Below are 55985 nucleotides of genomic sequence, written 5' to 3' on the forward strand. Positions count from 1 at the left end.
CTCGACGGCCCGCCCGTCATGACCGTTTTCGCGGCGATCATTTATTCGAGCGCGGTCTCTGTCGCGATCTACGCCTTCTGGTCGTTCCTGCTGCGCTTCCTGCCGCATGTGCGCGATGTGGCGAGCCGGCTCTGGCTGACGGCGGCGATGCTGCTCGGCTCGCTGATGATTATCGCCATGTCGTCCTGGCTGAACGCGGCAGCGCTCGCCGGAGCGGCGGCGATCGAGCAGCACCTCGCGGTAACGGTGCAGAATTACACGCGCGACCTCGACACGGCGCATAACCGGGCGCTGGGCGCGCAAAGCCTGCTGCCCGACATTCAATTGGCCTCGACCCGTTTCGCCCGGCTCGCCGAAGCTGAGCGCGGCGGCGCGCTGACCGGCACGGGCGGCTCCGGCACGGTCGTGCAGCTGCTGAGCCAGATGTCGAGCCAGCTCGACGATCTCGCGCGCGAAGTGGCGGCGAGCGGAGAGCGGGCCAAGGCGTTCTATGCCGAGGGCAGCGCGCAGATCGCCCGCATGCGCGAATTCGTTTCCGGCCAGGGCGACATCAAGGCCCGCTCGGATGCCTTCGGCGCCGAGGCGCTGGCGCTGATCGGCACCATTGCCGCGCTGGAACAGACTTCGATGGCGCCGGCGGTGCGACGGGCAGCGGACGATCTCGTCACCGGCTTCATTGCCCCGGCCGCCGATGGCCGCACCGCCGATCTCGCCGGGCGGCAGAGCGCCGTCGTCGGCAGTGTCGAGAAGGCGGTACAGGCACAGGCCAGCGCGCTCTCTCAGGCAGCCGACAAGATCATCGGCGCCGGCGCGGTGGAGCCGGCGCGTTTCCAGCCGCTCTCCACTGCCGAGGCCGTGGTGCGCTATGCCGGCGATTTTCTGCCGAGCTGGGCCGGGGCGATTTCCATCGACCTGCTTCCGGCGGTGCTGGTGCTTATCCTGTGCGTCGTCCACGCCGCGATCCGGCGCGAAGAGCAGCCGGCCGAGGCGGAGACGATGTCGGCGGCGCAGCTCATCGCCGCGCTGCGGCTGGCCCGTCAGGTGGGCGAGGAGCGGCGAACGGTCGAGGAGGATGAGAGTTTCGAAGCGGTCATGGCCGAGATGTCGCCGGCCGCCACGGTGACCACCCTACCTGCTGGCCGGGCCAAGAAGGACTGAGCCGTGGACGCCGCCGCCCCGCCATCCTCTTCTCCTCCGCTGGCCCGGTGGCGCCGCGCCCTCGGCGAACGGCCGGACGAGACACTGCTGCGGGTGATCTTCCGCGGCCTGATCGTGCTGTCGGTGGTCGCGGTGGCGTGGGATGTTTATGAGCGCGAACAGGCGTCGCCCGCCCTCCCGGGCGCGAACCCTTCCGCCCCGGCCGAGGCGCCAGCGGTGCCTTATCTCCCTTCAACCCGGCCGGACCGGGCGGCGCCGGAGAAGGACCGTCGCGGCCGCGCGCCCGATTCCGCACTGCGCCAGCCGATGAGCCTCGAATTGCTGGCCGGTGGCCGGCTGGAAGCGCGCGGTACCATCACGCCCGGCACGGCCGAGCGATTGACGGCCGAACTCGACAAGCGTGGTTCCTATGTGAAGACCGTCGTGCTGAACTCTCCCGGCGGGGCGGTGTCCGATGCCTTGGCCATGGGGCGGGCGATTCGTGCGCGCGGGCTCGACACCCGTGTCGAGGGAAAGGGCCTGTGCGCCTCGTCCTGCCCGCTTATCTTCGCGGCAGGGGTGGCACGAACGGCCGAGCCCGGCGCGGCGATCGGCGTGCATCAGGTCTTCGCGGCGCAGCCGCCGGGTATGCCACGCCTCGACGGCGCCGAAGGCATGGCGCAGGCGCAGCGCGTTTCCGCCGAGGCGCAGCGCCATCTCGTCGAGATGGGAGTCGATCCGAGGGTGTGGATCAATGCCATGGAGACCCCGCCGCAGGAGATGTTCTATTTCACCGCGCCGGAGTTGCGGGAGCTGAAGCTGGTGACATCACGGTCGTGACGGCAAGAGGTCGCAGCCTGGTGAAAAATCCGCCCAAGCGCGGTCATTTTTGCAATTCATCAATGGCTTGCCCGCATTGATGCGCGTCATCCCAAAGCGGGCTGGCGCGCCTATATCAAGCGCCTCTCTGACTGGACGTGCCGCCATGAGCGCTCTCGGCTTTCTCCCCGTTCCCTTCGCCTCGGCCCTGTTCCTCGTGGGCTTCGCCGTCTCCATGATGATCGCCTTCAACGTGCTGGGCGAGCGCGGCGGTAAGTCGTGACGCGCTCGCGCCGTGCCGGGCGGGCCCGGCCGCGCGGGAATGGGTGAACTGTCACCCGCTCCGCTCTATAATCGGTGAGCCGCTGCGGCGGCTGCGCTGGGAAAGGGCCCGTCATGCTGAATCTGTCCCGCCTGTCCGAGCTCTCCCGCCGCCTTCTCGGGCCGCTGCTGCTGGTCATGCTGGCGACCGGCCTCGCCGGCTGCGGTGTGAACAACATTCCCACCAATGAGGAGAAGGCGAAGGCGGCGTGGAGCGACGTGCTGAACCAGTATCAGCGCCGCGCCGAGCTGATCCCTAACCTCGTCGAGACGGTGAAGGGCTATGCCCAGCACGAGAACGAGGTCCTCACCCAGGTGACACAGGCGCGGGCGCAGGCGACCTCGATCAAGGTGGACGCTTCCACCATTACCGATCCCGAACAGTTCAAGCAGTTCCAGCAGGCGCAGGCGCAGCTTTCCGGCGCGCTCGGCCGGCTGATCGCGGTGTCCGAGGCCTATCCCGACCTGAAGGCAAACCAGAATTTCCTCGCCCTGCAGGCGCAGATCGAAGGCACGGAGAACCGTATCGCCGTGGCGCGGCGCGATTACATCGAGGCGGTGCGCGTCTATAATACCGAGTTGCGCACCTTCCCCGGCGTTCTGTGGGCGAGCACGCTCTACCGCAGCAGCAAGCCGATGGAGACCTTCACCATCTCGGAGGAGCAGATGAAAGCGCCTCAGGTGAAGTTCAACTGACCATGCGGACCCTCCCGTCTTCGCCTCTGCGGCGTGCCGCCGCGCTCTGGCTGCTGGCGGGGCTGGTGTTTGCCGGCCTCGCTCTCGGCATGGGCGGGGCGCGGGCGGAACTGACTTTTCCCGCGCTCTCCGGCCGCGTCGTCGATGCCGCGCAGGTGCTGCCCCCTGACGCCCGTGCGGCGCTGGAGGCGAAGCTCGCTGCGCAGGAAGCGCGCAGCACCGACCAGTTCGTCGTCGCCACCGTGCCCTCGCTTGAGGGCACTTCGGTCGAGGATTACGCGAACCGGCTGTTCCGCTTCTGGAAGCTCGGCCAGGCCGACAAGAACAATGGCGTGCTGCTGCTGGTCGCGCCCAATGAGCGGCGGGTGCGCATCGAGACCGGCTATGGGCTGGAAGGCGTGCTGCCCGATGCGGTGGCGAGCACCATCATCCAGACCGCGATTCTCCCCGATTTCCGGGCCGGCAATGTCGCTGCTGGCATCGAGAAGGGCGCGGACGCGGTCATCGAGGTGCTCAATCTCGACCCTGAAGAGGCGAAGGCAAGGGCGCGCACCGCCGCCGAGCCGGAGATGAGCGCGGAGGACTGGGCGCATCTCGTCTTCATCGTGCTGATGATCGCCTTCTGGGCCTATGTGTTCTACCGCCAGGCGAAGTCCGGCCATCTGCGCACGCGCGGACGGCGCGGCGCGGGCGCGCTCACCGGCGGCGCCGCCGGCTGGGACTGGTCGCGCCGCAGCGGCGGTGGCGGCTGGTCCGGGGGCAGTGGTGGAGGCGGATTTTCAGGTGGAGGAGGCTCCTCCGGTGGCGGCGGCGCTTCGGGGAGCTGGTGATGGCGGCGGGGTTGAGCGAAGCCGAACACGCGCGGGTCGCCGCCGCCATAGCCGCCGCAGAGGCGACGACGGCCGGCGAGATTCGCGTTCTCGTTCTCACCCGGCCGCTGGTGAGTCACGGCTTTTACGGTTTGATGTGGGCGGCGCTGCTGGCACTGGTGCTGCCCTGGCCGCTCGCGCTGCTGACCGCGCTCGACACGCCGATGCTGCTCTCGCTGCAGACCTGCGCCTTCATCCTCGCCGGTGCGGTGCTGATCTTCTCCCCGATCGGTGCCTTCACCGTGCCGCGCTTCGCCCGCGAAGAAGCGGGCCGGGCGGCAGCCATCGACCACTTCCTTACACTCGGCGTGCATCAGACGCGCGGGCGCACCGGGGTGCTGATCCTGGTGGCGCCGGGTGACCATCTGGTTGAGGTCGTGGCCGATGAGGCGATCCATGGCCAGGTGGGACATGACGCCTGGGAGGGCGTGTGCGCCGCCGTGCTGTCCGGCGCCCGCGAGGGGCGGCTTGCCGATGGACTGGCCGACGGCGTGACGGCGGCGGGGCACATCCTCGCCCGGCATGTGCCGCCGGTTCCCGGCGACGCAAACGAACTGCCGGACCGCATGATCGTGCTTTGAGTGCCGCGTGCGGAGGCGGCTCAGTCCTGCGCCGCGCCGATGGTGTCCGCCATATGTGCACCACGCAGGCCGAGCGGCAGAGGCGGGCCGGTCGTGGTGTCGCGGGCGGTCTGGTGCTCGATCTCGGCGTTCAGCTCTGCCCCCAGAAGCAGCACCGACATGGACAGCCAGATCCACACCATGAAGCCGATCACCGCTCCCAGCGAGCCATAGGTCTGCTCGTAGGAGGCGTAGCGGCTGACATACCAAGAGAAGCCGGCGGAGGTGGCGAGCCACAGCACGGCGGAAACCGCGCTGCCGAGGCTGACCCATTTCCATTGCGGGCGTTCGCGCGAAGGGCCGAAGCGGTAGACGATGGTGATGAGCAGCGCGACGATCACCGCCAGGGCCGGCCAGCGCAGTAGCGTGATCAGCCGTTCCGTGCCGGGCGGAAGGTGCAGCAAGTTGAGCAGCAGCGGCAACACCACGACAGCCGCCAGGGCGACCACGGCGAACAGCACGGCGCCGATGGTGAAGGTGAGTGTGACCAGGGTGAGGCGGAAAAACGAGCGCCGCTCCTCCTCCTCATAGACGAGGTTCAGCGCTTCGATCATCGCCTTGGTCGCGGCATTGGCGCTCCACAGCGCCACGCCGAGGCTAATCAGGAAGCGCCAGCCGAGGCTCGCGGTCTCCGTCGCGGTCAACCTCAGGATCTGGTCGCGCATCACCTCGATCGCGCCGGACGGCAGCAACCAGGCGGTCGCTTCGAGCTGGCCCTGGATGGTCGACGGATTGAGGAACAGCCCATAGAGCGAGATGATGGCGGCAAGCGCCGGGAAGGTGGCGAGAAGCGCGTAAAAGGTGACGCCGGCGGCAAGGCTCAGCACCCGGTTGGCGAAAAAGGCTTTGCCCGTGCGCAGCACGATGTCGCGCCAGCCTTTCGCTGGGATCTCAGTGGGGCGGGTGGCGGCGCGCCCACGGCCGGCTTCCGCCCAAGAAGCGGGTGAAATGGTGTCGGAGCCCGCGCGTCCGCCTGGACGAAAAGCCATTGCGACGATGGCGCCGATCGCCGCGCCGCTGAGGGCCGCGCTCCACAGCGCGCGTTTGTCCCGATTGTGCACGCCGCTCATCCCCCCCTGTTCTGCCGGCGGTGACTCGTGGTCGCCGTATCCGCGTATGGGTCGGGGTGAGAACGCGGCCGGGGGGATGCCGTTCCCGGCTCAGCCGGTGACGAGATCGCCCCGGCCGATGCCGACATAGGTGAAGCCGCGGCTGATGAGGTCTTCAGGCGGGTAGATGTTGCGCAGATCGACCACGATGGGGCTACGCAGCTGCGCCTTCAGCCGGTCGAGATCGAGCGCGCGGAAGGCGTCCCATTCGGTGACGATGACGAGGGCGTCGGCGCCCTCGGCGCATTCATAGGCGCCGGAGGCGTAATGGATACCCTCGGGCAGGACCTTGCGCGCCTCTTCCATGCCGACCGGGTCATAGGCGCGGATCTTCACGCCCCGGTCAATGAGCGACTGCACGATGTTGATCGCCGGGCTGTCGCGCATGTCGTCGGTGTTCGGCTTGAAGGTAAGGCCGAGCACGGCGACGGTGGCGCCGCGCGGCGGCACGCTGAGCGCTTCCAGCACCCGGCGGCCCATCGCCGCCTTGCGGGTCTCGTTCAGCGTGGTGACGGTTTCGATGAGGCGCAGCGGCGTGCCCGCTTCCTGCGCCGTACGAGCGAGCGCCAGCGTGTCCTTTGGGAAGCAGGAGCCGCCATAGCCGGGGCCGGCATGCAGGAATTTCGGCCCGATGCGCCGGTCGAGCCCGATGCCGCGCGCCACTTCCTGCACGTCGCCACCGACCTTTTCACACAGATCCGCCATCTCGTTGATGAAAGTGATCTTCATCGCGAGGAAGGCGTTGCTGGCGTATTTGATCAGTTCGGCATTGGCCCGCTCGGTGAAGAGCAGCGGCGCCGCGTTCAGCGACAGCGGGCGGTAGAGCGCGGCCATCACCTCGCGCGCCCGCGGATCGTCCGTACCGACGACGATGCGGTCCGGCCGCTTGAAGTCCTCGATCGCCGCGCCTTCGCGCAGGAATTCCGGGTTGGAGACGACGGCGATGTCCGCCTCCGGTACGTCCTCGCGGATGATCGCTTCAAGATCGGCGCCGGTGCCCACCGGCACGGTCGATTTCGTGACGACGACGGTGAAGCCCTTGGCCGCCCGGGCGATTTCGCGGGCGGCGGCGTGGACATAGGACAGGTCGGCATGGCCGTCGCCACGGCGCGAGGGCGTGCCCACGGCGATGAACACCACGTCGGCGTGGGCCACGGCGGCAGGCAGATCGGTGGTGAAGTGCAGCCGGCCGCCGGCGACGTTGCGGGCGACGAGATCGTCGAGGCCGGGCTCGAAGATCGGCATGATGCCGGCCTTCAGCCGCTCGATCTTGGCAATGTCGGTGTCGACGCAGGTGACATCGTGGCCGAAGTCGGAGAAGCAGGTGCCAGAGACCAGGCCGACATAACCTGTGCCGATCATCGCGACGCGCATATGTGCTCTCAATCCGTTTGACGGTGGAGGCCCCTGCCGCCGTCAGAAGCCTTCTTCACCTTTAGCCAATCATGCCAGGCACTTCGAGAGTCGTTGCGGCGGTTGGTCAGGGGACGGGAGAATGCCAGCCCTGTGCGTCGTCTACACGACAGGAGCAGCGCCGTGTCGACGTCTTGCGATGCACCTCTGCAGGCGCTTGTCAGCATCCGTCAGACGTGATGTTCCGTCCCATTTGCGCCGGCAGGGGGAGCGGCTAGTAATATCCGGCCGCTCGCCCAGCGGCTGCCAGCATGAGTGACGCGCCATGACCGCCCCGTCTCCCGCCCCGTCTCCCGCCCCGTCTACGGCCACCGCCCCGTCCGCCGACGCCCGCCGCGCGGTGCGCAACCGGCAGGTCACCGCCGGACTGGTGGTCGCCGTGATTGGCGCCGGAGCGCTTGGAGGTGCCTGGTATTTTCAGCTCGTGGTCGGGCTGGCGCCCTGTCCGCTCTGCCTCGAACAGCGCATTCCCTACTATATCGGTGTGCCGGTGGCGCTCATCGGCGCGCTGTGCGGGGGGCTCGGCAAGGAGGGGCTGGCGCGGGTGGCGCTGGCGCTTGCCGGCATGCTGATGGCGCTCGGCGCGTTTCTCGCCGTCTACCATGCCGGGGTGGAATGGGGCCTGTGGGCCGGTCCGGAAACCTGTTCGGGTGCCGGCCCGGCGGTGGGGGGCGGCAACCTGCTCGGCCAGCTGCAGACGGCGCGGGTGGTGCGCTGCGACGAGGCGCCCTGGCGCCTGCTGGGCCTTTCCCTCGCCGGCTATAATGCCTTCATCGCCGCGTCGCTGCTGGTGGTGGCGATGTGGGGCGCGACGGCCAAGGCCCGAGCCGTCGAGGCTCACGGGTCCAGTTCGGTGTCCCAGTAGAGATAGTCCATCCAGCTGTCGTGCAGGTAGTTCGGCGGAAAGTGGCGGCCGTTCTGGTGCAGGTCGAACACGCTCGGCTGATAGGGTTTCTGGCGCGGCACCATATGGGCGGCCTCCGGCATCAGGCTCCCCTTGCGCAGATTGCAGGGCGAGCAGGCGGCGACGACATTCTCCCAGGTGGTCTGGCCACCGCGTGAGCGCGGAATGACGTGATCGAACGTCAGGTCTTCGCGGGAATCGCAGTACTGGCAGGTGAAGCGGTCGCGCAGGAAGACGTTGAAACGGGTGAAGGCCGGTTGACGCGACGGGCGGATGAAGGTCTTGAGCGAGACGACGCTCGGCAGCCGCATCTGGAAGGTCGCGCTGGAGACCTGCCGCTCGTAATATTCGACGATGTTCACCCGATCGAGAAACACCGCCTTGATGGCGTCCTGCCACGCCCAGACCGAGAGAGGGTAATAGCTCAGAGGCCGGTAATCGGCATTGAGCACGAGGGCAGGCCAGGCACCCGGAGACAAAGTCGCCGTCAACGCTCGCTCCCTGTCAGGAACGTCCGCACGGTCGCTCGAGTCGGCGCCGCGTGACGCACGGCAATAGTCTATAGGGAGCGTGTCAGTCTTGTGAAGCGCCGGCTGGCAATTGGCCGCGTCGGCCCGGCTTCAGGCCAGCACCTCGGTAAGGAAGGTGCCGGCCAGCGACAGGCCGGTGCCGTCAATGCCGTGGGCGAGGCCATTGGACAGGTGCGCGCGCACCGCGACGCCCTGCTGCTGCAGGCTTTCCACCGCGCGCGGCAGCGCCATGGGCGGGATGACCTGATCGAGGTCGCCATGGATGAGCAGCACGGGCGGGCGGGCGGTGATCTCCTCCGCGAAGGCCGCCGTCGCGCCCTCGGGCGGGAGGACATGGATGCCGGAGAAGCCGACAATGCCGGCGGGCGCGACCTTGCGGCGCAGGCCCACATGCAGCGCCATCATCGTGCCCTGGCTGAAGCCGACCAGCGCGAGGCGTGAGCCGGGCAGGTTCAGCCGCGCCAGCTCGGCGTCGAGAAAGCCGTCGAGCGCGCGCTGCGCGCTCTGCACCCCGGCCCAGCGTTCGCGGTCGTTGCGTTCGGTGTAGCCGAACCATTGCCGGCCGACCGGGGCGATGGCCAGCGGTTCCGGGGCATGGGGCGAGACGAAGGCGGTGTTGGGGAGCAGCGGCGCCCAATAGTCGCCGAGGTCGATCAGGTCGCGCCCGTCGGCGCCATAGCCGTGCAGCAGCACGACCAGCGAGGTAGCCGGTTCGCCGGAGCGGGGCGATAGGCGGGGACCATCAAGCATCAATTGGTCTCGGCGTCGCCGGCGTTGCTGGAGGCCACGCGCGGCGCGCTGCTGTGGTTGAGCAGGGCGTCGATATTGGCACGCTCCTTCTCGAAGCTGGCGAGAATGCGCCCGTCCAGCGCCCGCCCGCGCGGCAGGCGGATGCGCATCGGATCGACGAAGCGGCCGTTCACCAGCACTTCGTAATGCAGGTGCGCGCCGGTGGAGAGGCCGGTGGAGCCGATATAGCCGATGAGTTGGCCCTGGCGCACCCGCACCCCTTCGCGGATGCCCTTGGCGAAACCGGACTGGTGGGAATAGGTGGTGACATAGCCATTGGCGTGCTGGATCTCGATGCGGCGGCCATAGCCGGAGGTCCAGGCCGCCTTCTTGATCACGCCATTGCCGGCGGCGTAGATCGGCGTGCCGGTGCGGTCGGACCAGTCGACGCCCGAATGCAGGCGGCTATAGCCCAGAATCGGGTGGCGGCGCATGCCAAAGCCCGACCGCAGCTGGCCACCGGAGAGCGGCTTGCGCACCAGGAACTTCTTCGCGCTCTTGCCCGCGTCGTCATAGAAATCGACCAGCCCGTCATCGGGGGTCTGGTAGCGGTAATAGCGTCGTTCCTCGCCGCCGACGGTGAGGCCGGCATAGAGCACGCCGCCGGCGCCGCCCGCCTCGTCGGGCTCATAGAGCACTTCGAGCGAATCGCCGGCGCGCACGCGGCGCTGGAAATCCACGTCGAAGGAATAGACGCGGATCATGCTCTCGATCACCGGGCGCGGCACCTCGTGGCGCAGCGCGGTCTCCCAGATGCTGTCATAAAGGGTGATGCGCCCGCCGCCGCTGTCCTCGTCGCCATCGTCCGGGCCGAGATCGGCGAGCTGGGTGTCGCTCGCCTCCTGAACGGGGAGGAAAGTGCCGCTGTCGGACAGCGCCACCGTGCCCTGATGGCCGCTCTCGCCGAACACCGCCACGCGCAGCGGCATCGCCCCTTCGGTGGCGTTGTCGAGCAGCACCTTGAGCCGCAGGCCCGGGGTGAGCTTGCCGGAAAGTTCGCGCGTGCCGAAGGCCCGCGCCGCGCCATTGGCCGCGACATCGGGCACGCCGAGGTCGATGAGGATGGAGGCGACGGTGTCCCCCGCCTTGGCCACGACGGTACGTTCGGACCAGTCATTGCCGCCGGAGGCATCCTCGGCCGACTTGTCGACCGCCGACATGTTTTCGGGCTGTTGCAGTGCGTTCAGCGGATCGGCGGCGCCGGACGGTGCATAGGCCATCATGCCGAGGCCCGGGAAAGCCGGTGCGCGAGCATCGGCGGTGGGCACGCTGAATTCGGCGGTCTCGCGCACCTTCATCAGCACATCTTCCATCGGCAGTTCGGCGGCGAAGCGGGTGCTGGGCGGAAGTGTGGCGATGTCGCGCAGAACGATGGTGAGGTCGCCGGTGGGTTCGGCCTGCACCGCATCGGTGTCGTCATTGGTCGATTCGGCGATCAGCTTGGCCGGGTTGAAACGCGGCACGTCAACCGAGGCGGAGGTGACGGACTGGGCCAGATTGGTCGCCACCTTGGTGACGGCGCGCACCTTGATGACCTCGCGGTCGCCGTCCTTGACGGTGGTGGACAGGCGCAGCGTCTGCTTGGCGCTGAAGCTCTCGGAGAGGATCGACATGCGGTCGCCCTTGCGGGCGACGTTTGAGGGGCGCTCGCCCGCCGCCAGCGTGCCGCGCAACGCCGAGCGCACCGTCTCCGGCGACTGGGCGAAGCGGTATTCGCCATCAAGCGCGGCATAGACCGCGCCGCCCATCAGCGCCGCACCGCAAATGCCGGTGAGCAGCGTCGCCATCAGCCAGCGGATGGAGATGCGGCGGCGGTTGATCGGCTCTTCGGCATCGCCGTCGACGCCGAGCGGCGGCTCGTCGCCGAGATCGAGCGCCGTGAGGTTCCCACGCCTCGCGCCTGCCAGTCCGCGCCTCGTCTCCAACAGGCTTCCCCGCCTTCCCTCGTGGTGCGCCGCGCGGTCGAAAACCGGGGTGCGCTCATATGTTTACAACGGCGCCCGGCGGCGCTCGCTTCGTGGGCCCGGCGCCCGCCGGGCGCTGGCTCTGTGATCCGGCCCGGCAAGCGGTCGCTTGCGCAAGGACACGTCGAGAGGTTTTAAGATACCCCCGCGATAGATGGAGGGACGATGCCGCCCATGATCGCGCCCGTCAACCCGGCCCGTCATCGATTCGACGCGGGCGCCGAGCGGCGAAGTCCCGATCTAAAGCGGGGCCTCGCGGCAAAAGGATGGCGGGAGCGCTATTGGGCGCTTGCGGCCCGGGCGCGCAGCGGCGAGGGCGGCGGCAGCGGCACCTGTGCGAGGCGGGTCGCGGCGGCCGGCGTAGCTGCCTGTCCCGCGCCGGCCTGAACGAATCCACCTTGCCCGAAGCCTGCCTGCAAAGGCAGAGGGGCGCCGGGCGCAAGCGGCCTGTTGAGCCCGGGGGTGGCCCCCGTCGCGGCGAAAGCGGCGGGGGCGGGCGTGCCGGCGTCAGGCGTCTCGGCTTCCGGCACGATACCCTGCCAGGCGCTGGCGATCGTCGTCGGCTCGCGCAGGATCGGCCGGGCAGCGGTGGCCGTCCGTGCGGGGGCTGCGGCACGGGTGTTGGAGGTGACGGCCGCTGGCGCTGCGGCGGCGGGCGCGGCTGCCGCGATTTCGGCCGCCGGGGCGCCGCCGAAACGCTTGAAGAAGCTCCAGATCTCTTCCGGCGCGTCGAGCCCGCTGCGGCGCGGCCCGAGCAGCACGGAGGCGAACGCGTCCACCGCATCGGTCGACTGCGCGGGCGGCTGATGGCCGCCGGCGATCTCGTAATAGGCGACGGCGGCGCCGGGGGCGCAATTGTTCCAGCGGGTAATGCGGGCCTGCGGGACGCTGGAGATGTCCGGCGCGGCGCAGCCGTCGAGCTGCGCGAACAGGGCGGCGGTGGCGTCCGCCGACATCAGCCGGGCGCCGGGGGTGGGACGGCCGAACATCGGCACGATGGGATCATAAGTGCCGTTCATCAAGAGGATCGGCACGGGCTTCGACGGACGGCAGCTCTCGGTATAGCCGACCGGCACCGTCATCATCATCGTCGCATAGGCCTGGAAGCGGTCGGCATAGTTGCAGGCGACATAGGCGGTGAGAAAGCCGCCATTGGAAAAGCCCATGAGATAGGCGCGCGAGGGATCGGCGATGCCCTCAGCGACCAGCGTGTCCAGCACGTCGAGCACGAAGCGGCCATCGTCGCGCTTGTGCAGCAGCGGAATAAAGCCGGCGATCGAACTGCGGCCGTCGTTCCAGAGGAGGTTCATGCCTTTGGGGTAGGCGACAACGAATCCCTCGCGGTCGGCGATGGCGTCGAGATCGAGATAGCGCTGCATCATTCCGGCCGGCTGCAGCGCGCCGTGAAGCGCGATCACCAGGGGCAGCGGGCCGGGACCGGCGTTCGCCGGACGGTGCAGGATGAATTCGCGGGAGAGGCCGCCGGAAACCAGACTGCGCACCGAATCCTGCGGCGCGTCTTGCGCCTGGGCCTCGGCCGGCGAGGAAGCGAACCCGCCAAGGGCGAGGAACATCGCCAGGGCTGCGCCCAGCAGGCATCTGGGTTTCGCAAAAAGCATGGACGGCGCGACCTCGAATGGGCGGGTTCCGCAGGACCCTTACTGACGGCGGATTTCCGTCAATTAAAAGGCAAAGATGGTTAACAGCCCGTCAGCGGCAGCTTTCGTGGAGCTTTCCTCCGCCCGCCGCGTTGGCGAAAAGGGGGGTGCGCGAGCCGGCGCGGTTGCGCTAGGGTGCGCGTGCTGCAGCGCAACCCGAAAGAGGGCGCGCGGAGGAGCGATAGGATTTGCCTTTGGAATGATTGCGAACTGCAATCGTTTCCGCTACGCACACTTCATCTTCCTGAGTGATCTGGGACACCGACATGGCAGGAGCGGCCGAGCGGCCCCTTTCCCCACATCTGCAAATTTACCGCCCGATGCTGACGATGATGATGTCCATCGTGCATCGCATCACCGGCGTCGCGTTGTATTTCGGTACGGCGCTGCTGGTGATCTGGCTGCTGGCTGCCGCCAGCTCCGGCCAGGCCTTCAGCACCGTGAACGGGCTTTACGGCAGCTGGCTGGGGCTTCTGGTGCTGGTGGGCTACAGCTGGGCGCTGATTCATCATGCGCTGGGCGGCATTCGTCACTTTATCTGGGACACGGGTGCGGGCTTCGGCCCCGGGCCGCGCGAATTGTTCGCCAAGCTCACCATCGGCGGCTCGGTCGCGCTGACCGTCGTCATGTGGGTGGTCATCTGGCTGGTGAAGGGCTGATCATGAGCGTTTCCCCGGGTTCCTCCATGCGCACGCCGCGCCGGCGGGTCGCCGGCCTCGGCTCCGCGCGCTCCGGCACCGGCCATTTCTGGCTGCAGCGGCTCACCGCGATCGGCAATCTTCTGCTGATCCTGATCGCCCTGCCCATCGTAATAGCGGCAGCGGGTCAGGAGCAGGCGCAGGTGGTGGCCATCATCGGCCATCCGCTCGTCGCCATCGTGCTGCTGCTGCTGCTGTTCTCGATCTGCTTCCACATGCGCATCGGCATGCAGGTAGTGATCGAGGACTATGTCCACACGGAGGGGCTGAAGGTGCTCGCGCTGATCGCCAACACCTTTTTCACCATCGCGGTCGGCAGCGCCGGTGCGTTCGCCGTCCTCAAGATCAGTTTCGGAGGCTGAGACCATGGCCGGGACCTCATCCGCCAATGGCGCCGCCAACGGGGCCTCGCCGCTCGGGGCGGCCTATCCCATCACCGACCACACCTATGACGTTGTCGTGGTGGGCGCCGGCGGCGCGGGGCTGCGCGCCGTGGTCGGCTGTTCCGAGGCGGGGCTTCGCACCGCTTGCGTGACCAAGGTGTTCCCGACGCGCTCGCACACGGTGGCGGCGCAGGGCGGCATCGCCGCCTCGCTCGGCAATATGGGCACCGATGACTGGCGCTATCACATGTACGACACCGTGAAGGGGTCGGACTGGCTGGGCGACCAGGACGCCATTGAGTATCTCGTGCGCCACGCCCCCGCCGCCGTCTATGAGCTGGAGCATTGGGGCGTGCCGTTCTCGCGCACGGAGGAAGGCCGCATCTACCAGCGCCCCTTCGGCGGCATGACGGTGGACTATGGCAAGAGCCCGGCGCAGCGCACCTGCGCCGCCGCCGACCGCACCGGCCACGCCATTCTGCACACGCTGTACGGCGCGGCGCTAAAGCACTCGGCCGAGTTCTTCATCGAGTATTTCGCCCTCGACCTGATCATGGACGAGGAGGGGCGCTGCCGCGGCCTCATCGCGCTGAAGATGGACGATGGCACGATCCACCGCTTCCGCGCGCAGACGGTGATCCTCGCCACCGGCGGCTATGGCCGCGCCTATTTCTCCGCCACCTCTGCCCATACCTGCACCGGCGACGGCAATGCCATGGTGCTGCGCGCCGGCCTGCCGCTGCAGGATATGGAGTTCGTGCAGTTCCACCCGACCGGCATTTACGGCTCGGGCTGCCTGATCACCGAGGGCGCGCGCGGCGAGGGCGGCTACCTCACCAATGCGGAGGGCGAGCGCTTCATGGAGCGCTATGCCCCCTCGGCCAAGGACCTTGCCTCGCGCGACGTGGTCTCCCGCTCCATGACGATGGAAATCCGCGAGGGGCGCGGCGTCGGCAAGAACAAGGACCACATCTACCTGCACCTCGACCATCTCGACCCGGCGATCCTGCATGAGCGCCTGCCGGGCATTTCCGAGAGCGCCAAGATCTTCGCCGGCGTCGACGTGACCAAGGAGCCGATCCCGGTGCTGCCGACCGTGCATTACAACATGGGTGGCATCCCCACGAACTTCCACGGCGAGGTCGTCACCAAGAAGCACGGCAATCCGGACCATGTGGTGCCCGGGCTGATGGCGGTGGGCGAATGCGCCTGCGTCTCCATCCACGGCGCCAACCGTCTCGGCTCCAACTCGCTGACCGACCTCGTGGTGTTCGGCCGCGCGGCGGCGCTGCGCTGCGCCGAACTGCTGACGCCGGGCGACAAGCAGCGCGAACTGCCTTCCGGCTCCGCCGATCTCGCTCTGGCGCGCCTCGACCATTTCCGCAACGCGCAGGGTGGTACGCCGACCGCCGAACTGCGTCTGTCGATGCAGAAGGTGATGCAGAACAATTGCGCGGTCTACCGCACCGGCGAGGTGCTGGAGGAAGGGCGCAAGCTGATCGCTGGCGTGTTCGCCGGCTCCAGCGACATCCGCGTCACCGACCGCTCGCTGATCTGGAATTCCGATCTCATCGAGACGCTGGAATATGACAACCTGATCGCGCAGGCGAGCGTGACCATGGAAAGCGCCGCCGCCCGCACCGAGAGCCGCGGCGCCCATGCGCGCGAGGATTTTCCCGAGCGCGACGACGCCCATTGGATGAAGCACACGCTGGCCTTCATGGACTTCGAGACGCAGTCCGTGCGCCTCGACGACCGGCCGGTGCACACTTACACGCTGTCGAACGACATCCAGTACATCGAGCCGCGCAAGCGGGTGTATTGAGCCGGGGAACGATCGCTCGCCATGGTCCAGCTCACGCTTCCGAAGAACTCGCAGCTTGTCGAAGGCAAGGTGTGGCCCAAGCCCGCCGGCGCCAACCGGCTGACCGAGTACAAGATCTACCGCTGGAACCCGGATGACGGGAAGAATCCGAGCGTCGACACCTATTATGTCGACCGCGACGATTGCGGGCCGATGGTGCTCGACGGGCTGATCTGGATCAAGAACAAGGTCGACCCGACGCTCACCTTCCGCCGCTCCTGCCGCGAGGGTATTTGCGGCTCGTGCTCGATGAACATCGACGGCACCAACACGCTCGCCTGCCTGAAGAGCATGGACGACGTGGACGCCTCCGCGGTGAAAATCTATCCGCTGCCGCACATGCCCGTGGTGAAGGACCTGGTGCCAGACCTCACCCAGTTCTACGCCCAGCACGCCTCGGTCGAGCCCTGGCTGCACACCGAGACGCCGGCGCCGGAAAAGGAATGGCGCCAGGGGCGGGGCGACCGCGAGAAGCTGGACGGGCTGTATGAGTGCATTCTCTGCGCCTGCTGCTCCACCTCCTGCCCGAGCTATTGGTGGAATGGCGACCGCTATCTCGGCCCCGCCGCCCTGCTGCAGGCCTATCGCTGGCTGATCGATTCGCGCGACGAGGCCACCGGCGAACGGCTGGACGACCTGGAAGACCCGTTCCGGCTCTATCGCTGCCACACCATCATGAATTGCGCCAAGGCCTGCCCGAAGGGGCTGAACCCGGCCAAGGCCATCGCCGAAATCAAGAAGATGATGGTGGCGCGGCAGTTCTGAGCTTAACCCCAACGGGCGAAGCCTCTATCCTGAGCCTCCGGGGCGCGCCGCCGCGCCGGGGGAGGAACCCATGGATGCCTCGACGCTGCTCGCCTTCGCCGCGGCCTTCTTCGTTTTTGCCGCGAGTCCCGGCCCGGACAACATGACCATTGTTGCGCGCACGCTCGCGCATGGTGCGCCCTCCGGGCTTGCCTATGGTGCTGGCACGGTCGCAGGGGTGCTCATCTTTCTCGGCCTCGCCGCCTGCGGCCTCTCTCTGCTGGCGCAGGAAATGGGCTGGCTGATGACGGTGCTGCGCTATGCCGGTGCCGCCTGGCTGGTCTGGATGGGCGTGCGGCTATGGACCGCCCCGCCGGTGGTGCCCGATTTGGCGCCCATGGCGGCGCGGCGCGGGCCGCTGCCGGACTTTGCCACCGGCGTCGCGCTCAATCTCGGCAACCCGAAGATGCCGCTCTTTTATGTAGCGTTGCTGCCGAATGTGGTGGGCCCCTCCCTTACGCTCGGACAGCTGGCGAGCCTGTCTGCCGTCATTCTTGCCGTAGAGGCGCTGGTGATCGGCGGCCATGTGCTGTTGGCGGGTCGTGCGCGCCGGCTCCTGCGGACGCCCAAGGTGGTGCGCCGGGTCAATCGCACCGCCGGCGGCGTGATGGTGGGTGCTGGTGTCGCGGTGGTGGCGGTCCGCTGACGCCGTGACCCGCCCCGTCTTCCGCTTCGCGCCGAGCCCGAATGGGCCATTGCATCTCGGCCATGCGCGCTCCGCGCTGATCAATGGCGCGCTGGCGCGGGCCAGCGGGGGCCGGCTGCTGCTGCGGATTGAGGATATCGACGCCACCCGCTGCCGGCCCGCGTTCGAGGCCGGCATCTATGAAGACCTCGCCTGGCTCGGGCTGGACTGGGAGCGGCCGGTGCGCCGACAATCCCAGCACTTCGCCGACTATCGGTCCGCACTGGCCCGGCTGGAAGCGCTGGACCTGATCTATCCCAGCTTCGAGACCCGTGGCGATATCCGCCGCGCTGTGGCCGAGCGGTCGGGTTGGCCGAGCGACCCGGATGGGGCGCCGCTGTTCCCGTTCCCCCGCGCGGCGATGAGTGCGGCGGAGCGCGCCCGGCGCGTGGCGGCGGGCGAGCCCTATGCGCTGCGCCTCGATATGGCGCGGGCTCAAGCGCTTGCGGTGGCGCGGGCGGGCCCCCTCGCCTGGCGAGAGGTGGATGCGGCGGGAGAAGGGACGAATATTGCCGCCGATCCGCTGGCCTGGGGCGATGTCATCCTGGCCCGCAAGGAGGTGCCGACCGCCTATCACCTCGCCGTGGTGGTGGACGATGCCCTGCAAGGTGTGACCCATGTGGTGCGCGGAGCGGACCTGAAGGCGGCGACCTCGGTGCATCGGGTCTTGCAGGTGCTGCTGGGCCTGCCGGCGCCGCTCTATACCCATCATGCGCTGCTGCTGGATGCGGAAGGGCGCAAGCTCTCCAAATCCATTGGCTCGCAGAGTCTGGCCTCCTTGCGTGCCGAGGGCGTGACGCCCGACGAGGTGCGGCGGCTCGCTGGCCTGTAGCCGCCTTGCTCCCCGCCCCGGTTCGGCGCTACCGAGGGGGGACTCCCGCCACCGAGACGCCCTTATGATTCCCTGGACCTTGCTCGATACCGCCCAAGTGCCCGATGGCGGCGAGCTGCGCCTCAAGCGGCGGGGCGATGAGTTCTCCATCATGGCCGGCGCCACGGAGCTGATGAACAGCCGCCTCAGCGGCTCGGAACAGGCGCTGGCCACGCTTGTCTGCGGTCGCCTTGGGGTGCGGCCGGGAATGTCGCTGCTGATCGGCGGGCTCGGCATGGGCTTCACCCTGCGTGCGGCGCTGGGGGAGGTGGGGCCCGAGGCCAGGCTCGTCGTGGCCGAGCTGGTGCCGGCGGTGATCGACTGGGCGCGCGGACCGATGGCGCCGCTGTTCGGCGACAGCCTCAACGATCCGCGCGTCACCCTCCAGGAGGGCGATGTCGCCCGGCTCATCGGCGCGGGGCGGGCCGCCTATGACGCCATCCTGCTCGATGTCGACAATGGGCCGGGCGGGCTGACGCGGGCGGCCAATGACGGGCTCTACAGCCCCGCCGGCCTCGGCGCGGCATGGGCGGCACTGCGGCCGGGCGGGGTGCTGGCGGTGTGGTCTTCGGCGCCGGACAGCGGCTTCACCGGGCGCCTGCGCCGGGCGGGTTTTGCGGTGGAGGAGGCGCGGGTGCGCGCCCATGGCAAGAGCGGCGCGCGCCATGTCATCTGGATGGCGGAGAAGCCCGCCAAGCGTCCGCCCCCCGTGGCGGCCCGTCCGCCACGCCGCTCCTGAGGCGAGGCGCGGAGGCCACCATGGAGACGTCGCTCTATCTGCCGATCAAGCGCTTTCTCGAACAGCGCGGCTTCACCGTGAAGGGGGAGATCGGCGGCTGCGATCTGGTGGCGCTGTCCGACGATGAGCCGCCGGTAGTGATAATCGGGGAATTGAAGCTCAGCTTCAATCTGGAACTGGTCCTTCAGGCGGTCGACCGCGCCGGCGCCGGCGACGAGGTGTGGCTGGCGGCGCGGGCCTCTGCCCGCGGCAAGGGGCGCGAGGGCGATGCCCGCTTCCGCAATCTCTGCCGCCGGCTCGGCTTCGGCATGCTCGCCGTGCTGCCGGATGGCGACGTGACGATCCTCGTCGCCCCCGACGCGCCGATGCCGCGCAAGGACCCGCGCCGCCGCTCGCGTCTGGTCGCCGAGCACCGGCGGCGGCAGGGCGACCCGGCGGTGGGCGGCGGCTCGCGCGTGCCGGTGATGACCGCCTATCGGCAGCAGGCACTGGCCTGCGCGGCGGCGCTCGCGGCCGGCCCGGCGCGCCCGCGCGACCTGCGCCCGCATGCCCCGGATGCCGGCAAGATCCTGCTGTCCAATGTTTATGGCTGGTTCGCCCGCGCCGAGCGCGGTGTCTATGCCCTCACGCCCGCTGGGCATGAGGCCCTGGCGCGCTGGCCGCAGCCGCCCCGGGAGGAGGGGGCCGGCTGATGCCGCGTCAAACCCCTGTCACCGCCCCGGGATAGCAACGCGCATCGCCCGAGCCGACAGGAGAGCTCCCGTGACCTTCTTCCACGCCCTGCGCGCAACGCTGCGCCCTGCCGCCCGACCGCTTGTCCCGGTGCTGTTCGCGCTCGCGCTGACCGCGCCGGCGGCGGCCGAGAACGGTAGCGCCGCGATAAGCGATATCGAGATCGGCCCGCGCCCGTTCTATCTCGTCGGCGAGATGAAGGAAGGCGCGCTGAAGGAGCAACTGGCCCAGTGCAAGGGTCCGTTCACGGCGAAGAACTTCTCCATCTCCCATCGCGGCGCGCCGCTGCAGTTTCCCGAGCACACGCGCGAGGGCTACATCGCCGCCGCGCGCATGGGCGCCGGCGTGATCGAGTGCGATGTCGCTTTCACTAAAGACCGCGAACTGGTGTGCCGCCATGCCCAGTGCGACCTGCACACCACGACGGACATTCTCGCCCGGCCGGAGCTCGCGGCGAAATGCTCGGAAGGCTTCCAGCCGGCCGACCCCACGACGGGGCGCAAGGCCAGCGCCAAGTGCTGCACCAGTGACCTCACGCTGGCCGAGTTCAAATCGCTGCGGCCGAAGATGGACGGCTTCAATCCGCGCGGCGTCACGCCTCAGGAATATATGGACGGCACGCCGAGCTGGCGCACCGACCTTTATGTGAACCGGGCGACGCTGGTGTCGCACAAGGAATATATCGCGCTGGTGAAATCGCTCGGGCTGAAATTCACGCCCGAACTGAAAACTCCGGAAGTCGCCATGCCCTTCGAGGGTGGCTACAGCCAGGAACACTACGCCCAGCAGATGATCGATGAGTACAAGGCGGCCGGCGTCGATCCGCGCGATGTCTACGCCCAGTCCTTCCGCCTCGACGATGTGCTCTACTGGCTGAAGGCCGAGCCCGCCTTCGGCGCCCAGGCCGTGTATCTCGACGGGCGCGACGAAGAGAGCAAGGGCTTCGACAATATGAAGCCAGAGACCTGGCAGCCCTCCATGCAGGAACTGGCGGACAAGGGCGTGAAGATCCTCGCCCCGCCGCTGTGGATGCTGGTGACCCACAAGGACGGCCGGATCGTGCCTTCCGTTTACGCCGAGGAAGCGAAGAAGGCCGGGCTCGGCCTCATCAGCTGGTCGCTGGAGCGCTCCGGCCCGCTCAATACCGGCGGTGGCTATTACTACCAGTCGGTCAAGCCGGTGATCGACCGGGATGGCGACATGCTGGCGCTGCTCGACGTGCTCGCCCGCGATATCGGTGTGATCGGCGTGTTCTCCGACTGGCCGGCGACCACCACCTTCTACGCCAACTGCCTGAAGCTGAACTGAGGGCGGCGCCTCAGCTGACGCCGAGGATCAGGAACCAGAGCGTTACGGTGAAAAGGCTCACCGCCGTCGACAGCGAAACCGCGCTGGCGGAGGCGGCGACGCCGGTTCCGTAACGCTGGGCCAGCAGGTAGGCGTTGATCCCACAGGGCATGGCGGCGAACACGACCGCCACATCCGCCCAGACCGGCGGCATCGGCAGCACCCGGGTCAGCGCATAGACGATGGCCGGGTGCACACCGAGCTTGAGCACGGTGATGAGCACGGCCGGGCCGACATCGCCGCGCACGGGATAGCGGTGCAGAGCGAGGCCGAGCGAGACCAGCGCGCAGGGCACGGCGGAGGCGGCGAGCAGATCCAGCGTCTGCTTCAGAACGCCGCCCGGCATATAGCCTGTGAGCTTGGCGATGCCGCCGGCATAGATGCCGAGCAGGATCGGGTTGAGCGCCAGCATGCGGCCGAGCTGGCGCATCGTCTTCAGCGACAGGCCGGCGGCCGCGCCTTCGGCCAGCACGGTCGCCAGTACCATCATGATCGGCAGATGGATGGCGATGAGCAGGAACAGCGGCACCGCCCCCTCCGGCCCGAAAGCCTGGAGGATGAGCGGCACGCCGACGAAAACGGTGTTGGCCTGCCCCGAGGTGAAACCCTGGATCACCGATTCGAGGTGGCCCCGCCCGAACAGCCGACGTGCCGCCAGCATGCCGAGGGCGAAAACGGTGAAGGCGCCGGTGAAATAGGCGATCCAGTAGCCCCAGGGCTGGCCCTCCGCCGGCAGTTGCGCCTCGGCCAGCGTCTTGAAGATGAGCACCGGCACGGCCAGCCCGAACACATATTCGGACAGGCCCTCGGCGGCGCGCTCGCGCAGATGCCCGGAGACGGAAGCGATGAAGCCGAGCCCGATGAGGCCGAAGACCGGCGCCACGACAAGGGCGATGGCGCCGAGCTGGGCCAGCATCACCTAGGCCGCGATCTCGCCGGAGGCGCTCGAGACGAGGTGGGAGGTGCGCACCGGCACCATCACGTCGATCCGCGCCCATAGCCGCTCGGCGAGTTCCGGCCCGGCCACGAAGGCGATCTCTGCCCGCAGCGTGCCGAGATGGGCGGGGTCGATCTTGCCATCGGCCGGGCCGTCCAGCCGGATGCGGGTAGGCTGGACATCATGGATGGCGAAGGGCTCCAGCAGGCGGAGCATGAGATTGGGATGGGCATCCGCCTCGACGACGAGGCGGTGGCGGCAAAGACCGGCAGTCATGGGAGCGTCCAATGATGACGAGGAATCGGGAGGGCGTGCGTTCAGGAAACCCGGCCGAACCTGTCGGCCGGGCGGCGAATTCGCCGTCCCGCGCAAAACCGCGCTGTCTCGATCGAAGCGATCATCATGGCAGGGAAACTAGGCGCCGCGCGCGCCGCCGTCAATGGCGGGCGCCCTTCCCCGTCTGCGCTCAGGGTGCCGGGGCCGGCGCCGCGCCCTCAAGGAGCTGATAGCTCACCGGATCGTCCGGGCACAGGCCGCCGGCGCATTCGAGCACGGTGGAAACGCCATTGCCCAACGCCAGCAGGGCGATGAGCGCGAAGGCGAAAAGCACCAGCCCGCTGAGCGTGTGGACGCGCGCGGCCGGCGCGAACTGCCGGTCGAACAGCAGCAGCAGCGCGCAGCCGGCTATGATGACGATGAACAGAAGCAGCGCCCAGCTGTAGAAATGCATGCCGAGAAACGCCGCGCCGAAGGTGCCGGTGCCGGGCACGATGTGCAGCAGCACCTGCCGGGCGGCGACCGCGCCGCCGGCCATGGCGGAGAGAATGGCGAGGGCGTAATGGCTCGGGCGCGGGCCGAATTTCAGGTTGAGCGCCAACCCCACGCCGACGCCGACAAAGCCGGCGCGCTGCAGAATGCAGAGCGGGCAGGGCAGTTCGCCGCCAACCAACTGGTCGTAGAAGGCGACCAGCAGCACAACGCCGATGGCGATGAGGCCGAGCGCGTTGAGCTGGCGGGCGAGCTCTGGGGAGAGGAAGCCGGGGGAGGTGTCGTTGTTCATGTCGCTTCCCTCACAGCACGATATCGAGCGAGGAGGTGGCGTGCAGCTTGAACAGGGTTAGCAGCACGGCGATCGAGACGAGGCAGGCGGCGAGCGCCAGCGCGCGCCGGCCAAGGGCCGCGAAGGCCAAAGCGAAACAGAACCCGAAAAAGGGAAGGCTCATCATCAGGCTGCACTCCTCGCGCCGGCTCGTCTACCGTCGACACACAAGAGCAGGATTATACCGCAAAGTCATGACGCAGCGCGGCAGGCTGCTTTTAGACGAAGCTCTGCGGGTCAATATCGATATCCACGCGCAAACTGCCCGTGGCGCGCGGCGCGCCCGCCATCCAGGCGCGGACATAGGCGGAGAGGTCGAAGCTGCGCTCGCCGCGGGCGAGCAGGCGGTAGCGGTGGCGGCCGCGAATCAGCGCCAGCGGCGCCTCGGCCGGGCCGAGCACGCGCACCTTGTCGGTGAAGGGCGAGCAGGCGGCCAGCGCGCGCGCATGCGCCTGCGCCGCATGCGGGTCCGTGCCTGAGATGATGAGGGCGCAGAACCGGGCGAAGGGCGGCAGATGCGCCTCCTCGCGAATGGCGATCTCGCGGTCGTAGAAGGCGTCGCGGTCGCCGGCCACCAGCGCCTGCATGACGGGGTGCTCGGGCATGTAAGTCTGCAGGAAGGCGCGCCCTTCCACCTCATGGCGGCCGGCGCGGCCGGCGACCTGATGCAGCAGCTGGAAGGTGCGCTCGGCGGCGCGGGGGTCGCCATGGCCCAAGCCCACATCGGCATCGATGACGCCGACCATGGCGAGGCCGGGGAAATTATGCCCCTTGGCGACGAGCTGGGTGCCGATGATGATGTCGACCTCGCCATCCTCGATCGCCTTCAACTCGGCGCGCAGCCGCTCCACCCCGCCTGCGAGGTCGCTGGAGAGCACCTGAAGCCGGGCCTCGGGGAACAGCTTGGCCGCCTCCTCATGCAGCCGCTCGACGCCGGGGCCGCAGGGAATAAGCGCATTAGGCTCGTGGCAGTTCGGGCATTCATGGGGCACCGGCATGGCATAGCCGCACTGGTGGCACTCCAGCCGGCGGCGGAAGCGGTGCTCGACCAGCCAGGAGGAGCAGGAGGGACATTTGATGCGGTGGCCGCAGGCGCGGCAGAGGGTGAGCGGGGCATAGCCGCGCCGGTTGAGGAACAACAGCGCCTGCCCGCCGGCCTCGATGGTGCTCTGCATCTCGCGGGCGAGGCGCGGGGCGATCCACTGGCCGCGTGGCGGCCCCTCGCGGCGCAGATCGATCGGCTCCAGCCGGGGCACCTTGGTGCCGGCGAAGCGCTCGGGCAAGGCGAGGCGCGTGTAGCGCCCGCGCCGGGCGTTCACCTCGGTCTCGATCGAGGGCGTGGCGGAAACGAGGGCGATGGTCGCCCCCTCCAGCCGCGCCCGCACCACCGCCATGTCGCGGGCGTGGTAGTGGACGCCGTCCTCCTGCTTGTAGGCGGCATCGTGCTCCTCATCGACCAGGATCAGGCCGAGATCGCGAAAGGGTAAGAACAGCGCCGAGCGGGCACCGGCCACCACGGCGACCTCGCCGGACGCCACGCCGCGAAACACCCGCCCGCGCCGCTTGGTTGAGACGGCGGAATGCCACTCCGCCGGGCGCACGCCGAAGCGGCGGGCGAAACGGTCGAGAAAGGCCTGGGTGAGGGCGATTTCCGGCATCAGGATCAAGGTCTGCCGCCCCTGCCGGATCGCCTGCGCCACCGCCTCGAAATAGGTCTCGGTCTTGCCCGATCCGGTGACGCCGTCGATGAGGAAGGGCTGGAAGCTGCCGGATTTGACCGAGTCGACCAGCCGCGCCGCGGCTTCCGCCTGTGCCGGCAGCAGATCCGGGGCGGCGTGGTCCGGATCCGGCGTCTCGGCGGCGGGCTCGGGCGGCAGCACGACGGTTTCAAGCACGCCGTCATCGATGAGCCCGTCCACCACCGAAGGCGAGACGCCGGCCTCCTTCGCCGCTTCGCTTTTGGCGCGCACGAGCCCATCCGCCAGCGCCGCCACCACCTTCTCGCGCGCTGTCGTGCGCCGGGCGGGGCGGTGATCGGTCAGGCGAACGCCGACGCGCTCGCGGGCGACGCCGGCGCTTTCATCATGGCGCAGGGCGAGGCGCAGCACCATGCCGGGCGGAGTGACGGTGTAGTCGGCGATCCATTGTATGAACGCGATCATCCGCGCGTTCAGCGGTGCCACCTCGCAGCGGCGCTGGATCGGCTTGAGTTTGGCGGGGTCGACCGGCGTGGCCTTTTCCGGGCGCGGCCAGACGCAGCCCAGCATGTTACGGGTGCCGAGCGGCACCACCACGATATCACCGGGCGCCACCTCCATCCCGTCCGGCACGCGGTAGGAATAGGCGGCGCCGAGGGCGAGCGGCAGCAGCACATCCACCACGCGCACCGGCGCGGGGAAGAGGGGAGGGGAATCGGCGTCGGGGCTCAGCATGGCGCCTTCTTAGCGCCATCCCAGCCGGAGGCGTAGCCGGAGTGTCGGAGGACGCCCCGCAACGTCGCGGTTGCGGATCGGCGGTCGGCGGTTCGGGATGACGAATCTTAACCGCCGGCGGATATTAGGAACGCCTGTACGGAGGGCGGCATGGCAAGCACGGACGCACAGAAGGCGGCGCGCGCCGAACGCGCTCTGCTGGCGGGGGCGGCGCCGGATGTGGCGGAGGCGCTGACAGGCTGGCTCGGGCGGCTCGGCCATGAGCGTCGGCTCTCCCCCAAGACCCGCGAGGCCTATGCCCGCGATGTCGCGACCTTTCTCGGCCTGCTGGCGCGACAGATCGGGCATGGCCCAACACTCGGCGACCTTGGCGCGCTGGAGCCGCGCGACGTGCGCGCGGTGATCGCCGCCCGTCGCGCGGAGGGGATCGAGCCCCGCACGCAGATGCGTTTTCTCGCCGCCGCCCGTTCCTTTGCCCGGCATCTGGAGCGCGAGGGGCGCGGCAAGGTCGGGGCGCTCACCGCCGTGCGGGGGCCGCGCGTGCCACGCACCCTGCCTCGCCCGCTCGCGCCGGGGGACGCCCGCGCGCTGGCCGACCCCGCCACGCGGGCCGGAGACGCGCGCGAGCCCTGGATTCTCGCCCGCGACGCGGCGGTGATCGCGCTGCTCTACGGCTCTGGCCTGCGAATCTCGGAAGCGCTGGGAATGATGCGCCGGGACATGCCTGAGCCGGGGCGCGGCGACCAGATCGTCGTCCACGGCAAGGGTGGCAAGACGCGCATGGTGCCGGTGCTGCGACCGGTGATCGAGGCGGTCGACGCCTATGCCCGCGCCTGCCCCTATGAGCTGGAGCCGACCGCGCCATTGTTTCGCGGCGCTAGGGGCGGCCCGCTCTCGCCGCGCATCGTGCAATTGGCCGTGGAGCGCATGCGTGGTGCGCTCGGCTTGCCCGACAGCGCCACGCCGCACGCGCTGCGCCATTCCTTCGCCACCCATCTTCTCGGGCGGGGCGGTGACCTGCGCTCGATTCAGGAACTTCTCGGCCACGCCTCGCTTTCCACGACGCAGATCTACGCCGCCGTCGATACCGAGACGCTGATGGCGGCATGGAAGGCGGCGCATCCGCGCGCCACCGCCAAATGAGGGCGGACATGACGCCGATCCAGCCGATGATCGAGCATATGTCGATCGGGATCAGCGACTATGCGCGCTCCCTCGCCTTCTATGATGCGGCGCTGGCGCCGCTCGGCTTCGTCCGGGTGTCGTCACACGAGGAGCCGGAGGGGGAATCCGCCTGCTGGGGGCCGGAAGGGGAGATGCCGTCGCCCGAGGGCACGCCGGGCGCCGCGCCGTTCTGGATCCAGCACCGGGCTGAGGCCATCACCCCGCCGCCGGGGTTCCATCTTTGCTTCATGGCACCGACGCGGCGGGCGGTGGAGGCGTTCCACGCCGCCGGGCTGGCGGCGGGTGGGCGCGATGCCGGTGGGCCGGGCCTGCGGCCGCATTATGGCGACGGCTATTTCGCCGCCTTCCTGTTCGATCCGGACGGCTGGAAGATCGAGGCCGTGACCTACACGGATGCGTGAGGCGGCCACTAAATCACCGAGGGCGGTGTTTGGAAACCGGGACGGGGCTTTTCACGCTGGGGAAGCTGGGGGACACTTCGGGCCATTGGCCCCCGACAGCAGAGGAGACATTCCATGAAGCGTCTCGTAACCGCTCTGTGCGCGCTTGCCCTGACCACGGCTGCGACCGGAGCCGCTTTCGCCGATTGCCCGGCGCATGCGGCCAAGCCGGCGCAGACCGAGGTGAAGGGTTCCTGACCCAGCCTCTTCTCCACCTGAACGAAAACGGCCCGGAAGGAGACTTCCGGGCCGGTTTTTTACGATCGCGCAGTGAGGCGCGGGCCTTACATGTGAATGGCGCGCTTCTCCACTGCCATGGCCGCTTCCTTCACCGCTTCCGAGCGGGTCGGGTGGGCGTGGCAGGTGCGGGCGAGATCCTCGGAGGAGCCGCCGAATTCCATCAGCACCGCGCATTCATGGATCAGCTCGCCGGCCTCCGATCCGATGATGTGGGCGCCGAGCACGCGGTCGGTGGTGGCATCGGCGAGGATCTTCACGAAGCCGTCCGTCTCGTCATTGGCCTTGGCGCGACCATTGGCGAGGAAGGGGAACTTGCCGACGGTGTAGGCGATGCCCGCCTGCTTGAGCTCTTCCTCGGTCTTGCCGACCGAGGCAACCTCCGGGAAGGTGTACACCACTGCCGGAATCACGTCGTAATTCACATGGCCAGCCTGTCCGGCGAGCAGTTCGGCCAGCGCCACGCCCTCGTCTTCGGCCTTGTGCGCCAGCATCGGGCCGGCGATGGCGTCGCCAATGGCGAAGATGCCGGGGACGTTGGTGCGGTAATAGTGGTCGGTGACGACGCGCCCGCGACCGTCCTTCTCGACGCCGAGCGCCTCCAGCCCCAGCCCTTCCGTATAGGGCACGCGGCCGATGGCGACGAGCACCACATCGGCCTCCAGCGTCTGCGCCTCGCCGCCGGCGGCGGGCTCGACCGAGACCTTCAGCGTGTCGCCGGAGCTGTCGACGCCGGTAACCTTGGCGCCCAGCTTGAAGGCCACGCCCTGCTTTTCCAGTATGCGCTGGAATGACTTGGCGACATCAAGGTCCATGCCCGGCAGGATACGGTCGAGATATTCGACCACCGTGACCTGTGCCCCCAGCCGCCGCCACACGCTGCCCAGTTCCAGCCCGATGACGCCGGCGCCGACGACGAGCAGCTTGCCCGGCACCTTGTCCAGCGCGATGGCGCCGGTCGAGGAGACGATGCGGGTCTCGTCGATGGCGATGCCGGGAAGCTTCGCCACATCCGAGCCGGTGGCGATGACGATGGCCTTGGTCTCCAGCGTCTGCTGCGAACCGTCCGCCATGGCGATATCGACCTTGCCCGCTGCCGGGATGCTCGCCGTGCCGTGGAAGGTGTCGATCTTGTTCTTCTTCATCAGGAAGGCGACGCCCTTGGTGTTGCCTTCCACCGCCTGGTCCTTGAAGCCGAGCAGCGCCGCGTGGTCGAGTTCCGGCGTGCCGACCTTGATGCCCATCTTGGCGAAGGAGTGCCCGGCCTCCTCGAAGCGGTGCGAGGCGTGCAGCAGCGCCTTGGAGGGAATGCAGCCAATGTTCAGGCAGGTGCCGCCGAAGGTGGCGCGCTTCTCGACCACCGCGACCTTGAGCCCGAGCTGGGCGGCGCGGATGGCGCACACATAGCCGCCGGGGCCGGTGCCGATGACGACAAGATCGTAGGACATGTTGCTACCCGTTGAGGGGAGCGGCCGGACCGGGCCGGCCGCTCGGAAGAAGAAGGCGACGACCGATCACAGATCCAGCACGAGGCGGGTCGGGTCTTCGAGGGCTTCCTTGACGCGGACCAGGAAGGTCACCGCGCCCTTGCCGTCGACGATGCGGTGGTCGTAGCTCAGCGCCAGATACATCATCGGGCGGGCGACGATCTGGCCCTTCACCACCACCGGGCGCTCCTCGATGCGGTGCATGCCGAGAATGCCCGACTGCGGCGCGTTGAGGATCGGCGTCGACATGAGCGAGCCGTAAATGCCGCCATTGGTGATGGTGAAGGTGCCGCCCTGCATGTCCTCGATGCCGAGCTTGCCGTCGCGCGCCTTGCGGCCGAGGCCGGCAATGGCCTTCTCGATGCCGGCCACGGAAAGCTGGTCGGCGTCGCGCACCACGGGAACCACGAGGCCCTTGTCGGTGCCGACGGCGATGCCGATGTGGTAGTAGTTCTTATAGACCAGATCGGTGCCGTCGATCTCGGCATTGACCTCGGGCACGTCCTTCAGGGCCTGGATCACCGCCTTGGTGAAGAAGCCCATGAAGCCCAGCTTCACGCCGTGCTTCTTCTCGAACACGTCCTTGTACTGGGCGCGAAGGCTCATCACCGCCGACATGTCGACATCGTTGAAGGTGGTGAGCATCGCTGCCGTGTCCTGCGCGTCCTTCAGACGGCGGGCGATGGTCTGGCGCAGCTTGGTCATCTTCACGCGCTCTTCGCGCGCGGCGTCGTCGGGCGCGGAGGGCGCGCGCGGGGCGGCCGGCGCGCGGGCGGCGGCGGGCGCCGGCGCGGCGGCCAGCGCCGCGAGCATGTCCCCCTTGGTCACGCGCGCATCCTTGCCGGTGCCGGCGAGCATGGCCGGGTTCAGGCCGCTCTCCGCCGCCAGCTTGGCGACGGCCGGGCCGTTGGAACCGGCCGACGCGCCAGCCGGGGCCGGAGCTTCAGCCTTGAGCGCTTCAGCCTTGGGCGCCTCGGCCTTGGGAGCCTCAACCTTGACGGGCGCGGCGGCGGGCGCCGCCTTGGCCGCGCCGGAGCCTTCGCCGATGGAGCCGAGCAGCGCGCCGACGCCGACCGTCTCGCCATCCTTGGCGATGATCTCGGAGAGCACGCCGGCCGAGGGCGCGGGAACCTCGATCGTGACCTTGTCGGTCTCCAGCTCGACGATCGGCTCGTCGGCGGCGACGGTGTCGCCGGCCTTCTTGAACCACTTGCCGATCGTTGCCTCGGTGACCGATTCGCCCAACGTCGGAACGCGGATCTCGGTGGCCATGCTCGTTCTTCCTCACCGTTTGCCGGCTACGGGGCCGGCACTCCCTCGGGTCTTGCGAATGCGGGTCGTGTCTCGGCTCAGCCCAGAGCGTCCTGCAGGAACGCCTTGAGCTGCGCCAGATGCTTGGACATCAGCCCCGTCGCCGTGGCGGCGGAAGCCGGGCGGCCGGTGTAGCGCGGCCGCGACGAGGCGGAGCCTGCCTGTTCCAGCACCCATTCCAGATAGGGCTGCACGAAGGCCCAGGCGCCCTGGTTCTTCGGCTCCTCCTGGCACCAGACGATCTCCGCCTGCTTGAAGCGGCCGATCTCCTGCGCCAGCGTCTTGAGCGGGAAGGGGAAGAGCTGTTCGACGCGCAGCAGGTAGATGTCGTCGATGCCCCGGCGCTCGCGCTCCTCATACAGGTCGTAATAGACCTTGCCCGAGCACAGCACCACGCGGCGAATCTCGCTGTCGGCCTTCAGCTTCACCGCTTCCGCCGGCAGGGCGGCGGCGAAGTTGCGGTCGGCGTCGTCCCACAGCACGCGGTGGAAGGTGGTCTGCGGCCCGAGTTCCGCCAGCGTCGAGACGGCCCGCTTGTGGCGCAGCAGGCTCTTCGGCGTCATCAGGATCAGCGGCTTGCGGAAGTCGCGCTTGAGCTGCCGACGCAGGGCGTGGAAATAGTTGGCCGGCGTCGTCAGGTTGGCGACCTGCATGTTGTCTTCGGCGCACATCTGCAGATAGCGCTCGAGGCGGGCGGAGGAATGCTCCGGCCCCTGGCCTTCATAGCCGTGCGGCAGCAGGCAGACGAGGCCGGACATGCGCAGCCATTTGCGCTCGCCGGACGACAGGAACTGATCGAAGATCACCTGCGCGCCATTGGCGAAGTCGCCGAACTGCGCTTCCCACATGGTGAGCGCGTTGGGCTCGGACAGCGAGTAGCCATATTCGAAGCCGAGCACCGCCTCTTCCGAGAGCATCGAGTTGATGACCTCGTAATGGGCCTGGCCCTCCCGCACATGATTGAACGGGGTGTGGCGCTCCTCGGTTTCCTGGTCGATCAGCACCGAATGGCGCTGCGAGAAGGTGCCGCGTTCGCAATCCTGGCCGGAGAGGCGCACCGGGTGGCCTTCGAGCTGGAGCGAGGTGAAGGCGAGCGCCTCCGCCGTCGACCAGTCGATGCCGGCGCCATCGTCGAGGATCGCCTTGCGGCGGGCATCGAGGAAGCGCTGGATGGTGCGGTGGACGTGGAAGCCCTCCGGCACGGTGGTGATGCGGTCACCGATCATGCGCAGTTCGTCGAGGGCGACGCCGGTGACGCCGCGGCGCGGGTCGTCCTCGGCGGCGGCGGCCTTGAGGCCGGCCCAGCGGCCATCGAGCCAGTCCGCCTTGTTCGGCTTGTAGGCCTGGCCGGCTTCATATTCGATATCGAGCTTCGAGCGCCATTCGGCGCGCATGGCGTCGATCTCGCCCGGCGCGATCACACCCTCGGCTTCGAGCTTGCGCGAATACAGTTCCAGCGTGGTCGGGTGCTGCTTGATGAGCTTGTACATCAGCGGCTGGGTGAAGGCCGGCTCGTCGCCCTCATTATGCCCGAAGCGGCGGTAGCAGAACATGTCCACCACGACCGGCTTGCGGAAGCGCTGACGGAATTCGGTGGCGATCTTCGCCGCGAAGGTCACGGCCTCGGGGTCGTCGCCATTCACATGGAAGATCGGCGCCTCGATGGTCTTCGCCACATCGGACGGGTAGGGCGAGGAGCGCGAGAAGCGCGGATAGGTGGTGAAGCCGATCTGGTTGTTGATGATGAAGTGGATCGAGCCGCCGGTGCGGTGTCCCTTCAGCCCGGACAGGCCGAGGCATTCCGCCACCACGCCCTGGCCGGCGAAGGCGGCGTCGCCATGCAGCAGCAGCGGCATCACCTGGGTGCGCTCGGCGTCGCGCAGCAGGTCCTGCTTCGCACGCGCCTTGCCCAGCACCACAGGATCGACGATTTCGAGATGCGACGGGTTGGCGGTGAGCGACAGATGCACCTGATTGCCGTCGAACTCGCGGTCCGACGACGCACCGAGATGGTACTTCACGTCGCCCGAACCTTCGACCTCGTCCGGCGCCCAGGAGCCGCCCTTGAACTCGTGGAACAGGGCGCGATGAGGCTTGCCCATCACCTGCGTCAGCACGTTGAGGCGGCCGCGATGGGCCATGCCCAGCACGATTTCCTTCACGCCGAGATTGCCGCCGCGCTTGATGATCTGTTCCAGCGCCGGGATCAGGCTTTCGCCGCCGTCAAGGCCGAAGCGCTTGGTGCCGGTGTAGCGGACATCGAGGAACTTCTCGAAGCCCTCGGCTTCCACCAGCTTGTTGAGGATGGCGCGCTTGCCCTCGCGGGTGAAGGTGATTTCCTTGTCCGGGCCTTCGATCCGCTCCTGGATCCATGCCTTCTCCTCGGGCGAGGAGATGTGCATGAACTCGACGCCGAGCGTCGCGCAATAGGTGCGCTGGAGAATGGCAACCATCTGGCGGACGGTGGCGAATTCCATGCCCAGCACGTGGTCGATGAAGATCGGCCGATCGAGATCGGCCTCGCGGAAGCCGTAGGAGGCGGGGTCGAGCTCTGGCGCGGCGCGTACGGGCTCAAGACCCAGGGGGTCGAGCTTGGCGTGAAGATGGCCGCGCATACGATAGGCGCGGATCATCATCAGCGCCTTGACGGAGTCGCGGGTGGCCTGCTGCACATCGGCGGAAGACAGCTCGACGCCAGACTTCTGCGCCTTCTCCGCCGCCTTGGCTTCGACCTTGCGGCCGATCGCCTTCTCCACCTCGATCCACTGACCGTCCATCGCCGAGACGAGTTCGCCATTGGCGTGGATCGGCCAGCCCTCCTTCTTCCAGGAGGCGCCGCGGGCGCTCTTCTCCACATCGGCCGGAGCGTCCTTCAGCCCGGCGAAGAAGGCCTGCCATTCGGCATCCACCGAATTGGGGTCGGCTTCGAAGCGGGCATAGAGGTCCTCGATCCAGGCCGCGTTGGCTCCGTAGAGGAAGGAGGTATTGAGGAAGGTCTCGTTCACGTCCGCGCGCGACATCGTCGGCTCCTGGGGGGACCGGGTCGGGTCCGTTGGCAGTACTTTCGTGCCGTAGATCGCCTGCGGGCGTTGCCCGGGGCTGACTGCGGCGCCCTGCAGGGCGGGGCGAAAGTCGTAGGCTCTATATAGCCCTCGTATTCACTTCGGGAATGCCGCAGGAATGCGGCACGGGAATGCGAAAACGCGGACCATCATTCACAAGCAATAACGGCACCGGCACTTGACGCGCCAGCGGCGGGGGCTTCCCGCCGCCTGGAAACGGCGAAATCGCCGTTCACGTCCTCGCGACGGGACCGCGCGCCCCGCCGCAGGCCGCTGTAAAGCTCACGCGCCGAGGCTAGGCGCGATCTTCTGGCATTCGCCGACCAGTTCCTTCACCGAGGCGATCGACTTGTCGAGCATGGCGCGCTCATGTGCGTCGAGTTCGATCTCCACGACCCGCTCGACGCCGTTGGCGCCGATGATGACCGGGACGCCGAGATAGAGGTCGTCGATCCCGTACTGGCCGGTGAGGTAGGCGGCGCAGGGCAGGAGACGCTTCTTGTCGCGCAGATAGGAGGTCGCCATCTCGATCGCCGAGGCGGCGGGCGCGTAGAAGGCCGAGCCGGTCTTCAGCAGGTTGACGATCTCGCCGCCGCCCTTGCGGGTGCGGTCGACGATGGCGTCCACCTTCTCCTGGCTGGTCCAGCCCATCTTGACGAGGTCCGGCAGCGGGATGCCGGCGACGCCGGAATAACGCACCAGCGGCACCATGTCGTCGCCATGACCGCCAAGCACGAAGGCGGTGACGTCTTCCACCGACACGTTGAACTCGTCGGCGAGAAAGTAGCGGAAGCGGGCGGAATCGAGCACGCCGGCCATGCCGACCACCTTGTGGGTGGGAAGGCCGGAGGCCTTCTGCAGCGCCCACACCATGGCGTCGAGCGGGTTGGTGACGCAAATGACGAAAGCATCCGGCGCGAATTTGGCGATGCCGGCGCCGACCTGCTGCATGACCTTGAGATTGATGTCGAGAAGGTCGGAGCGGCTCATGCCCGGCTTGCGCGGCACGCCAGCGGTGACGATCACCACATCCGCGCCCTCGATCGCCTCATAGCCATTGGTGCCCACGAGCGTGGCGTCGAAGCCGAGGACCGGGGACGCTTCGGCAATGTCGAGGCTCTTGCCCTGCGGAATACCTTCCGCCACGTCGAACATGACGACGTCGCCGAGTTCCTTGAGACCTGCAAGAAGGGCGAGAGTACCGCCGATCTGGCCGGCCCCGATCAGTGCAATCTTTGCTCGAGCCATGAGATTTCCTGACTTTCCGAGGGAAGGGTGCGGCGCTACGCCGCGCGGGTTCCGATAGACCTTATCGCCGTGTGGTTCAAGCGAGGATGGGCATCGGGGTAAATACGAGGGCTTAAGACTTTCGGACCAAGTAACTGGTATACGAAATACCTATCGGGGTGAGTCGGCAGAGGGTCTAATGTCGCCGGCTGGCGAGATCTTCCATGAGCTCAATCTGGATTGCCTGAATCTCCGCCAGCCGCTCCCATTGCCGGGTCAGCATGTGGTCGATCTTCTCGTGCAGATGGCGGATTTCCAGCTCGGCCTTGAGGTTGATGCGGTAATCATTCTCCGAGCGTTGCCGATCTTTCTCCTCCTGACGCTTCTGGCTCATCATGATGACGGGCGCTTGAAGGGCGGCGATGCAGGACAGCACCAGATTGAGGAGAATGAACGGGTAAGGGTCGAAGGCGCCCATCATCCCCGCGACGTTCAGCGCCATCCATATCATGATGAAGACGATGAACGAGATGATGAAGGTCCAGCTGCCGCCGAAGGAGGCGATGGCGTCGGCCGCGCGCTCGCCGAAAGTCCGGCCGCTTTCGATCTCCTCCTCAATATTCTCGGTCAAGATGTCGTTGGCGGCCAGGCTGGCGATGACATCGTGGTCGAGTTGGCTGAGGTCGCCGCGCTCCGCCTTCAGCGTATCGGCGATATAGGCGGCGCGCTCCTTCGCCAGCGCCTTGCGAGAGATATAGGCGTCAGGCGCGATGCCGGGATGGAGCGCCTTTATGTGATCGGCAAGGCCGGGTCGCAGCATGTCGAGGCGCAGGCCGTCGCGTGCGGAAACCACATTGCCGGTGAGGGCGCAGGTATGGTGCGCCGTCTCGTGGGATGTCTTGGGTCGGCGGCTCATGGGCGAGCGTCCGGATCAGGGCAGGGATGTGCGGAGCGACCCGCAGAGGTTCAATGCCGTTTGCGTATCAGGTTTCGACCAGTCCGGTGGTGTTGCCGCTCGCCTGCGAGTCGCCCCGACCGTGCGGACGAGCAATGTAGTCCTCCGAGCGCATCTCGTGCAGGCGCGAGACGGTGCGCGCCCACTCGAAAGCTTCCGCTCCTTCGGTGCCGAGATAGAGCTGCTCCGGCTCGGCCTCCGCAGAGGCGACGACCTTCACGCCCTTCTCGTAGAATTCGTCGATCAGCGTGATGAAGCGCTTGGCCTCGTTGCGCCGGTCCTGGTCAAGCCGGGGAATGTGGTCAATCAGTATGGTGTGGTAGGTCCGTGCCAGCCGCAAATAGTCCGTCGCCCCGAGCGGCACGCCGCACAGGTTCTCGAACGAAAACCGTGCCGCGCCGCCGCCCGCGCGCGGCACGGTGAGCGTGCGTCCACCCGAGGCCAGGCTGGCGGGAGCGCCGCCGTCGACGCCCGCCACGCGGTGCCAGACCTTGTCCATCTCGCGGTCGACATCGGCCATGGTCTCGTGTGCGGCCGGCACATACCAGGTGCGCACGCCGCCGAGCTTTTCCATGCGGTAGTCGGTCGGCGATTCGATGCGCACCACTTCCATGTGCTCTTCGATCATGGCGATGAAGGGCAGGAACAGCGCGCGGTTGAGGCCGCCTTCATAGAGATCGTGCGGGGCGACATTGGAGGTGGCGACGATCACCACGCCGAGGTCGAACAGCTTCTCGAATAGCCGGCCGAGGATCATCGCATCGGCGATGTCGGTGACGTGGAACTCGTCAAAACAGAGCAGCCACGCTTCTTCGTAAAGCGCGGCGGCGACGATGGCGATGGGGTCGCCATCCTTGATGCGACCCGCCTTCATGTCCGTGCGCACCTGAAAGATGCGTGCATGCACATCGGCCATGAATTCGTGGAAATGCGCGCGCCGCTTGCGCTTGCGGACCGCGACGCTCTCATAGAACAGGTCGACCAGCATGGTCTTTCCGCGACCGACCGCGCCGTGAATGTAGAGGCCGCGCACGCGGGGGATACTGTCCTCGCGCCGCGCGAACAGCCAGCCGAGAGCCGAGGATTTGCGCGCGAGGCGACGGGAGGCGATGCGCTGCTCCAGCGCCGCCAGTGCGCCTACCACCCGTGCCTGGCCGGCATCGGGCGAGATGTCGCCGGCCGCCATGCGGGCGACATATCGCGCGGCGAGCACGGATCCACCCGCTTCCGCCGCCACCGTTTCCGCCATATCGGGCACCCCGCGATGTTGCGGCGCACGCTTAACCTTCCCGCGCCGTTGCGGCAAGCGTCACGCTGCTTCACGATGGGTGGATCGTCGGACGGCAGCCTCAGTTCGCGCCCTCATCGCATGGCTGTTCTGCAGGAACCGAAGGGCTTGTCACAGCATTAACACTCTCGCGCCTTGACGCCGTCCCTCTCCCACCGTCACACTCGCGAGCATGTGAAGACAGGCGAGACCTTCATGCGGGTGCGAGCGGCCGGCGAATGCAAGACGGTGATGGCCCTTTGCCTTGCGCTGGTGTCTCTGGGCACGGCGGTGCCGGCTGAGGCGGGCCCGGTCGAGAGCAAGAGCGCGGCGTCCGCCAGCCTGCCGTCTTCCGCCATCATCATCGACAAGGACGACCGCCTCTCGCGTGACGACTATGCCCGCAGCTTCGGTCTGACGCCAGCGGCCATGGCCTCGCGCTTCGGTGCCACCGGGCTGGTGCGCTGCGGTTCGGCGGTGGGCACCGGCCAGCTCGTCGGGGCCAATAATGTGCTGGTGACCGCCGCGCATGTCCTGTTCGCACCCGGCGGCGAGCCGCGCGGAAGGGGGGCAGCGTGCACCTTCGAGATCAACACGGCCGGCGGGCGCCAGAAGATCGAGGTCGATGTCGACAAGGTGGTCTGCGGCGCGCGTCAGCCCTACACCCAGCCGGCGGTGAAAGACTGGGCGGTTGTGCCGCTCGCGGCGCCCGCCAAGGGGGTGAAGCCCTATATGCCGGGTACGATGCCGGTTCCGGGCAATATCGTGCTGGCGGCGGCGGCGCGCAGTGGCGGCGTCGAGAGTTATTCGCTGCAGAACTGCCAGGCCCGCAAGGTGACCGCAACCGCAGCAGGTGGCCTGCGCGAAGTGGCCATCGACTGCGACGCCGAGGGCGGGGTGTCCGGTGCGGCGATCCTTTCGCCCGAGGGCGCCTTCCTGGGTGTCTATGTCGGCTTTCGCTCGGCCCACCCCGGCAAGGTCGGTCCCTTCTCGATGAGCCACTATAATTTTGGCGTGTCGGCCGAAGGCGGCCTGCGCGAGGCAATCGTCGACGTGGCGACGCGGGCCCAGAGCCTCAGCGCGAGCCGCTAGCGCGCCCTGGTCTTGTCTCCGGCCCTGGGGTGCGGGTGCTTACCGATGGTCGCGCTCTCGCTTGCGGTGTAGATTGATCATCTGTTCGCGACGGTCGCCGGCAAGGGCGGCCTCGCTTGTGTCGCATGCAAGCCATGCAGATGCGGGAGTTGTCTCCTTGTGCGGTGCGCATATTTGTGTTGCGCCGCAATAAAGAACCGCGGTGCCGCCGAGGCCAAGCCGATGACACTGCCCGTAAACGCTTCTTCTTCCGAGCCTGCCGCCGAGCCCATGGCCGCGCGCGCGACGGCGTCTCATGGCGCTGAACGCGTGGCCGGCCATATCCGCAAGCTGGTTCCGGCGGAACGCGAGTTGATCCTGGCGCATCTGCTGCGCCTCGATCCGCTGAGCCGGTTCATGCGCTTCGGCGGCGTGGTGTCGGATGGTGCGCTGGCCCGCCACGCCACCCGCGTGGTGTCCGGCGATGCGAGCGCGGTGGGCTATTTCATCGACGGTGAGCTGCGGGCGCTCGCCGAGCTGCATCCGCTGGGTCGGCGCGCGGGCAAGCCGGCGGCTGCGGAGGCCGCGTTCAGCGTCGAGCGGCCGTGGCAGGGCAAAGGCATCGGCTCGGCGCTGATGCGCCATCTGGTTTTGCTGGCGCAGAATCGCGGCATCGAGGAATTGCAGGTTGTGTTCCTCCCCAATAACGGGCCGATGCGCAATCTCGCGGTCCACCATGCCGCCGATCTCCAACTCGATGACGAGGAGATGGTGGGACGCATGCGCGCCCCGCGCGCCACCTTCTTCTCGCAGGCCCGCGAATTCATCGGCGACATCTTCGCCGTATTGTTCTCCGCCGCCGACCTGCAGGAGCGGATGTTGCCGCCGCATCTGCGCGGCAATTGAGGGCGCGCGTCGGCGCCGCCCTCGCAGCGCTCGCGTGGCGGCGCCTGGCGGCCTTGACTTGGCCTTGATCGGGACTGAGACAGGTCGGCCACTGGCTCCAATTGTCCTGGCCCTATGTTCTCCAGCTTTTCCCCCGCCGTCTCGTCTGCCACCGCGCGCCGCACCGCCGCGCCGCGCCCAGGCTTGATTGTCCTGCCCGTCGGGCCGCTATTGGCGCGGCTGATGCTGGCCGCGCTCGTCGCCCTGGTCGTATTGGCGGGCGCTGGCGCCGGTTTTGCGCAAATCCCGCCCGAACAGCAGCAGGTGCAGGAAAAGCTGGAAGGCCAGCGCGCCATTGTCGATGGCGTGGAGGCCGCGCTCGGGCGTGACGGACTGCGCTCCAGCGATCTCGACGATCTTCGCGCCCGGCTCGATCCCGTTCGGGCGGATCTTACCACCGGCGTCGCCGCGCTGGACCCGCTGCTGGCCAATCTGAACCACCGCGTGAAGGAAATCGGGCCCAAGCCCGCCGATGACGCCCCGGCCGAAAGCGCTTCCATCACCGCCGAGCGCGACGCGCTTTCCGCCCGCGCGGCCGAACTCGATGCCGTGCTCAAACAGGCCAAGCTGTTGAAGGTGCGGGCGGACCAGCTGTCGGATCGCATCACCAGCCGGCGGCGGGCGCTGTTCACCGACCAGTTGCTCGCCCGGTCCTACAGCGTGCTTGATCCCTCGCTCTGGCTGGCGGCGGCGGCGGCGGTGCCGATCGAACTGCGGGGGATCAACTATCTCCTCAGCGATTGGGCGGCCTATGCCAATGCCCGCATGCAGCCGATCGGTCAGATCGCCATCGGCTTCGCCTCCCTGCTTATCGTCGGGCTGATCTTCGTCGCACGCAGCGTGCTGGCGCGCCCGATCCGGCGCGCGGAACTCGGCGTGGACGGGGCGCCGATCTCGCGGCTGCGGGCGTGCAGCCTGTCGGCGCTGGTCGCCATTCTGCGCATGGCGGCAGGGCCGCTGGCCGCCACCGCCGTTCTGGCCCTGTTGAACGGTTTTGACCTTCTGCCCCCCCGCGTGAATGAAATCGCGCAGGGGCTTCTGCTCGCCATCTCCATCGTTGCCATCGGCGTCGGCCTGCTCGATGGGGCGCTGGCGCCGCGCGAGCCGCAGCGCCGCGTCGTGCCGCTGTCGAATGAAATCGCGGGCCTGATCTTCCGCTTTGCCCAGATCGGCTTGTGGATTTTGGCGGTCTCGGTGACGTTGGGCGCCTTCCATCGCGCTCTGGTGGTTCCGGTGCCGCTTTCGGTAGCGACCAGTGCCGCCATGTCGCTCTGCCTCGTGCTGGTCGCCTCGCGCAGCATGCGGGCGCTGAATGCGCTTTCCGGCGATGGCGACGAGGATATCACCGACGCCAAGGCCGGGGCCGCCAAGGAGACCACCGCCCCGACGGCGGATGCCGGCGAGGCGCCGTCGACCTCGGTGCTCAATTGGATCAAGTTTCCCTTCTGGATCCTGAACCTCACCGTCGTCGGCGCGCTGGTGATCGGCTATGTGAGCTTCGCGGGCTTCCTGTCGTCGCGGGCGCTGATCGCCGTCGTCATGGCGGGCACGCTCTATCTCGTAGTCGCCCTGATCAACTCGCTGTTCATCGACGCCCTCGCGACCGGGCCGCGCGCTCGCCATGCGGCGAAGCTGATCGGCGTGCGGCCGGCGAGCCTCGAACTGCTTGCCGTGCTCACTGCGGGCCTTTTGAAGGCGGTGGCGATCATCGGTATCGTCATCCTCACGGTCGGGACCTTCGGCACCTCCACCTCCGATCTCGCCGACATTGCCAGCCGTGTCACGCTCGGCTTCACCATCGGCAATTCGACGGTCGCCATCGGCGATATTCTGAGCGCGCTGCTCTTTCTGGCGGTCGGCATCGTCATCGCCCGCGCCATCCAGCGCTGGTTCGCGGTGGCGATCCTGCCGAAGACCGCGTTCGACCAGGGCCTGCAGAACTCCATCGCCACCATCATCGGCTATATCGGCTCCATCACCGTCATCGCGATGGCGATGGGGCAATTGGGGCTGAACCTCGAGAACATCGCCCTTGTCGCCGGTGCGCTCTCGGTCGGTATCGGCTTTGGCCTCCAGTCCATCGTGTCGAACTTCGTCTCCGGTCTGATCCTGCTCGCCGAACGGCCGATCCGGGTCGGCGATACCATCGCGGTGAAGGGCGAAGAAGGCTATGTGCGGCGCATCAGCGTGCGCGCGACCGAGATCGAGACTTTCGATCGTGCGGCGGTGCTGATCCCCAATTCCGATCTCATCACCGGCATGGTGAAGAACTTCACCCACGCCAACACCACCGGGCGGGTGATCGTCGCCGTCAATGTCGCCTATGATGCGGATGCCGACGATGTGCGGGACATCCTGATCGGCTGCGCCTGCGACCACCCGCAGGTGCTGCGTTCGCCGCCGCCGCGCGTGTTTCTGATGGCGTTCGGCGACAGCTATCTCAAATTCGAGCTGCGCTGCGTGGTGGCCAATGTCGATTACGCGCTCACGGTGAAGAGCGACCTGCATTTCGCTGTGCTCGACCGGCTGAAGGCGGCGAAGATCGGTATTCCCTACACGCCCTGGAGCATCTATCGCGGCGGGCGGATCGGGGAGGAGCCGGCGGCCGGGGATGACGGCGCCTGATCATTCTGGTGACCGGTTCGAGCGGCGGCGTGTGCGTTAGCAATTGGTTTACCGATCCGGGCGGATCAATCGTGCCCGGATTTCCCGTCTCCGCTCCTGCTTGAGAGTGTCGCATGTCCTTGCCGCTGAAGCGCCTCGCCGGCCTCCTGCTGGTGCCCCTCCTGCTGGCGGCCTGCGCCGCCGGCCCCACCACCGTGCCGGTGGACGAGACCTTTTATGCCAATATCGCCAAGGGCGGCGCACTCGACCCCCAGGCGGCGGCCAACCTGATCAGCGACTATCGGCGCGGGCGCGGCCTGCCGGCGGTGACGATCGACCCGGTGCTGATGACGGTGGCCGAACGGCAGGCCAAGGCGATGGCGGCGGCGGACCAGCTGTCGCACAATATCGGTGGCCGTGGTCTCACCACGCGGCTGAAGGCGGCGGGGTTCAGCGGGCTGAGAGCGGCGGAGAATGTCGGCGCCGGCTATCACACGCTGGCCGAGGCATTCTCGGGCTGGCGCGACTCGCCTTCCCACAACAAGAACATGCTGCTGCCCGGCGCGACCCGCCTCGGCATCGCCGCCGTGCGTTCGCCGCGCAGCAAATACAGCGTCTACTGGGCGATGGTGATCGCGGTGCCGGACCCGAAGGTCGAGGCGGCCGCGGCCGCGGCGGCGAACCCGGCCGGCGCGTCGGTCAGCGCACCGGCGCCCGGTGGCACGCAGGTTCTGCTCAACGGCGCGCCGGTCTCAGGGCAATAGGACTCAGCGCCGGAGCGTGGCCGGCGCTCGCGCTCAGCGCCGGAGCGTGGCCGGCGCTCGCGCTCAGCGCCGGAGCGTGGCCGGCGCGAGCGGGTTGTCGGTCATCGCGGCGCGGTCGGGCCGGTCGACCGCCGGAAGCCCCATGAAGGCGTCGAACAGCCGACGAATCACCGCCGGCTCGACATCGCGCACGATCATCACCAGCCGCGTGCGGCGGTCCTCGTCCGGCCAGGCGGGAAGCTGGCTCGGCGGGTGAAGGACGTGCTGCACCCCGTGCAGCACGAGGGGGTGATCGGGGTCTTCGGCGAGCTTCACGATGCCCTTGAGCCGCAGCAGCTTGGGCCCATGCGTGCCGCGCACCAGTTCCAGGAACATGTCGATCGCCGCTGCCGAGACCGGGGCTTCCGTCGCCACGGTGAAGGCCCGAATCCGCTCGTCATGGCGGTTCTCGTCGTGTGCATGGACACGCGAGGCTTCCTCCGCCGCCAGGATCGCCTCGTCCGCCAGCCAGCGCGAGACGTCGGGAATCTTCGTCGCGGGATCGTAGAGGCCGGCGCCGAACAAGGCCCCCGGTGTCGCTTCGCCCTTCGCCGCATCCAGAACCGGCGCGCCGGGCGCAAGGCGCGCGAGGCGCTGGCGCAGCGTGGCGAGGTCGGCTTCGCGCGCCGGGGTATCGATGAGGTCGGTCTTGGTGAGGACGATGCGGTCGGAGATCGCCGCCTGCCGCACGGATTCGGGGTGGGCGTCGAGCGTCCCGAGACCGTTCACCGCGTCGACGACGGTGACGACGCCGTCCAGCCGGAAGCGCATCACCAGATAAGGATGCATCATCAGCACGTGCAGGATCGGCGCCGGGTCGGCGAGGCCGGTGGTTTCGATCACGACGCGTCGAAACGGCGGGATGGCGCCATTGTCCATCCGCCGTAGCAATTGCTCCAGCCCTTCCGAGAGATCGCCGCGGATGGTGCAGCACAGGCAGCCCGAAGCCAGCAGCACGGTGGCGTCATCGAAATGCTGCACCAGCAGATGATCGAGCCCGATCTCGCCGAACTCGTTGATCAGCACGGCGGTGTCCGCCATGCCGGGCTGCTGCAGCAGGGCGTTCAGCAGCGTCGTCTTGCCGGCACCGAGAAAGCCGGTGAGCAGCGTGACCGGAATCGGTTCCGGCGGAAGACGGGTGGCCTCGCTCATGGGGGACATCCTGTTCGGGCGCGCCCCGGTCACGCGAGGCTGGGCGGCGCCAAGGCTATTGCGGCGGGGGAGGGGCGAGGTCCATCGGCGCTGGCGCCGGATTCGCAGCGGGTTTCGTCGCCGGCTTGGCCGCGGCGGGCTTGGTCGTGGCTGGCTTGGCCGCAGGCTTCGCGTTGGACGCTTGTGCCGTCGCTGGCTTGGGCTTCGGCTTTGGCTTCGGCGCGGCAGGGGCGGAGGGGTCGGCCGGGTCGATGATCGCCGTTGCCTGCCCCTTCTTCTCGCCCGGCTTCTTCGCGGTCGCGGGCTTTTTCGTCGCCGGCGGCGGCGGATAGGCGGCGGCGAGCGCCTCGGCGCTGGGGAAGGGGCCGACCCACACCTCGACTGGCGGCATGGAAGGCGGCAGTTTCTGCAGAAGGCTGGCGCCGGTCACATTCTCGCCCAGCTGGGCCATGCCGGCGGCGACGAAGCCCGTGGGCGCCGGGCCGCTGTCGTCGTCGGCTTCCGAGGCGGTGGTCTTGCGCTGGCCGCCGCAGACCTGTGCGCGCATATCGGTCGGCGGGCCGGATTCGTTGCGCAGCGTCTCCACCGAGGGAGCGATGGAGCCGAAAATGTTGCCTGATTGCTGGAAGCCGCGTTCCAGCAGCAGGGCCGCCTCTTCCGTGCGGGCCTTGCCGGACTCGGTGCCGAGCACGACCGCGAGAAGATGGCGGTTGCCGCGCGTGGCGCTGGCGACGAGATTGAAGCCGGAGGCGCAGATGAAGCCGGTCTTCATGCCGTCGGCACCGGGATAGCGGTCGATCAGCTTGTTGTAGCTGCGGATGACCGCCGGCCCGAGCTTGATCGCGGGAATGCGGAACAGATCGGCCTGCTCGGGAAAATTGAGGAAGATGGCGCGGGCGAGAATGGCGAGGTCGCGCGCGGTGGACACCTGCCCCGGGTCCGGCAGGCCGTTGGGATTGGCGTAATGGGTGCCGGTCATGCCGAGTTCGGCGGCGGTGGCGTTCATCTCGTCGATGAAGCCGGGCAGCGAGCCACCCACGCCCTCGGCGAGGACCACGGCCATGTCATTGGCCGACTTCACCAGCATCATCTTCAAGGCGTTGTCGACCGTGACCTGAGTGCCGACCCTGAAGCCCATCTTGGAGGGCTTCTGCGCCGCCGCATTCTCCGACACGGTGATCAGCGTTTCCGGCGTCAGCCGGCCCGCCCGCAGCGCCTTGAAGGTGACATAGGCCGTCATCAGCTTGGTGATGGAGGCGGGATACCACGGCTTGGTCGCGTCTTCGGCCAGCAGCACCTTGCCGCTTTCCACATCGATCACCAGCGAAGGCGTCGCCTGCGCCGCCACCGGGGCCAGCAGCAGCGGCGCAAGCAGCAGGAAGGCCAGCAGGGGGACCGGGCGGTGCCCGGCGCGGTGGCGAAGGCGGGGGCGGAACAGGGAAAGGTTCAGCACGCTTCCAATATCCGTTTCACGATGAGAGCGACGGCGCGCACGGCAGGACCGGCCAGCCTGAAAAAGGCCTTTGCGCCCTTTCAATAACCCGATCGCTGCCGCGGCGCAAAAGGCAAAGCCGGGCGGGCGATCACAGCGGCGCCAGCCGGGCGCGTTTCTGCCGCGAAGCCTTCATGTAATTGGCTCTACAATCCAACCATGAGTGATTCGATCCGTCGCCTGTATGCCGCTGTGGTCGCCACGCGAAGGGGAAGCAACCCTTCGCCGCGCACCGCGAAACTGTTGCGCAAGGGCCGGGCGGCGATGGCCAAGAAGGTGGCCGAAGAGGCTGTCGAGGTCGCGCTGGACGGCGTCATCGGCGACCGGGCCGCGACCGTCCGCGAGAGCGCCGACCTGATCTACAATCTCGTGGTTCTGTGGGCCGAGCTCGGCATCGAGCCCGAGGACGTGTGGGCGGAAATGCGCCGGCGCGAGAAGCTCTTGGGCATGGCCGAGAAGATTCCCAAGCGCCGGTCAGGATCCGGCAAGGATTCGCCGCTATTCGAAGGCAGTCCGGGCCCGGCCGGGCCGCTGCTCTGGGACCTTGCCGACGGTGCCGGCGCCGTCCCGCTTCCCGACCTTCCGCGCCGGCGGCCCTAGTCGTCGTTTCGCGCGGCGGCGCTCCCTTATGTCTCTTTCCGTCAGGCCTCCCATGCTGCGCCGTCTCTACCAATGGGTGATCGACCTCGCCGAGCGCCCCTCCGCACCCTGGGCACTGGCCGGGGTTTCCTTTGCCGAAAGCTCGTTCTTTCCGGTGCCTCCGGATGTGATGCTGGTGCCGATGTGCCTGGCGCGGCCCTCGCGCGCCTGGTGGTACGCCACCGTGTGCACGCTCGCCTCGGTCGTCGGCGGCCTGTTCGGCTATGCGATCGGCGCGCTGCTCTACGACTCGCTCGGGCTGTTTCTAATCCAGCTTTATGGCTATGGCGCCAAGGTTGACGCCTTTACCGAGGCGTATCAGCGCTACGGCCACTGGATCATCCTCATCAAGGGACTGACTCCGATCCCCTACAAGGTGGTGACGATCACCTCGGGCTTCGCCCATTACAGCCTGTTCTGGTTCATCGTGCTCTCGGTCGTCACCCGCGGCCTGCGCTTCTTCATGGTGGCGGGCCTGCTTTACTGGATCGGGCCGACCGCGCGGACCTTCATCGAGGAGCGGCTCGGGCTGGTGACGGCGGCCTTCGCCGTGCTGGTCGTGGGCGGCGTGCTGGCGGCGGTGTATCTGTTCTGAGCGCGCTCAATGCCCTCCGCCGCTGCGGCCAAGGCGCGCTTCCAGCACGGTCTTGGCCAGCAGGGTGACAATGGCGAGCAGCGCCAGCAGCGAGGCGACGGCGAAGGACGCCTGGAACTGGTACTCGTTGTAGAGAATCTCGACCTGCAGCGGGATGGTGTTGGTCTCGCCGCGCACATGGCCGGACACGACGGACACCGCGCCGAACTCGCCCATGGCGCGGGCGTTGCACAGCAAGACGCCGTAGAGCAGTGCCCATTTGATATTGGGCAGGGTGACGCGCGAGAACACCCGCCAGCCGCCGGCGCCGAGGGTGACGGCCGCTTCTTCCTCCCGCGTCCCCTGTTCCTGCATCAGCGGAATCAGCTCCCGCGCGACGAACGGAAAGGTGACGAAAATCGTCGCCAGCGTGATGCCCGGCCAGGAAAAAATGATCTTCCAGCCATTGTCGATCAGCCAAGGGCCGAAATAGCCCTGCGCGCCGAACAGCAGCACGAAGACGAGGCCCGCTACCACGGGGGAGACCGAAAAAGGCAGGTCGATCAGGGAGATGAGCAGGCTCTTGCCGCGGAATTCGAACTTGGTGATCGCCCATGCCATGACAAGGCCCATCACCGTATTGGCGGTGAGCGAGAGGGCGGTGACGAGCAGAGTGAGGCGGATCGCCGCCCGCGCGTCGGGCTCGACCAGCGCGGCGAGATAGGCGTCCCAGCCCTTCACGAAGGCCTGGGCGAAGACGGCGATGAGGGGGAGCACGATGAGCAGGCCGACAATGCCGGTCGCCAGCCCGATCACCAGAGCCTTGACCAGAGCGGGTTCGTCGCCGACGGGTGAGGTGCTCATGCCAGCCTCCCGGTGCGGCTCTGCGACCAGCGCTGCAAGCCATTGACCACAAAGAGCAAAAGGAAAGACGCCACCAGCATGGTCGCCGCAATGGCGGTGGCGTCGGCGTAGCGGAACTCCTCCAGCCTTATGACGATGAGCAGCGGCGCGATTTCCGACACATTGGGCAGGTTGCCGGCGATGAAGATCACCGAGCCGTATTCCCCCACCGCGCGGGCGAAGGCGAGGGCGAAGCCGGTGAGGAAGGCCGGCAGCACCGCCGGCGCGATGACGCGGCGGATCGTGGTCCAGCGCCCGGCGCCGAGCGTGGCGGCGGCTTCCTCCAGATCGTGGTCGAGGTCTTCCAGCACCGGCTGGACCGTGCGCACCACAAAGGGCAAGCCTATGAAAATCAACGCGATTAATATGCCGAGCGGCGTGAAGGCGACCTTGATGCCGAGCGGGACGAGCAGGCCGCCGACCCAGCCATTCTCGGCATAGAGCGTGGTCAGCGCGATGCCGGCCACCGCCGTGGGCAGGGCGAAGGGGATGTCGATCAGCGCGTCGAGCACCCGCCTTCCCGGGAAGTCATAGCGCACCAGCGCCCAGACGATGAGCGCGCCGAGCACGATGTTGATGCTCGCCGCCGCGAGCGCGAGGCCGAAGGAAATCTTAAGCGCGTTCAATGTTCTAGGGGCGGTGAGGATGGCGAGAATGCGCTCCGGCGGCAGTTCCGCCGTCTTCAGGAACAGCGCCGCCAGCGGGATGAGCACCACCAGCGACAGCCAGAGCAAAGTGAGCCCCAGCGTGAGGCCGAAGCCGGGAATGACGCTTTGCTGGCGGCGGGTGGGGGCCGGGGGAAGGGCGCCCACCAGGGTGGTTCGATCCAGCGTCGTCTCGTTCAAGGCGGTGCTCCGCAAGGGGGGTGGTCACGGCGAAGGCCGCGCCTTGCGGCACGGCCCGGAGAGGGGTCGAAAGCGGTGGCCGATGAGGCCGATGAGGTGGACGATGAGACCGATCGGACCGTTTGAGCCCGACGCGACCGGCCCCGCCGGCCCACCTCAGTTCGAGTAGATCTGGTCGAACACGCCGCCATCGGCGAAATGGGTCTGCTGCGCCTTGCGCCAGCCGCCGAAGGCCGGGTCGTCGATGGTCACGAGTTCCAGCGTGGGGAAGACCTTCGCATAGGCCTTGGCCACCTCGGGGTCGCGCGGGCGGTAGAAATTCTCCGCCGCCAGCGTCTGGCCTTCCTTGGAGTAGAGCAGCTTGAGATAGGCCTCGGCCACTTCGCGCGTGCCCTTGCGCGCGACATTCCTGTCGACCACGGCCACCGGCGGTTCGGCGAGGATGGAGAGCGAGGGCACGACGATGTCGAACTTGTCGTCGCCGAATTCCTTCTTCGACAGGAAGGCCTCGTTTTCCCAGGCCAGCAGCACATCGCCGACGCCGCGCTCGGTGAAAGTGACGGTGGAGCCGCGCGCGCCGGTGTCGAGCACCGGAACGTGCTTGTAGATCTCGCCGACAAAGGCCTTGGCCTTTTCCGCGTCGCCACCGCTCTGCTTGAGCGCATAGGCCCAGGCGCCGAGGTAGTTCCAGCGCGCCCCGCCCGAAGTCTTCGGGTTGGGCGTGATGACCTGCACGCCGGGCTTGGTGAGGTCGTTCCAGTCCTTGATGCCCTTCGGGTTGCCCTTGCGCACCAGGAACACGATGGTCGAGGTGTAGGGCGAGGCATTGTCCGGCAGGCGCTGCTGCCAGTCCTTGGCGAGGAAACCCCTGTCGGCGATGGCGTCGATGTCATAGGCCAGCGCCAGGGTGACGACATCGGCGTCGAGCCCGTCGATCACCGAGCGGGCCTGCTTGCCCGAGCCGCCATGCGAGGTCTTGATCTCGACGCTCTTGCCGGTCTCGGCCTTGTAGCGCTCGGCGAACAGCCTGTTGAACTGGGAATAGAGTTCGCGGGTGGGGTCGTAGGATACGTTGAGCAGCGTCACGTCGGCGGCGCGCACCGGCGGGCTGTAGGCGAGCGGCGCCGCCAGAGCAGCGACAAGCGCGGCGACGGCCGCGGACCTGAAATGAAGGGACATGGGCGATCTCCCCCGTCAGCGCGTGGCGCTGGTGAATGTGATGGGCTGAGGTTTTCACAGCCCCGCGCGGGGGTCAATATTAATTCTACCGAATTAATAGAAAATAGCGGAAACGTACGGAAATGCAGCGGGGTAGGGGGTGCGCCCCGGGGTTCCTCATGCCCGGGCTTGACCCGGGCAGCCAGAGGCCGGGCGCGGGCCAACTCAGCCTTAGCGCGGAGAGGTTCCGCGCGGTGCCGGGCGACGTGGGAAGCGGGATCCACGGGTCAAGCCCGGGGATGAGGGCCGGAGACGGCACGCGCAATGGCGGGCGATGAGGGGTAGGGAACTCGCGCGCGGAGCTTTTGGGGAGCATAGGCGGGCCGAGGCGGTCCGGCCGCTGCATCAGCCTATTAGCCGGCGGCCACCCGTCCCTCATGCCCGGGCTTGACCCGGGCACCCCGAGGCCAGGCGCCGACGAACTCGGCCTCAGCGGGTGAGAGGTTCCGCGCGGTGCCGGGTGGCACGGGGCTGGGTCCCCGGGTCAAGCCCGGGGATGAGGGCGCGTGAAGGCGGGGCGGTGCGCGGTCCGGAAATGGGGCCGGCAGGCGGCACGGGAATGCTGGGTCCCCGGGTCAAGCCCGGGGATGAGGGACCCGAAAGCCACGCGCTCGCTGGCCGGGAATGAGGGAGGCGCGAAAGCGGTGTGCGCGGCGCCGGGGGATGAGGGCGCGTGAAGGCGGTGGCGTGCGACCGTTCAGGCGCCGACCGTGTTCAGCAGCGTGTGGATGCCGCACTCGGTCTTGCCCTTGCCGCGCCAGCGGCCGGCGCGGGCGTCCTCGCCCGCCGCGGCGCGGCTGGTGCAGGGCATGCAGCCGACCGAGGTGAAGCCCTTGGCCAGCATCGGATGGTCCGGCAGGGCGAATTCGCGCTGCGCGGCTTCGACGCTCGCGCGGTCGAGATTGGCGAGCGGGTTGAACTTCAGCCGCACGCCGTCGCGCTCCACCACCGGGATCGCGGCGCGCAGGCCACCCTGATAGCGCTTGCGCCCGTTCAGCCAGCCATCGAAACCGGACAGCGCCCGCGCCAGCGGTTCCACTTTGCGGATGCGGCAGCAGGAGTCGGGATCGGAGAACCACAGGTCGCGGTCGGCGTCGAGCGCCGCCACCCGCGCCGCATCCGGCTGGATGCTGCGCACATCGGTGAGGCCGAGCTGCGCGGTGAGCGCGTCGCGATAGGCCAGCGTCTCCTCGAACAGGAAGCCGGTATCGAGAAACACCACCGGGATCGAGCGGTCGACCTTGGCGGCATAGGCCAGCAGCACGGCGGATTCCGTGCCGAAGGAGGAGACGAGGCACAGCCGGCCGGGCCCCAGCGTGCGCAGGGCAGTGGCGATGATCTCCTCCGGCCCGGCATCGGCCAGCGCGCAGGCGAGCCCGCCCACCTCGTCCGTGCACGGCGTGGCGGGGGTGAAATCGGCACCGGAACGCTGGAAGGTCATGAGCGCACTCCCGAAACCGTGCGGCCGAGGCGCTGGCGCAGAAGGCTGGGGCGCTGGTCGGTAGCCGGCTGATAGAACACGGTGTAGCGGTGGGTCGCCTCGTCGAAGGCCTCGGCGTCAGCGGTCTTCGCCGCGTCGATCTGGTCGAAGCCGGAACGCTCCATCAGCAGGAACTGGTCGCGCAGCACATTGCCGATGGCGCGCAGCGGACCCTTCCAGCCGAGCCGCTCGCGCAGCAGGCGGGCCTGGCTATAGGCGCGCCCGTCGCGGAAGCTGGGAAAGTTCAGCGCGATGAGCGAGAGCTGGCCGAGATAGGGTTCGATCTCGGCGATCGGCCGGTTGTTCGGCCAGATGACGCCGACCGGCGCCTGCCGGCCCTTCAGCCCGTCGGCCTCGGCAAGGAAACGGTCGATGCCGATGAGCACCGCCGCGCCTTCGGGCAGCGCTTCCTCGTCGGGCACGCGGATATAGGCGTCGGCGACGATCTCGCCCTTTTCAATGAGAGGCATAGACGCGCTCCTTGAAGGGCTCGACGCCGAGGCGGGCGACGGTGTCGATGAACAATTCCTGCGGGCCGGCGCGCAGCTCCAGATAGGTGTCGACCACATCCTCGATCAGGCCCGGCACCTGCTCATAGGACACGGCCGGACCCAGCAGCGTGCCGAGCTGGGCATGCTCGTCGGCACGCCCGCCGAGCGTGATCTGGTAGAATTCCTGGCCGTTCTTTTCCACGCCGAGAATGCCGATATGGCCGACATGGTGGTGGCCGCAGGCATTGATGCAGCCGGAAATGTTGATGTGCAGCCGGCCGACGCCGCGCGCCCGGTCGAGATCGGAAAAGCGCTTGGCGATTTCCTGCGCCACGGGGATGGCGCGGGCATTGGCCAGCGCGCAGTAATCGAGGCCGGGGCAGGCGATGATGTCGTTGACGAGGTTCACATTCGGCGTGGCGAGGCCGGCGGCGTCGAGTGCCGCCCACAGCGCCGGCAGGTCCTGCTGCGCCACATGCGGCAGGCACAGATTCTGCTCATGGCCGACGCGGATCTCGCCGAAGCCGTAGCGCTCGGCGAGGTCGGCGACCACGTCCATCTGGTCGGCGGTGGCGTCGCCCGGAGGGGCGCCGACGGGTTTGAGCGAAATGGTGACGATGGAATAGCCCGGCACCTTGTGCGCCTGCACGGAATTGCGGTGCCAGGTGGCGAAGCGGCTGTCCTTCAGCGCCTCGGCGAGCACGGCCGGCTCATTTTCCAGCGCCGCGAAGGCGGGATAGATGAAGCGGGCGCGGATATCGGCGATCATCTCGTCGGTGAGATGCAGCGCGCCGTCGCGGATCGCCGCCCACTCCGCCTCGACCGCCTTCGAGAACTCTTCGGCACCGATCTCGTGCACCAGGATCTTGATGCGCGCCTTGTAGATGTTGTCGCGGCGCCCGTACTGATTGTACACGCGCATGATGGCTTCGATATAGCTCAGCAGCTCGCGCGCCGGCAGGAAATCGCGGATTGATTTGCCGACGAAGGGTGTGCGCCCGAGCCCGCCCCCGACCAATACCTCGAAACCGAGTTCGCCGGCCTCGTTGCGGTGAAGCCGCAGGCCGACATCGTGCACCTTGATCGCCGCGCGGTCATGCCCGGCGGCGGTGATGGCGATCTTGAACTTGCGCGGGAGATAGGTGAATTCCGGGTGCAGCGTCGAATATTGCCGCAGGATTTCCGCCCAGATGCGCGGGTCGTCGCATTCTTCCGGCGTGGCGGCGGCCCACTGGTCGGTGGTGACGTTGCGGATGCAATTGCCCGAGGTCTGGATGCCGTGCACGCCCACTTCCGCCAGCGACGCCATCGCCTCCGGCAGTTCGTCCAGCTTGATCCAGTTGAACTGGATGTTCTGCCGCGTGGTGAAATGGCCATAGCCGCGGTCATAGGTGCGGGCGACATGGGCCATGCGGCGCAGCTGGGCGGCGCTGAGCGTGCCATAGGGAATGGCGACGCGCAGCATATAGGCATGCAGCTGGAGATAGACGCCGTTCATCAGCCGCAGCGGCTTGAACTCGTCTTCCGAGAGCGCGCCGGACAGCCGGCGGCCGACCTGGTCGCGGAACTCGGCGACACGTTCGGCCAGAAAGGCGCGGTCGAATTCATCATAGGCATACATGGGGCGGCCTTAGGCGTCGTTCACTGGGGCAGTTCGAAGGTCGGACCGGCGACGCGGATGCGCTCGCGCAGATTGCCGGGGGCGAGCGCACCATCCGCGCCCACCAGCACCGGCGCCACATAGGGGCCGACGGCGTCGAGATCGCGCTTGCCGGCTTCCGCCAGCAGGGCGATGGCCGCGTCGGCCGTGGTGACCACGGCGGCATCCGCCAGCTCCACCGACCAGCCCCCGTCCCTCGTGCGCCACACCACGGCGCCGTCGGTGAGACGGTTGGCGGTGACGGCGACGGGACCGTTGACCTTCAGTTTCTGCTGCTGCGGCGCGGCCATGCGCTAATCCCTCATCTTGGTCAGGGCAATTTTCTATCACACCAATTTAGAACGTACAAAAGAAATATATGCACAAAAATCACGTGTAATTATGCCGGCATGGAGTCCCGACATGCGCCACCGAGCTGAAGGAGGTGTTACCGTTCGAGCATTACGCCCATATGGCTATCGCCAGCCCCTCCGTGTCGCGCTCCGGCGGGGAGGGGAAGCTCGTCGCTTCACGCCGGGCGATGCGGCGTGCCGTCCACGCAGCGGCACAGGCATCGATCAGATCGTCTTCCCCGACGCGAAGCTCGCGCGCCTTGAGAGGCGACAGAACTTCCGGCGCGAAGCCGGCCGCTTCGAGCAGCCGCCGGCGCAGCTCCAGCCCCGGCGCGGCCGGCACGCCCTTCACCTTCTTGGGAAGGTCGAGCGCCACCCGCCCGTTCATCGCCCAGAAGCTCACCTCCGGGTGGCATTCAAAGACCCTCTCCTGCAGCGCCGGAGTGGCGCGCAGCCAGCGGTCGATCTCCATGATGCGGGGAAAGAGCGCGAAGCCCTGCTTGGCGACCGCGCGCGGCGGTGTCGAGGTGGCGAGTGCCACCGCGCAGGCGTGGCGATAGCGCTCTTCCTCCGGCACGTCCGGTTGCACGCCGGCCTCGACGGCCGCGCGCGAGGCCATGGAAAACACGCTGGACTGCCGCCCGCCGAGCAGGGGCCGCACCAGCCGCTCGGGCGCGCGGCCATTGGTCTCGATGCGTTCGGGCAGCCCGATCGGCATGTCGATGGCCACGATGTGCGGCGCGAGCGGGCGCGTGAACAGGTCGGCGATGGCGGTGAGGCGGGTGGCGTGGGCCGAACCATCCGGCTCGACGATCACCGCCACCCAGCCGCCCTTGCCGTCGCCGCGATCCTTGCAGCCATCCACGCCCGCCACGCGCATGTCCCGCCCCTCAAATAATGTTCAGCTCCGCATGCGGGCGCCCCGCCGCGATGCGCTCATAGGCGAACACGTCGAGATCGAGCGAGACGGAGCGGCCATGCACCAGCCATTCCGCAATTGCCCGGCCGGCGGCGGGGGCCTGCTGCAGGCCGTGGCCGGAAAAGCCGTTGATGAAGTAGAAATTGCCGACTTCCGGGTGCGGGCCGATCACCGCGTTGTGGTCCAAGAGGTTCATCTCGTAATGCCCGGCCCAGGCGCGCACCACCTTCAGCTCTTCCATCGCCGGGATGCGGTGGGCGAGGTTCGGCCAGATGTTCTCTTCGAAGATCGACCAGTCGACCTCGAAATCGCCGTCCGCGTCGGGGTCGTTGTCTTCCGCCGGCGGCGCGCCGCAAATCTGGTAGGCGCCTTCGGGGCGGATATAGAAGCCGGAGGGGTCGACCAGCAGCGGCAGCTTCTCGATCGGCGTGCGGCAATGCACGACGAAGACGCAGCGCTTCTTGCCTTTGACGGGGAGGGGGATGCCGGCCATGGCGGCGACGCGGCCCGCGCGCGGCCCGGCGGCGTTGACCAGCGCGCCGCAGCCGAGCTTTCGCCCGTCCGCCAGGGTCGCGCCGGTGATGCGCGCGCCTTCGCGGGTAAGCCCGACCACCTCGCCGGTGATGAAATGCGCGCCCTGCGCCTTCGCCGCGCCGCGCAGGCAGGCGAGCAGCGCGTGCGCATCGAACCAGCCCTCGCCGGAGCGACCATAGGCGCCGGCGGCGAGATCATCCACATTCAGCCAGGGGAAGGTGGCCTTCAGCGCGGCCGGGTCGAGCAGCGCAATGTCGGCGCCTTCCGCCATCTGCGTGCGGTGATTGGCTTCGAGGATCGGCAGGCCGGCGGCGCTGGCGAGAATGAGATAGCCGCCCTCATGGAAGGCGAGGTCGGTGTCGGGCCCGAAGCGCTCCTTGGCGCTGCGCAAAAACTCCAGCCCGAACAGCGACATGCGGATATTCTCCGGAATGGAGAATTGCTGGCGCAGCGAGGCGGCGGACAGGGTGGTGGAGGCCAGCGCAAAGCTGGGATCGCGCTCGATGACGGCGACGCGGCCGGCAAAGCCGGGATCGCGGGTGAGGAAATAGGCGGTGGCGGCCCCCATGATGGCGCCGCCGACGATGAGCACGTCGTAAGTCTCGTCCATGGCCTTGACCCATAAAGGCGGCGCGACCGGGCACCGGCGCCCGATTGGCAGCCCGCCAATCAGCGGGATAGGCTCTTCGCCACCATCTGCCAATGAGCCGAGCGAATCATGTCCACACCCGTCCGTCCGCGCCGCAGCGTGCTGTTCATGCCGGGCTCGAATCCGCGTGCGCTGGAGAAGGCGAGAGGCCTTAAGGCGGATGTCCTCGTCATCGATCTCGAGGATGCGGTGGCGCCTGAGGCCAAGGAAGGGGCGCGCGCCCGCGTCGCCGCCACGCTGGCGGAAGGCGGCTTCGCCCCGCGCGAAGTGGTGGTGCGCACCAATGCCACGGACACGCCGTGGTTCGACGCCGACTTGGCGATGATCGCCGCCGCCTCGGCCCGCGGCGAGGGGCCGGACGCGGTGCTGCTGCCCAAGGTGAACGACCCCGAAACCCTGCATGTGGTCGGCCGGCTGCTGGAAACGCTCGGTGCCGCTTCGTCGCTGCATGTCTGGGCGATGATCGAGACACCCGTCGCGGTGCTGCGCGCGCCGGACATCGCGCTGGCGGCGAAAAGCCGGGTGACGCGGCTCGGCGCGCTGGTGCTGGGCACCAACGACCTGTCCAAGGAGACCGGCACCCGCATCGTGCCGGGGCGGGCGCCGATGGCGAGCTGGCTCTCCCATTGCGTGCTGGCGGCGCGCGCCGGCGGGGTGGCGGTGCTGGACGCCGTGTGGAACGATTTTCGCGATCTCGACGGCTTCACCCGCGAATGCCGCGAGGCGGCCGATATGGGCTTTGACGGCAAGACGCTGATCCATCCCGACCAGATCGCGCCCTGCAATGCCGCCTTCTCGCCCCCCGAGGCGGAGGTGGCGGCAGCGCGGGCGCTGATCGCTCTGTTCGAGCGGCCGGAAAATGCCGGCAAGGGGGTGGTGCAGATGGAGGGGCGGATGGTGGAGCGCATGCATGCCGACATCGCCCGCCGCACCGTGGCGCTGGCCGAGGCGATCGCCCGGCGGGGTTGAGACAGGAAAAGCACCGGCCGGCGGCATCCGTGCCCGGCCGCAGCCTAAGGAGACCGACATGAAGCTCTATCGCTACCTCACCGGTCCGGACGACCAGGCCTTCTGCAAGCGCGT

The 55985-nt window shown here is 68.1% G+C and carries 54 protein-coding genes (2 of these 54 running past the window's edge); 26 read left to right on the forward strand and 28 right to left on the reverse strand.

The window, feature by feature from the left end:
• The 5 genes from J2S75_RS17245 to J2S75_RS17265 all read left to right on the forward strand — a co-directional run.
• Positions 1-1158, forward strand: partial view of a hypothetical protein gene (locus tag J2S75_RS17245; RefSeq protein ID WP_307021620.1) — the 3' portion only. Its footprint begins 114 nt before the window's first position; only the last 1158 of its 1272 coding nucleotides appear in the window; its start codon lies off the left edge, out of view; the stop codon is at positions 1156-1158.
• Positions 1159-1161: 3 nt separating this feature from the next.
• Positions 1162-1977 (forward strand): COG3904 family protein, encoded by an 816-nt coding sequence (locus J2S75_RS17250; RefSeq protein WP_307021622.1) that lies wholly within the window; start codon positions 1162-1164, stop codon positions 1975-1977.
• A gap of 375 nt (positions 1978-2352) precedes the next feature.
• Positions 2353-2973 carry a LemA family protein gene (locus J2S75_RS17255; protein ID WP_307021624.1) on the forward strand — a complete coding sequence of 207 codons (621 nt, stop codon included), beginning with the start codon at positions 2353-2355 and terminating at the stop codon, positions 2971-2973.
• A gap of 2 nt (positions 2974-2975) precedes the next feature.
• Complete coding sequence (locus J2S75_RS17260; protein WP_307021626.1) at positions 2976-3803, forward strand: TPM domain-containing protein; 828 nt, start codon at positions 2976-2978, stop codon at positions 3801-3803.
• Positions 3803-4423 carry a TPM domain-containing protein gene (locus tag J2S75_RS17265; RefSeq protein WP_307021628.1) on the forward strand — a complete coding sequence of 207 codons (621 nt, stop codon included), beginning with the start codon at positions 3803-3805 and terminating at the stop codon, positions 4421-4423. The genes J2S75_RS17260 and J2S75_RS17265 overlap by 1 nt, the downstream gene beginning before the upstream one ends.
• A 20-nt stretch (positions 4424-4443) precedes the next feature.
• On the opposite strand, the gene J2S75_RS17270 is transcribed toward J2S75_RS17265, so the two are convergent.
• Both J2S75_RS17270 and J2S75_RS17275 read right to left on the reverse strand, forming a co-directional pair.
• Positions 4444-5532 (reverse strand): YihY/virulence factor BrkB family protein, encoded by a 1089-nt coding sequence (locus J2S75_RS17270; RefSeq protein WP_307021630.1) that lies wholly within the window; start codon positions 5530-5532, stop codon positions 4444-4446.
• 90 nt (positions 5533-5622) lie between these two features.
• Positions 5623-6945 (reverse strand): UDP-glucose dehydrogenase family protein, encoded by a 1323-nt coding sequence (locus J2S75_RS17275; RefSeq protein ID WP_307021631.1) that lies wholly within the window; start codon positions 6943-6945, stop codon positions 5623-5625.
• A 304-nt stretch (positions 6946-7249) separates the two neighbouring features.
• Between J2S75_RS17275 and J2S75_RS17280 the strand changes: the two genes are divergently transcribed.
• The gene (locus J2S75_RS17280; RefSeq protein ID WP_307021632.1) at positions 7250-7849 is read left to right on the forward strand and encodes a disulfide bond formation protein B; all 600 of its coding nucleotides are present in this window, start codon (positions 7250-7252) and stop codon (positions 7847-7849) included.
• Here J2S75_RS17280 and J2S75_RS17285 read toward each other — a convergent pair.
• The 4 genes from J2S75_RS17285 to J2S75_RS17300 all read right to left on the reverse strand — a co-directional run bounded on the left by J2S75_RS17285 (position 7822) and on the right by J2S75_RS17300 (position 12745).
• Positions 7822-8379: an HNH endonuclease gene (locus J2S75_RS17285; protein WP_244450312.1), complete on the reverse strand. Its 558-nt coding sequence runs from the start codon at positions 8377-8379 to the stop codon at positions 7822-7824. The genes J2S75_RS17280 and J2S75_RS17285 overlap by 28 nt on opposite strands.
• 129 nt (positions 8380-8508) lie before the next feature.
• A complete protein-coding gene (locus J2S75_RS17290; protein WP_307021635.1) occupies positions 8509-9168 on the reverse strand; it encodes an alpha/beta hydrolase in 660 nt (219 codons plus the stop codon).
• On the reverse strand, positions 9168-11132 hold the full coding sequence (locus J2S75_RS17295; protein WP_307021637.1) for a M23 family metallopeptidase: 1965 nt from the start codon (positions 11130-11132) through the stop codon (positions 9168-9170). Before J2S75_RS17295 ends, J2S75_RS17290 begins: the two co-directional genes overlap by 1 nt.
• 317 nt (positions 11133-11449) lie before the next feature.
• Complete coding sequence (locus tag J2S75_RS17300) at positions 11450-12745, reverse strand: CE1 family esterase (protein WP_307021639.1); 1296 nt, start codon at positions 12743-12745, stop codon at positions 11450-11452.
• 350 nt (positions 12746-13095) lie between these two features.
• On the opposite strand from J2S75_RS17300, the gene sdhC reads away from it, so the two are divergent.
• From sdhC to J2S75_RS17345, 9 genes are all read left to right on the forward strand, one after another.
• Positions 13096-13488, forward strand: a complete 393-nt coding sequence (gene sdhC, locus J2S75_RS17305) for a succinate dehydrogenase, cytochrome b556 subunit (RefSeq protein ID WP_307021641.1) — start codon at positions 13096-13098, stop codon at positions 13486-13488.
• Positions 13489-13490: 2 nt separating this feature from the next.
• The gene (sdhD, locus tag J2S75_RS17310) at positions 13491-13889 is read left to right on the forward strand and encodes a succinate dehydrogenase, hydrophobic membrane anchor protein (protein ID WP_307021643.1); all 399 of its coding nucleotides are present in this window, start codon (positions 13491-13493) and stop codon (positions 13887-13889) included.
• 4 nt (positions 13890-13893) lie between these two features.
• Entirely contained in the window at positions 13894-15735 is a 1842-nt protein-coding gene (gene sdhA / locus J2S75_RS17315; RefSeq protein WP_307021645.1) for a succinate dehydrogenase flavoprotein subunit, read from the forward strand.
• Between the two features lie 21 nt (positions 15736-15756).
• On the forward strand, positions 15757-16539 hold the full coding sequence (locus J2S75_RS17320) for a succinate dehydrogenase iron-sulfur subunit (protein WP_307021647.1): 783 nt from the start codon (positions 15757-15759) through the stop codon (positions 16537-16539).
• Between the two features lie 70 nt (positions 16540-16609).
• A complete protein-coding gene (locus J2S75_RS17325) occupies positions 16610-17224 on the forward strand; it encodes a LysE family translocator (protein WP_307021649.1) in 615 nt (204 codons plus the stop codon).
• A 4-nt stretch (positions 17225-17228) separates the two neighbouring features.
• Positions 17229-18095 (forward strand): tRNA glutamyl-Q(34) synthetase GluQRS, encoded by an 867-nt coding sequence (gene gluQRS / locus J2S75_RS17330; protein WP_307021652.1) that lies wholly within the window; start codon positions 17229-17231, stop codon positions 18093-18095.
• A 64-nt stretch (positions 18096-18159) separates the two neighbouring features.
• A complete protein-coding gene (locus J2S75_RS17335; protein ID WP_307021654.1) occupies positions 18160-18873 on the forward strand; it encodes a spermidine synthase family protein in 714 nt (237 codons plus the stop codon).
• A 20-nt stretch (positions 18874-18893) separates the two neighbouring features.
• Positions 18894-19565, forward strand: coding sequence for a DUF2161 domain-containing phosphodiesterase (locus J2S75_RS17340; protein ID WP_307021656.1), 672 nt, complete (start codon positions 18894-18896; stop codon positions 19563-19565).
• A gap of 130 nt (positions 19566-19695) precedes the next feature.
• Positions 19696-20913, forward strand: a complete 1218-nt coding sequence (locus J2S75_RS17345) for a glycerophosphodiester phosphodiesterase family protein (protein WP_370874167.1) — start codon at positions 19696-19698, stop codon at positions 20911-20913.
• A 10-nt stretch (positions 20914-20923) separates the two neighbouring features.
• On the opposite strand, the gene J2S75_RS17350 is transcribed toward J2S75_RS17345, so the two are convergent.
• The 5 genes from J2S75_RS17350 to J2S75_RS17370 form a co-directional block, all read right to left on the reverse strand.
• Positions 20924-21868 (reverse strand): AEC family transporter, encoded by a 945-nt coding sequence (locus J2S75_RS17350; protein ID WP_307021726.1) that lies wholly within the window; start codon positions 21866-21868, stop codon positions 20924-20926.
• A gap of 3 nt (positions 21869-21871) precedes the next feature.
• A complete protein-coding gene (locus J2S75_RS17355; protein ID WP_244450325.1) occupies positions 21872-22165 on the reverse strand; it encodes a hypothetical protein in 294 nt (97 codons plus the stop codon).
• A 190-nt stretch (positions 22166-22355) separates the two neighbouring features.
• The gene (locus J2S75_RS17360; protein WP_307021659.1) at positions 22356-22949 is read right to left on the reverse strand and encodes a disulfide bond formation protein B; all 594 of its coding nucleotides are present in this window, start codon (positions 22947-22949) and stop codon (positions 22356-22358) included.
• 10 nt (positions 22950-22959) lie between these two features.
• Positions 22960-23115, reverse strand: coding sequence for a DUF5993 family protein (locus J2S75_RS17365; RefSeq protein ID WP_307021661.1), 156 nt, complete (start codon positions 23113-23115; stop codon positions 22960-22962).
• A gap of 91 nt (positions 23116-23206) precedes the next feature.
• Complete coding sequence (locus tag J2S75_RS17370; RefSeq protein WP_307021663.1) at positions 23207-25420, reverse strand: primosomal protein N'; 2214 nt, start codon at positions 25418-25420, stop codon at positions 23207-23209.
• A 150-nt stretch (positions 25421-25570) separates the two neighbouring features.
• On the opposite strand from J2S75_RS17370, the gene J2S75_RS17375 reads away from it, so the two are divergent.
• The 3 genes from J2S75_RS17375 to J2S75_RS17385 all read left to right on the forward strand — a co-directional run bounded on the left by J2S75_RS17375 (position 25571) and on the right by J2S75_RS17385 (position 27243).
• On the forward strand, positions 25571-26563 hold the full coding sequence (locus J2S75_RS17375; protein ID WP_307021665.1) for a tyrosine recombinase XerC: 993 nt from the start codon (positions 25571-25573) through the stop codon (positions 26561-26563).
• 8 nt (positions 26564-26571) lie between these two features.
• Entirely contained in the window at positions 26572-27006 is a 435-nt protein-coding gene (locus tag J2S75_RS17380) for a VOC family protein (RefSeq protein WP_307021667.1), read from the forward strand.
• A gap of 114 nt (positions 27007-27120) precedes the next feature.
• The gene (locus tag J2S75_RS17385) at positions 27121-27243 is read left to right on the forward strand and encodes a hypothetical protein (RefSeq protein WP_279613799.1); all 123 of its coding nucleotides are present in this window, start codon (positions 27121-27123) and stop codon (positions 27241-27243) included.
• Positions 27244-27329: 86 nt separating this feature from the next.
• Here the strand turns inward: J2S75_RS17385 and lpdA are convergent, their stop codons facing one another.
• From lpdA to zapE, 6 genes are all read right to left on the reverse strand, one after another.
• Entirely contained in the window at positions 27330-28730 is a 1401-nt protein-coding gene (gene lpdA, locus J2S75_RS17390) for a dihydrolipoyl dehydrogenase (RefSeq protein WP_307021670.1), read from the reverse strand.
• 66 nt (positions 28731-28796) lie between these two features.
• Positions 28797-30041 (reverse strand): 2-oxoglutarate dehydrogenase complex dihydrolipoyllysine-residue succinyltransferase, encoded by a 1245-nt coding sequence (odhB, locus tag J2S75_RS17395; RefSeq protein WP_307021672.1) that lies wholly within the window; start codon positions 30039-30041, stop codon positions 28797-28799.
• A gap of 77 nt (positions 30042-30118) precedes the next feature.
• Complete coding sequence (locus J2S75_RS17400; RefSeq protein WP_307021674.1) at positions 30119-33100, reverse strand: 2-oxoglutarate dehydrogenase E1 component; 2982 nt, start codon at positions 33098-33100, stop codon at positions 30119-30121.
• Positions 33101-33424: 324 nt separating this feature from the next.
• A complete protein-coding gene (mdh, locus tag J2S75_RS17405) occupies positions 33425-34390 on the reverse strand; it encodes a malate dehydrogenase (protein ID WP_307021676.1) in 966 nt (321 codons plus the stop codon).
• A gap of 175 nt (positions 34391-34565) precedes the next feature.
• Positions 34566-35285 (reverse strand): DUF1003 domain-containing protein, encoded by a 720-nt coding sequence (locus J2S75_RS17410; protein ID WP_307021679.1) that lies wholly within the window; start codon positions 35283-35285, stop codon positions 34566-34568.
• A gap of 67 nt (positions 35286-35352) precedes the next feature.
• On the reverse strand, positions 35353-36573 hold the full coding sequence (gene zapE / locus J2S75_RS17415; RefSeq protein WP_307021681.1) for a cell division protein ZapE: 1221 nt from the start codon (positions 36571-36573) through the stop codon (positions 35353-35355).
• A 234-nt stretch (positions 36574-36807) separates the two neighbouring features.
• Between zapE and J2S75_RS17420 the strand changes: the two genes are divergently transcribed.
• The 4 genes from J2S75_RS17420 (at position 36808) to J2S75_RS17435 (ending at position 41975) form a co-directional block, all read left to right on the forward strand.
• On the forward strand, positions 36808-37683 hold the full coding sequence (locus tag J2S75_RS17420) for a trypsin-like peptidase domain-containing protein (protein ID WP_307021683.1): 876 nt from the start codon (positions 36808-36810) through the stop codon (positions 37681-37683).
• A gap of 222 nt (positions 37684-37905) precedes the next feature.
• On the forward strand, positions 37906-38568 hold the full coding sequence (locus J2S75_RS17425) for a GNAT family N-acetyltransferase (RefSeq protein WP_307021685.1): 663 nt from the start codon (positions 37906-37908) through the stop codon (positions 38566-38568).
• A gap of 222 nt (positions 38569-38790) precedes the next feature.
• The gene (locus J2S75_RS17430) at positions 38791-41232 is read left to right on the forward strand and encodes a DUF3772 domain-containing protein (protein ID WP_307021687.1); all 2442 of its coding nucleotides are present in this window, start codon (positions 38791-38793) and stop codon (positions 41230-41232) included.
• A gap of 113 nt (positions 41233-41345) precedes the next feature.
• Complete coding sequence (locus J2S75_RS17435; RefSeq protein ID WP_307021689.1) at positions 41346-41975, forward strand: CAP domain-containing protein; 630 nt, start codon at positions 41346-41348, stop codon at positions 41973-41975.
• A gap of 63 nt (positions 41976-42038) precedes the next feature.
• Here the strand turns inward: J2S75_RS17435 and J2S75_RS17440 are convergent, their stop codons facing one another.
• Positions 42039-43166 (reverse strand): CobW family GTP-binding protein, encoded by a 1128-nt coding sequence (locus tag J2S75_RS17440; RefSeq protein ID WP_307021691.1) that lies wholly within the window; start codon positions 43164-43166, stop codon positions 42039-42041.
• Positions 43167-43221: 55 nt separating this feature from the next.
• On the reverse strand, positions 43222-44619 hold the full coding sequence (locus J2S75_RS17445; RefSeq protein WP_307021693.1) for a D-alanyl-D-alanine carboxypeptidase family protein: 1398 nt from the start codon (positions 44617-44619) through the stop codon (positions 43222-43224).
• Between the two features lie 198 nt (positions 44620-44817).
• Here J2S75_RS17445 and hisE point away from each other — a divergent pair, with 198 nt between their 5' ends.
• Both hisE and J2S75_RS17455 read left to right on the forward strand, forming a co-directional pair.
• Positions 44818-45258, forward strand: coding sequence for a phosphoribosyl-ATP diphosphatase (gene hisE / locus J2S75_RS17450; RefSeq protein WP_307021696.1), 441 nt, complete (start codon positions 44818-44820; stop codon positions 45256-45258).
• A gap of 52 nt (positions 45259-45310) precedes the next feature.
• Positions 45311-45892: a YqaA family protein gene (locus J2S75_RS17455; RefSeq protein ID WP_307021698.1), complete on the forward strand. Its 582-nt coding sequence runs from the start codon at positions 45311-45313 to the stop codon at positions 45890-45892.
• Between the two features lie 6 nt (positions 45893-45898).
• On the opposite strand, the gene cysW is transcribed toward J2S75_RS17455, so the two are convergent.
• From cysW to J2S75_RS17500, 9 genes are all read right to left on the reverse strand, one after another.
• Entirely contained in the window at positions 45899-46735 is an 837-nt protein-coding gene (cysW, locus tag J2S75_RS17460) for a sulfate ABC transporter permease subunit CysW (RefSeq protein WP_307021699.1), read from the reverse strand.
• A complete protein-coding gene (cysT, locus tag J2S75_RS17465; RefSeq protein ID WP_307021728.1) occupies positions 46732-47541 on the reverse strand; it encodes a sulfate ABC transporter permease subunit CysT in 810 nt (269 codons plus the stop codon). Before cysT ends, cysW begins: the two co-directional genes overlap by 4 nt.
• A 234-nt stretch (positions 47542-47775) precedes the next feature.
• Positions 47776-48798, reverse strand: coding sequence for a sulfate ABC transporter substrate-binding protein (locus tag J2S75_RS17470; RefSeq protein WP_307021700.1), 1023 nt, complete (start codon positions 48796-48798; stop codon positions 47776-47778).
• A gap of 736 nt (positions 48799-49534) precedes the next feature.
• Entirely contained in the window at positions 49535-50278 is a 744-nt protein-coding gene (locus J2S75_RS17475) for a phosphoadenylyl-sulfate reductase (RefSeq protein WP_307021701.1), read from the reverse strand.
• Positions 50275-50787, reverse strand: a complete 513-nt coding sequence (locus J2S75_RS17480; protein WP_307021702.1) for a DUF934 domain-containing protein — start codon at positions 50785-50787, stop codon at positions 50275-50277. The genes J2S75_RS17475 and J2S75_RS17480 overlap by 4 nt, the downstream gene beginning before the upstream one ends.
• Positions 50774-52429 (reverse strand): nitrite/sulfite reductase, encoded by a 1656-nt coding sequence (locus J2S75_RS17485; protein ID WP_307021704.1) that lies wholly within the window; start codon positions 52427-52429, stop codon positions 50774-50776. The genes J2S75_RS17480 and J2S75_RS17485 overlap by 14 nt, the downstream gene beginning before the upstream one ends.
• A gap of 20 nt (positions 52430-52449) precedes the next feature.
• Positions 52450-52758 (reverse strand): DUF2849 domain-containing protein, encoded by a 309-nt coding sequence (locus tag J2S75_RS17490; RefSeq protein ID WP_307021706.1) that lies wholly within the window; start codon positions 52756-52758, stop codon positions 52450-52452.
• A 151-nt stretch (positions 52759-52909) separates the two neighbouring features.
• Complete coding sequence (locus tag J2S75_RS17495) at positions 52910-53680, reverse strand: DUF429 domain-containing protein (RefSeq protein WP_307021708.1); 771 nt, start codon at positions 53678-53680, stop codon at positions 52910-52912.
• 10 nt (positions 53681-53690) lie between these two features.
• Positions 53691-54863, reverse strand: a complete 1173-nt coding sequence (locus J2S75_RS17500; RefSeq protein ID WP_307021710.1) for an NAD(P)/FAD-dependent oxidoreductase — start codon at positions 54861-54863, stop codon at positions 53691-53693.
• Positions 54864-54971: 108 nt separating this feature from the next.
• On the opposite strand from J2S75_RS17500, the gene J2S75_RS17505 reads away from it, so the two are divergent.
• Both J2S75_RS17505 and J2S75_RS17510 read left to right on the forward strand, forming a co-directional pair.
• The gene (locus J2S75_RS17505; protein WP_307021711.1) at positions 54972-55871 is read left to right on the forward strand and encodes an HpcH/HpaI aldolase/citrate lyase family protein; all 900 of its coding nucleotides are present in this window, start codon (positions 54972-54974) and stop codon (positions 55869-55871) included.
• 58 nt (positions 55872-55929) lie between these two features.
• Positions 55930-55985: the 5' end (the start) of a DUF1737 domain-containing protein gene (locus J2S75_RS17510; RefSeq protein ID WP_244450353.1), read on the forward strand. Its footprint extends 148 nt past the window's final position; only the first 56 of its 204 coding nucleotides appear in the window; its start codon is at positions 55930-55932; its stop codon lies off the right edge, out of view.

The organism is Ancylobacter polymorphus, assembly GCF_030813495.1.
Lineage (GTDB): Bacteria > Pseudomonadota > Alphaproteobacteria > Rhizobiales > Xanthobacteraceae > Ancylobacter > Ancylobacter polymorphus.

Coding starts and splice junctions, on each gene's coding strand:
- J2S75_RS17440 (WP_307021691.1), bottom strand. CDS start 43,166: ATGAGCGAGGCCACCCGTCTTCCGCCGGAACCGATTCCGGTCACGCTG.
- mdh (WP_307021676.1), bottom strand. CDS start 34,390: ATGGCTCGAGCAAAGATTGCACTGATCGGGGCCGGCCAGATCGGCGGT.
- J2S75_RS17280 (WP_307021632.1), top strand. CDS start 7,250: ATGACCGCCCCGTCTCCCGCCCCGTCTCCCGCCCCGTCTACGGCCACC.
- J2S75_RS17475 (WP_307021701.1), bottom strand. CDS start 50,278: ATGACCTTCCAGCGTTCCGGTGCCGATTTCACCCCCGCCACGCCGTGC.
- J2S75_RS17370 (WP_307021663.1), bottom strand. CDS start 25,420: ATGCTGAGCCCCGACGCCGATTCCCCTCCCCTCTTCCCCGCGCCGGTG.
- sdhD (WP_307021643.1), top strand. CDS start 13,491: ATGAGCGTTTCCCCGGGTTCCTCCATGCGCACGCCGCGCCGGCGGGTC.
- J2S75_RS17485 (WP_307021704.1), bottom strand. CDS start 52,429: ATGTATGCCTATGATGAATTCGACCGCGCCTTTCTGGCCGAACGTGTC.
- J2S75_RS17275 (WP_307021631.1), bottom strand. CDS start 6,945: ATGCGCGTCGCGATGATCGGCACAGGTTATGTCGGCCTGGTCTCTGGC.
- J2S75_RS17320 (WP_307021647.1), top strand. CDS start 15,757: ATGGTCCAGCTCACGCTTCCGAAGAACTCGCAGCTTGTCGAAGGCAAG.
- J2S75_RS17355 (WP_244450325.1), bottom strand. CDS start 22,165: ATGACTGCCGGTCTTTGCCGCCACCGCCTCGTCGTCGAGGCGGATGCC.
- sdhA (WP_307021645.1), top strand. CDS start 13,894: ATGGCCGGGACCTCATCCGCCAATGGCGCCGCCAACGGGGCCTCGCCG.
- J2S75_RS17290 (WP_307021635.1), bottom strand. CDS start 9,168: ATGCTTGATGGTCCCCGCCTATCGCCCCGCTCCGGCGAACCGGCTACC.
- lpdA (WP_307021670.1), bottom strand. CDS start 28,730: ATGTCCTACGATCTTGTCGTCATCGGCACCGGCCCCGGCGGCTATGTG.
- J2S75_RS17430 (WP_307021687.1), top strand. CDS start 38,791: ATGCTGGCCGCGCTCGTCGCCCTGGTCGTATTGGCGGGCGCTGGCGCC.
- J2S75_RS17380 (WP_307021667.1), top strand. CDS start 26,572: ATGACGCCGATCCAGCCGATGATCGAGCATATGTCGATCGGGATCAGC.
- J2S75_RS17495 (WP_307021708.1), bottom strand. CDS start 53,680: ATGCGCGTGGCGGGCGTGGATGGCTGCAAGGATCGCGGCGACGGCAAG.
- J2S75_RS17480 (WP_307021702.1), bottom strand. CDS start 50,787: ATGCCTCTCATTGAAAAGGGCGAGATCGTCGCCGACGCCTATATCCGC.
- J2S75_RS17385 (WP_279613799.1), top strand. CDS start 27,121: ATGAAGCGTCTCGTAACCGCTCTGTGCGCGCTTGCCCTGACCACGGCT.
- J2S75_RS17365 (WP_307021661.1), bottom strand. CDS start 23,115: ATGATGAGCCTTCCCTTTTTCGGGTTCTGTTTCGCTTTGGCCTTCGCG.
- J2S75_RS17505 (WP_307021711.1), top strand. CDS start 54,972: ATGTCCACACCCGTCCGTCCGCGCCGCAGCGTGCTGTTCATGCCGGGC.
- J2S75_RS17300 (WP_307021639.1), bottom strand. CDS start 12,745: ATGTTCCTCGCCCTTGGCGGGTTCGCTTCCTCGCCGGCCGAGGCCCAG.
- J2S75_RS17470 (WP_307021700.1), bottom strand. CDS start 48,798: ATGTCCCTTCATTTCAGGTCCGCGGCCGTCGCCGCGCTTGTCGCTGCT.
- odhB (WP_307021672.1), bottom strand. CDS start 30,041: ATGGCCACCGAGATCCGCGTTCCGACGTTGGGCGAATCGGTCACCGAG.
- J2S75_RS17270 (WP_307021630.1), bottom strand. CDS start 5,532: ATGAGCGGCGTGCACAATCGGGACAAACGCGCGCTGTGGAGCGCGGCC.
- zapE (WP_307021681.1), bottom strand. CDS start 36,573: ATGGCGGAAACGGTGGCGGCGGAAGCGGGTGGATCCGTGCTCGCCGCG.
- J2S75_RS17325 (WP_307021649.1), top strand. CDS start 16,610: ATGGATGCCTCGACGCTGCTCGCCTTCGCCGCGGCCTTCTTCGTTTTT.
- J2S75_RS17335 (WP_307021654.1), top strand. CDS start 18,160: ATGATTCCCTGGACCTTGCTCGATACCGCCCAAGTGCCCGATGGCGGC.
- hisE (WP_307021696.1), top strand. CDS start 44,818: ATGAGTGATTCGATCCGTCGCCTGTATGCCGCTGTGGTCGCCACGCGA.
- J2S75_RS17400 (WP_307021674.1), bottom strand. CDS start 33,100: ATGTCGCGCGCGGACGTGAACGAGACCTTCCTCAATACCTCCTTCCTC.
- J2S75_RS17360 (WP_307021659.1), bottom strand. CDS start 22,949: ATGAACAACGACACCTCCCCCGGCTTCCTCTCCCCAGAGCTCGCCCGC.
- cysW (WP_307021699.1), bottom strand. CDS start 46,735: ATGAGCACCTCACCCGTCGGCGACGAACCCGCTCTGGTCAAGGCTCTG.
- J2S75_RS17340 (WP_307021656.1), top strand. CDS start 18,894: ATGGAGACGTCGCTCTATCTGCCGATCAAGCGCTTTCTCGAACAGCGC.
- J2S75_RS17455 (WP_307021698.1), top strand. CDS start 45,311: ATGCTGCGCCGTCTCTACCAATGGGTGATCGACCTCGCCGAGCGCCCC.
- J2S75_RS17350 (WP_307021726.1), bottom strand. CDS start 21,868: ATGCTGGCCCAGCTCGGCGCCATCGCCCTTGTCGTGGCGCCGGTCTTC.
- J2S75_RS17420 (WP_307021683.1), top strand. CDS start 36,808: ATGCGGGTGCGAGCGGCCGGCGAATGCAAGACGGTGATGGCCCTTTGC.
- J2S75_RS17410 (WP_307021679.1), bottom strand. CDS start 35,285: ATGAGCCGCCGACCCAAGACATCCCACGAGACGGCGCACCATACCTGC.
- J2S75_RS17435 (WP_307021689.1), top strand. CDS start 41,346: ATGTCCTTGCCGCTGAAGCGCCTCGCCGGCCTCCTGCTGGTGCCCCTC.
- J2S75_RS17255 (WP_307021624.1), top strand. CDS start 2,353: ATGCTGAATCTGTCCCGCCTGTCCGAGCTCTCCCGCCGCCTTCTCGGG.
- J2S75_RS17265 (WP_307021628.1), top strand. CDS start 3,803: ATGGCGGCGGGGTTGAGCGAAGCCGAACACGCGCGGGTCGCCGCCGCC.
- sdhC (WP_307021641.1), top strand. CDS start 13,096: ATGGCAGGAGCGGCCGAGCGGCCCCTTTCCCCACATCTGCAAATTTAC.
- J2S75_RS17490 (WP_307021706.1), bottom strand. CDS start 52,758: ATGGCCGCGCCGCAGCAGCAGAAACTGAAGGTCAACGGTCCCGTCGCC.
- J2S75_RS17375 (WP_307021665.1), top strand. CDS start 25,571: ATGGCAAGCACGGACGCACAGAAGGCGGCGCGCGCCGAACGCGCTCTG.
- J2S75_RS17260 (WP_307021626.1), top strand. CDS start 2,976: ATGCGGACCCTCCCGTCTTCGCCTCTGCGGCGTGCCGCCGCGCTCTGG.
- J2S75_RS17425 (WP_307021685.1), top strand. CDS start 37,906: ATGACACTGCCCGTAAACGCTTCTTCTTCCGAGCCTGCCGCCGAGCCC.
- J2S75_RS17500 (WP_307021710.1), bottom strand. CDS start 54,863: ATGGACGAGACTTACGACGTGCTCATCGTCGGCGGCGCCATCATGGGG.